This is a genomic window from Methylobacterium gregans, from assembly GCF_022179245.1.
Taxonomy (GTDB): domain Bacteria; phylum Pseudomonadota; class Alphaproteobacteria; order Rhizobiales; family Beijerinckiaceae; genus Methylobacterium; species Methylobacterium gregans.
The window spans coordinates 1-43,900 of sequence record NZ_BPQM01000009.1; the positions used below are offsets into that span (position 1 = coordinate 1).

Consider the following 43,900-nt stretch of genomic DNA (forward strand, 5'->3'; position numbering starts at 1 on the left):
CGGTCGGCGCCATGAACAACACCGGCGCCAATCAGCAGGTCGGCAAGAAGGGCGACGATTGCTGAGACTGCGCGAAGCGGCCTGACGCATGATCCCGGGGGCCGGCAAGACCATGCCGGCCCCCTTTCACATCCTACCGGCCGTCCGGCTCTGATCGACCGTGCCGGGCACCTGCCGCCGCCGCGCGAGACCGGTGAGCACGGCGCCGATCCCCTCGCGCCACGCCTTGGCGCGCGGGCGAAGGTGGCGGACATAGGCCAACAGGATCCAGCCACGCAGGCGTAGCGGCAGAGCGTAATCGCGCACCGGCATCGCGCCCGTCGCCCATTCCGACTTATGCCGGGACGCGGGCGCCAGGAAATCGAGTCGGTCTATCCCGAGGCCCGCCGCATTCTCGACCATGTGCCGGAACAGCAGCCGGCCGGGCCCGTGCGCTGCATGGCGCACCTCGTAGGCCTGGACGAGGGAGGCGTAGGCGCCCGCATGGACCAGGCCGGCCTCCACCGCCGCGGTCTCGCCGCCGACCGTGAGGCGCAGCACGAGGGCATTCGGACAGGCCGCCAGCCCCTGCAAAAACGCTGCATTGGCCGGGTGGCCGTAGCCGGCGCTGACGCGGCCGGTGCGCCGCAGCCAAGCCTGCTTCAGCCGCAACGCCTCCGCCATCACCCGGACCCGCGCCTCGGGCTCTGCGACGACCTCGAACGCCACCGGGCCGGCCTCGGCGAGATGGCGCAGGTTCCGCTGAAGCGTGTTGCGCGTGCGGCCCGAGCGTCTGCGGGCCTCGGCGTTGCGGAAGTCGCAGAACGGCGCCTCCGCTCCACGCGTTGCGAACCGCCCGCGCGGTTCGACGAGCGGCGCGATGGCCGCATCCGCGCGCACACCTTTCAGGAGCACGGCGTCCACGTCGCGCATCGACCGCACCGCCTGCCACGCCCTGTCCAGCCACACCTCGCGCTCCGCCCCCGGGGCGAGGAGTGCGTCCGCGTACTGCGTCGCGGGCTCGCCGAAACTGCGCAGGACGCGCAGCGGGCCGAGCCGTTGCACCACCAACGGCCAGAGCAGGACGAGCCGGCCGTCCTGGTGAACGGTGAGGATGCGGGGCGCCAGCCGGCAGCCGGCTCGCCGCGCGGCCGCCTCCCAGGTACGGCACCAGCCGTAGCTCTGGAAGACACCGCTCGAACGCACCTCGAGGGCGCTCCAGGCCTCCCGCAGGGACTCAAGATCCTCGCTGACGGCGACGTGGCACCTCTCAAGCGCGCCGTCCCGAATCGGCGTACCGAGGGCGTCTGCCGGAAGAGCTTCCAACATGCCGAAACGGTCCTCTCCGGATGTCGCGCAGACAGGATCCCGCGTGACGACGAGGATCTACGCACGAACTTCTGTCGAAAACATGGACCGCCTCGTAAAAGGTCCGATATCTAAAGGATCTAATCCGGAAGTTTTCATCCTCCAATGCTCATGCGCAGACGATTTTAGCCGCGCGTCCGGCGGTGCCGCCGGTGTGCTACCGGGTGCCGGGCGCCCCCGGGTCTTCGCCTGAGGCATCCGGCGGAGTGGTCTTCGCGGGTTCGGCCTGTCCGAGAGCCTCGCGGTGGCCATTCGCCGCGCGCGCCTGCGCTTCGGAGACCTCCCGGCGGGTCCGCTCCAGAAGACCGTCGAGCTTGGCCAATTCCTCCATGCCCCCGGCCCGCTTGGCGTCGAGTGCGGAGACCTCGGCCTCGAGTTCGGCGCGTTTCTGCTCGAGCAACGCGATCGCTGCCGACAGCCGGTCGCGGTCGGCGCGCGAGGCTGTCAGTTGCTGCTGGAGGTCGTCGCTCTCGCGCAGGGCGCCATCCACCTTGGCGCGCGCCGCCGAAAGATCGGTCTGGAGCGAGGCCGCTGCCGCGATGGCCTCCTCGGCCGCCTTGCGGCGCGCCTCGAGCCCCGCGACCTGCGCCTCGGTCTCGCGGGCCGCCTGCCCCACCGTCCGCTCACGCGCCTCGGCCCGTCCGATCTCGGCCTTCAGGTCTGCCAGCGAGCCGGAGGCCGCCTGCCGTTCCGCGATCTCCTGCCGGAGCGCGGCCCGGTCGGTCTTGAGGGTGCGGATCTCCTCCGCGTGCCTCTGGCGCTCGTTGCCGAGCCTCAGCAACAAGACGGCGACGAGCGCCAGCAGGGCGCAGGTGATCAGCACCCAGAGCAGCGAGGCCCGGCTCCGCGGGGATGAACGTCTGAGACGGAGCATGGGGACGATTCCGGGCTCGCGGCGGCGATACCGGGTCAACGCAAGCTCGGCCGCAAGGCTCCCGGCGGACCGAGCTGCCCTTCGCCGGAGGGGGGCGGCTGTACGCCCTCGATCCGAATGCTTCGAACGCGCGGACGGTGAGCCGCACCTCTCCTCCCGACACAGCGCATTGCCAGGGAAGCCAGTCGACGCGCTTCAGCCCGTGGCGGCTGCAACGAACGCGACGAAGCTCACGCTTCTGCCGACGAAATGGATATCAGGGATAGTGATCGATTGCAGGCCAGATCTTGAAGCGAGATCTTGGTAGGCGGCACCGATCAGAGAAGAGATGGTGCCCAGGGGCGGAATCGAACCACCGACACTGCGATTTTCAGTCGCATGCTCTACCAACTGAGCTACCTGGGCGACATCCGCGCCGCTCGGCGGCGTCGGATGGCGGTCGTATAAGGGGCGTTTTCGGTCCTGTCTAGCCTCCGTAACGCGTCCGTCACGTTTTCTCGTTCTGGTCGTCGTGCGGGGACGGGCCGGTGTCGTCCTGGTCCTCGCCCGGGATCACGTAGCGGTCGCTGAGCCAGCGGCCGAGATCGACGTCGGCGCAGCGCTGCGAGCAGAACGGCTTGTAGGCCGGTGCGGCCGACTTCCCGCAGATCGGGCAGGGAGCGGGCGCCTCGCGGGTGCTCATGCCATCGCCCCCCAGCGCGCCCGGACGGGGAAGCCCTCGCCCTCCAGCAGGCTCGCGGTCTCGTAGAGAGGCAGGCCGACCACCGCGCTGTAGGAGCCGACGAGCTTGACCACGAAGGCACCGGCGAGCCCCTGGATCGCGTATCCGCCGGCCTTGCCCCGCCACTCGCCGGAGCCGAGATAGCCCTCGATCTCCCGGCCCGAGAGGCGCTTGAAGCGCACCCGGCTCTCGACGAGGCGCTCGCGGCGATTGCCGCGGGGGGTGAGCAGGCAGAGAGCCGTGTAGACCCGGTGCTGCCGGCCCGAGAGCAGCCGCAGGCAGTCGGCGGCCTCGTCGGGCAGCTCGGCCTTCGGCAGGACGCGGCGGCCGACCGCCACCACGGTGTCGGCGGAGACGAGCCAGGTGCGCTCATCGCCGCCCGCCCGGCGCATCGCGGCCTCCGCCTCGGCGAGCTTCTCGCGCGCCAAGCGCTTGGCGAGGTCGCGCGGTGCCTCGGCCTTGCGCGGCGTCTCGTCCACGTCCGCGGGCAGGAGCGCGTCCGGCTCGATGCCGATCTGCTGCAGGAGAGCGAGGCGGCGCGGCGAGGCGGAGGCCAGGATCAGCCGCGCGCCAGGCAGCGCCGCGACCTCCGTCGGGCTCTCGGCCGATCTCAGGCCCTGGTCCGCGGGGACCTGCTCCGCACTCGTCTGCTGGGTCATGATTCTTCGGTACGCACCGCGCGACGCCCCCGCGGGAGGCGGCGGCTCTGGCTCTCGCGGGTGGTAAATGAAGGTCGGCCGGAAAGAAACAATGGCCCCGGGCGCGCCGGCCCCTGGCGCGCCGGCCCGCGCCTCGCTACATGGTGTGGGCGGGGCTGCAGAGTTCGTCAGGAGAACTTTTCCCCGGGGCCTTATCGACTCCCTCGGGAGCTGTTCCTGGCCTCGTCCGTGGACTTGGCCAACACGGCGCCCACCTACGCTGTAGGTTTCCCGGGATCGATCCTCCAACGGCTCACGTGGCTCCGCACCCCGCTTCCCAAAATCTGAAGGCCGCGCTGCGAAGCGCCGCGCTCGCCCGCCGCGATGCCCTCTCGGCCGACGATCGCGCGGCAGCCTCCCGCTCGGTCGCCGAGACCGTTCTGGCGATGCCGGCCCTCGCCCGGGCCCGCCTCGTCGGCGCCTTCTGGCCGATCCGCAGCGAGATCGACCCGCGCCCGATCGCCGAGGGTCTCTTCGCCCGCGGTCAGCGCGTTGTGCTGCCGCAGGTCACGCCCGCGGGCCTCGTCTTCCGCGAGTGGCGCGCCGGCGAGGCTCTGGTGAAGGGCGGCTTCGGCCTGTCCGAGCCCCGCGCCGACCTGCCCCCCCTCGATCCCGACGCCCTCGTGGTCCCGCTCGCCGCCTTCGACCGGCAGGGCCAGCGCATCGGCTACGGCCGCGGCTACTACGACGGCGCGATCACCCGGCTCTCCGCGCTGCACCCGGTACTGACCGTCGGCATCGCCTTCGCGTGCCAGCAGGTGGACCACGTGCCCGCCGAGCCGCACGACCGCCCCCTCGACCATGTCGTGACCGAGGACGGCCCGGTTCCGCTGGCGCGCGAACCGGCCTAACCTCGCGGGCCCCCGACCTCTCGAAACACGGACCATCATGCGCCTGCTCTTCCTCGGCGACGTCGTCGGGCGTCCCGGCCGCTCCGTCGTCGCCGAGCACCTGCCGCGGTTGCGCGAGCGCTGGCGGCTCGATTGCGTGGTGATCAACGGCGAGAACGCCGCGCACGGCTTCGGCATCACCGAGACGGTCTGCGACGAGCTCATCCAGGCCGGCGCCGACGCGGTGACGCTCGGCAACCACAGCTTCGACCAGCGGGAGGCGCTCGTCTTCATCAACCGCCAGGAGCGGCTGGTGCGGCCCGCCAACTACCCGCCGGGCACGCCGGGGCGCGGCGCCTGCATCGTCGAGACCCGCACGGGCGCGCGCGTCCTCGTGGTCAACGTGATGGGCCGCGTCTTCATGGACGCGATGGACGATCCCTTCGCGGCGGTGGAGCGCGAGCTCTCGGCCTGCCCGCTCGGCGAGGCGGCCGACGCGGTGATCGTGGACGTCCACGCCGAGGCGACGAGCGAGAAGCAGGCCTTCGGCCACTTCCTCGACGGGCGCGCGAGCCTCGTCGTCGGCACGCACACCCACGCGCCCACCGCCGACCACCGCGTGCTGCCCGGCGGCACCGCCTACATGTCGGATGCCGGCATGTGCGGCGACTACGATTCCGTGCTCGGCATGAACAAGGACGAGCCGATCCGCCGCTTCCTGCAGAAGACGCCGGGCTCCCGCTGGGAGGTCGCGGGCGGGGAGGGAACGCTCTGCGGCATCGCGGTCGAGACGGATGCGAAGGGGCTTGCCCGCGGCGCCTGGGCGGTGCGGATCGGGCCGCATCTGGAGGAGACTTGGCCGAAAGCCTGGGATTAGGCTCGCGCGCCGCACGATCCGCGGCTTGATCGCCCGGGACGCTGCCGCCACAGTGCCGGCCCGACCGGCGCGCGCGCGCCCAACCCGAGCCGCGAGACGCGACCGATGGCCGCCCTCCCCACCGCCACGAGGCCCTCGGCCGAGCCGAGGACTGGAAAAGCCGTGATCGCGAAACCCGGCATCTACCTCGTGCGGATGCTGGTCTTCCTGATCTTGATCGGCTTCCTCGCCTTCGTGCTGTTCCGGCAGATCACGCCGGCCTTCCTGGCCAATCCCGGCCTCAACGGCCTGATCCTCGGCATTCTGCTAATCGCGGTGCTGCTCGCCTTCGGGCAGGTGCTGCGGCTGTTCCGGGAGGCATCCTACGTCAATGCGGTGGCGGCCGGCGGGCAGGCGCGGTCCCCGAACCTGCTCAAGCCCCTGGAGCCCGCCGTCGCGGCGCGGGCGGAGGGGGCGACGCTCCCCGGAACCCGCGCGTTCCTCGACACGGTCGCGGCCCGGCTCGACGAGGGGCGGGACATCCTGCGCTACATCGCGGGACTGCTCATCCTGCTGGGCCTCCTCGGCACCTTCTGGGGCCTCATCGACACGCTCTCCGCGGTGGGCTCGGTGATCCGCTCGATGCGCGGCGGGGGCGACGCCGCGGTGATGTTCGACGAGCTGAAGAACGGGCTCGCGGTGCCGCTCTCCGGCATCGGCCTCGCCTTCTCGGCCTCGCTCTTCGGCCTCGCGGGCTCCCTGGTCATCGGCTTCCTCGATCTCCAGGCGGGGCAGGCCCATGCCCGCTTCCACAACGAGCTGGAGGACTGGCTGACCTCCGGATCCGAGGCGGCCGCGCCGCTCGCCGCCTCCCCGGGCACGGGCGCGCGGGAGCTTCAAGAAGCGGTCGACCGTCTGACGAGCGTGATCCAGGACGGCGCGAACGGCCGCGCCGCCGCCCAGGCCATGGCGAACCTCGCCGAGGGCATTCAGGGCCTCGTTCAGCACATGCGCTCAGAGCAGCAGATGATCCGCGACTGGGTCGAGGCGCAGGCGAGCCGCGAGCGCGAGCTTAAGCAGGTGCTCGACCGGCTCGGGCGCGAGCGGGTCTAGGCGATGGCCTCCCGCGCTGCCCGCCGCGAGCGCGGCCTCAACGTCTGGCCGGGCTACGTCGACGCGCTCGCCACGCTTCTGCTCTCGGTGGTCTTCCTGCTCACGGTCTTCGTGGTGGGGCAGTTCTTCGTCTCGCAGGAGCTGTCCGGGCGCGACACGATGCTGGCCCGGCTGAACCGCCAGATCGCCGACCTCACCGACCTCCTGGCGCTGGAGCGCTCCAATCGGCGGGGCGATGCCGCGTCGCTCGAGTCCCTGCGCTCCTCGCTCGCCGCCGCCGAGAGCGCGCGCGATCAGGCCCGGGCCGAGGCGCAGGCCAGCGGGGCGCAAGGCGGGCAGGCCGGCGAGCTCGACCGGCAGCTCCAGGCCGAGCGCGGCGCGACCCGGCGCGCGCTCAACCAGATCGACCTGCTGAACGAGCAGCTCGCCGCCATGCGCCGCCAGCTCGCGGCGCTCGAGGACGCGCTCGCGGCCTCGGAGCAGCGCGACCGCGAATCCCAGGCCCGCATCGCCGATCTCGGCAGCCGCCTGAACGTGGCGCTTGCCCAGAAGGTGCAGGAACTCGCGCGCTACCGCTCCGACTTCTTCGGTCGGCTGCGCCAGATCCTCGGCTCGCGGCCTGACATCCGCGTCGTCGGCGACCGCTTCGTGCTGCAATCCGAGGTGCTGTTCCCGGCGGGCTCGGCCACGCTCAAGCCCGAGGCCGGGCCGGAGCTCGACCGTATCGCCGCGGCCATCGCCGACCTCGCCCGGCAGATCCCGTCCGATATCGCCTGGGTGCTGCGGGTGGACGGGCACACCGACGTGCGGCCGATCGCGAGCGCGCAGTTCCCGTCGAACTGGGCGCTCTCGGCCGCCCGCGCCATCGCGGTGGTGCAGTATCTCGCGGCCAAGGGCATCCCGCCCCAGCACCTGCTCGCCGGCGCCTTCGGCGAGTTCCAGCCCCTCGACGCCGGCACGAGCGACGAGGCCTACGCCCGCAACCGCCGCATCGAGATGAAGCTGACGGAGCGGTGAGGGGGGATAGCCGCTGCGTGCACCGCTCTCCCTCCCCCCTCTGCGGGGGAGGGTGGGCCGGCCGTCAGGCCGGGTCGGGAGAGGGGTGACTGTTTCAGGGTTGGGCTCAGCCCTGCATGCAGGCCGCGCCTCAGCGGGAAGCCTCGCCCCCGCTCTGCGGGACTTCGTCCCGACCGACACCTGCTGACGCAGGAGTTTCCCTCCCCCGCAGAGGGGGGAGGGGGACCGCGACGAGCAGAGAGCGGCGCTCCCCCGCCTCAGGCCGCCTGCTTGAACAGCGTGCGGGCCTCGTCCGTCGGCGCGAAATGGGTGCGCTGGGTGCGCGGGTCGCGTTCGGTCACCGCGACGAGACCGGCCTCGTCCAGGCGCGTCAGCGCGCGCAGGACGTGGGCGTGGGCCACGTCGAACACCCGGGCGAAGCTGCGGGTGTCGGGCGAGAGGCCGAGATGCGGCGCGGCCAGCAGGCCCGCCTCCAGCCGCGAGAGGTCGGGGCGGCGCGCCTGCAGCTCCTCGACCGTGCCGATGAATTCAACTTCCGTCATGCTGCATTCCGTGCATGGAGGGTGACGAGGACCGACTTCGAGGTCGGCGTGTCGCTCTGCGCCCCTGCGGTCGAGAGCGGCACCAGCACGTTCAGCTCCGGGTAGTAGCCGGCGAGCGCGCCGCGCGGCATGTCGAAGGGCACGAGGCGGAAATCCTCCGCCACCCGCTCCATGCCGTCCCGGTGCGTGCCCCGGATGTCGACCCGGTCGCCCAGCCGGCCGCGGATCTCGGCGAGATCCTCCGGATGAGCGAACACCACGCGCCGCTCGCCGTAGACGCCGCGGTAGCGGTCATCGAGGCCGTAGATCGTGGTGTTGTACTGGTCGTGGCTGCGGAAGGTCTGCAGGACGAACGTATCGTCGGTGGCAGCCGCCCGCTGGTGCTCGGTGGTCTCGGGCAGGGGGTCGTCAGAGAAGGTGGCGCGGCCCACCGCCGTCTCGAAGACGCGCTCCGCCGCGAGGTTGCGCAGCATGAAGCCGCGGGGCCGGCGGACCCGGGTGTTGTAGCCCGCGAAGCCCGGGATCGTGCGCTCGATCAGTTCGCGGATGCGGTCGTGGTCGTCGGCGAGCGCGACCCAGTCGACCCGCTCCGAGCCGACCGTAGCGGCCGCGATCCCTGCGATGATCGCCACCTCCGAGCGCAGATGCGGGGAGGCCGGCTTGTTGATGCCGCCCGAGCCGTGGACCATGCTCATCGAGTCCTCGACGGTCACGATCTGCGTCTTGCCGCGGCTGTTGCGGTCGATCTCGGTACGGCCGAGGCAGGGCAGGACGTAGCCGACCGCGCCAGGCACGAGGTGCGAGTGGTTGAGCTTCGTCGCGATGTGGACGGTGAGGCGGCAGGAGCCGAGGGCCTTCGCGACCAGGGCGGAATCCGGCGTCGCGCGGGCGAAGTTGCCCCCCAACCCGATGAAGGCCCTGGCCGAGCCGTCGAGCATGGCGCCGATCGCCGCCAGCACGTTGTGGCCGTGTCGGCGGGGGGCCTCGAAGTGGAACTCGCGCTCCAGCGCATCGAGGAGCGCGGCTGGCGGCTTCTCGTTGATGCCGACCGTCCGGTCGCCCTGCACGTTCGAGTGGCCGCGCACCGGGCAGAGGCCCGCGCCGGGACGCCCGACATGGCCGCGCAGGAACATGACGTTGGCGATCTCGCGAATCGTCGCGACCGAGTGGCGGTGCTGCGTCACGCCCATCGCCCAGGTGGCGATGACCTTGTCGGCGCCGAGATAGACCTCGGCCATCGCCTCGATCTCCGCCCGGGTCAGGCCCGACTGGTCGAGGATGGCGTCCCACGCCGTCGCGTCGACGGCGGCGCGCCACGCGTCGAGGCCGGCGGTGTGCTTAGCCAGGAACGCGCGGTCGAGGAGCGAGGGGCGGCCCTCGGCGAGAGCCGCGTCGTCGGCCGCGAAGATCGCCTTGGCCATGCCCCGGAAGGCCGCCATGTCGCCGCCCAGCCGCGGCTGCAGGTAGTGGCTGGCGATCGGGCGGCTCGCGCCCCGCAGCATCTCGACGGTGTTCTGCGGGTCGGCGAAGCGCTCCAGGCCGCGCTCGCGCACGGGATTGAGCACCACCACGCGGGCGCCGCGCTCCGCCGCCCGGCGCAGGTCGCCCAGCATGCGGGGGTGGTTGGTGCCCGGATTCTGGCCCACGACGAAGATCGCGTCAGCGCGCTCGAAATCCTCCAGCGTCACCGTGCCCTTGCCGACGCCGATGGCCTGGGTGAGCGCGATACCGCTCGCCTCGTGGCACATGTTCGAGCAGTCGGGGAAGTTGTTGGTGCCGTAGAGCCGGGCGAAGAGCTGGTAGAGGTAGGCGGCCTCGTTGGAGGCCCGGCCCGAGGTGTAGAACTCGGCCTGGTCGGGATGTGCCAGCGCGTTGAGCTCGGCCCCGATCTCCGCGAAGGCCTCGTCCCAGGAGACCGGCAGGTAGCGGTCGCTGGCGGCGTCGTAGCGCATCGGATGGGTGAGCCGGCCCTCGCCCTCCAGCGCGTAGTCGGTCCAGCCGCGGAGCTCCGTCACGGTGTGGCGGGCGAAGAAGGCCGGCGGCGTGCGCTTGTCGGTCGCCTCCCAGGATACCGCCTTCACGCCGTTCTCGCAGAACTCGAAGGAGGAGCCGTGCTCCGGATCGCCCCAGGCGCATCCCGGGCAGTCGAACCCGTCGGGCTGGTTGGCCTTCATCAGGGCGCGGGCGCCCGAGAGCGGGGCGCGACTGCCGAGCAGGTGCTTGCCGCAGGACTTCAGGGCACCCCAGCCGCCGGCCGCGGAGGAGCGCTTGGGAGACGCGACCGGGTGGTCCATGTGCTTGTCTCGGGAACTTACCGTGTGCGGCGGCGAGATAAGCGTCGAACCCGGGCGCGCTCAATCGCGTGCCGGCGCAGGCCCCTCATGCGTAGAATGCGTGGGTCTAGCGCTCTGTTTTTATACTTGTTCGAGCTTCTCGATGCGGGAAGCGCGGGTCGATCTGCTTCCGAACGGCGGGCCTGCGGTCGACGTAATCTGCTTGTCGAACGACAAGAACTTTTGGTCAAGCCGCGCCGTTCTGCAATTGGGTGCCGGGTCGGATGAATGTCGGAATTTTTATTCCGATCCGCGGCTGACCAATTGTCGACGGGATGACGGTCACGCGCTGGTGCAGTTGGCGGCGAAAAGGGCCTGTGCGCGCTGCATCGCCTGGAAATCCGCCGGGCTCGCGGGATTGCGCAGTTCCGGGCCCTCCGGCAGCCGGGCCAGGAAGGCGCTGCCCAGATCGGCCACGAATCCGCGCGGGCCCGTATAGCTGCCCATGCGGTTGCGGACATCGACGGCCCCGCACAGGGCGCCGGCCCGGCCGACGCGCAGGCCCGTCACCTGCGCGTCCGGGCTTCGCAGCACGCGCGCCACGAGCGCCAGCACCGCCCCGGTCTTCTCCGGACCGAGGGCGGCGTCGGATCCGTCCGTCACCGTCTGGGCCGCAACGCCGGAGATCGTGAGGAGGAGCGTCGCGGTTGCGCGTGCGATCGACCGGAACCGTGATCTCATATCTGCCCTCCCCGAAAACCCGGACGCTGCCGCGCCACCCCTGTCTCAACCCTTGGCGAGAGCCGCCGCCTCCCGCCCGACGGCCGCCGCGAGGTTCGGGAGCCCCTCCCGTTGCAGGCGGTCGAGCAGGCCCCGCTTGATCGCGCCGACGAGGCCCGGCCCCTGGTAGACCAGGGCCGAGTAGAGCTGCACGAGGCTCGCGCCCGCGCGGATCTTGGTCCAAGCCGCCTCGGCCGAGTCCACGCCGCCGACGCCGATCAGCGGCACCTTGCTCCCGACCCGCAAATAGGTCTCGGCCAGAAGCTTCGTCGCCGGGCCGAAGAGCGGGCGCCCCGACAGGCCGCCGGTCTCGCGCGCCAGCACCGTCTCGGTGAGGCTCTCCGGCCGCGCCACCGTCGTGTTCGAGACGACAAGCCCCTGCACGCCGCGCCGGAGAGCCGTGGCGCAGATCGCGTCGAGGGCGTCGAGGGTGATGTCGGGGGCGATCTTCAGCAGTACCGCGGCGCGCGCGCCCGTCCCGTCCCGCGCTTCGACCACCCGGGCGAGGAGCTCGTCCAGGAAAGCCTCGCCCTGGAGGTCGCGCAGGCCCGGCGTGTTCGGCGACGACACGTTCACGGTGACGAAGGCGACGTGGGGGGCGAGCCGGGCGGTGCAGGCGACGTAGTCGGCCAGCCGGTCCGCCGCGTCCTTGTTAGCGCCGATGTTGACGCCGACGACGCCCGGACGACCCGCCCGAGCGGCGAGCCGGTCCGCGACCACGTCGAGCCCCTCGCTGTTCAGGCCGAACCGATTGATCACCGCGCCATCGGCCTTCAGCCGAAACACCCGCGGGCGCGGATTGCCGGGCTGCGGCCTCGGCACCACGCCGCCGACCTCGACGAAGCCGAACCCGAGCCCCAGGAGCGCGTCCGGCACGGTGGCACCCTTGTCGAATCCCGCGGCGAGACCGACGGGATTGGGCAGGTTAAGCCCGAGTATCCCGACGGCAAGTCGCGGGTCGTCGGCGGCCGGACGGCGCGCCGGAAGGGCCGCCAGAGCCCGCAATGTCAGGTTGTGGGCTTGCTCCGCATCGAGGCCGTGGAGCACCGGGCGGACCAGGGGGAACAGGACTTCGATCATGCCGCGATCTCCGCCGGGAAGACGTGTCGCCCATCTTCCCCTAGCGGCAGCTCGGCGACCGAACGCACCGCCGCGAGCGGCAGGTCGCCGTAGAGGTGCGGGAACAGCGCGCCCCCGCGCGAGGGCTCGTATCGCAGGGCGTCGCCGAGAGCCCTGGCCTCGACCGCGACGAGCAGGAGATCGCGCTGTCCGGCGAAATGGCGCGCTGCCGTTTCAGAGACTTGGCCCGCAGCCGAGAGGTGGATGAATCCGTCCGCCACGTCCACGGGCGCCCCCGTGAACCGGCCCACGGCTTCGGCCTCGCGCCAGAGATCGCGAGGGCAGATCTTGTAGATGAGGGGCATGCGCGCGTCCGTTCGTTGCGCGCCGTCGATACGGCGAGGCGCCGCTTTCTGACAACTATTCCCGCGTGCTGCGGTTGATCCGGCACCGAGCGGAGTGGTCCGGAAAACGGCTTCGCGCGGGCAATGAGCGGTTGCATTCGGCGCCGTGTAGTTCTACTTTCCTACAACTAGGCCGTGCGTCTTTGCGGTCCGTTGAGGCACAGAGCCCGACAGATGTTGTCCCACGAACAGATCTGGACCGCCATCGACAGGCTGGCGGAACGTCATGGCTACTCCCCGTCCGGCCTCGCTCGCCGCTCGGGCCTCGACGCCACGAGCTTCAACCGCTCGAAGCGAATCGGCGCGGACGGTCGCAAGCGCTGGCCCTCGACCGAATCGGTCTCGAAGGTGCTGGCGGCGACCGGTGCGAGCCTCGACGAGTTCCTGCGCCTGATCGAGGCGCGGGAGGGGCCGGTGCGCTCGACCGTGCCGCTCATCGGCATGACCCAGGCCGGCGTCGGCCGCCTCTTCACCGAGGAAGGCATGCCGACCGGCGGCGCCGGCTGGGAGGAGGTCGATTTCCCCGATCTCGGCGAGGAACGCGCTTTCGCCCTGGAGGTGCAGGGCGACTCAATGATGCCGCTGTTCCGCGACGGCGACGTGCTGATCGTCTCGCCCTCGGCGAGCGTGCGGAAGGGCGATCGCGTGGTGGTGCGGACCCATACGGGCGAGGTGCTGGCCAAGGAACTGCGGCGCCGCACGGCCCGCACGGTCGAACTGGTATCGCTGAATCCCGATCACGAGGATCGAGTCCTCAACGTCGGCGAGATCGCCTGGATCGCCCGGGTGATGTGGATCCGGCAGTAACGGGTTCCGGGCAGACTTGGCCGTCAGCGCAGGTACGGTTAACGCTGGGCGGGTCGCGGGCAGAGCCCGCCCGACCGGATGGCATCATGGCGGAGCCCGTAGCGGATGTTGGCGATGGAGGCCGAGGAGAGATCATCTCCAAGTCGGCCGCTTTGCTTGATGCCGCCGCCGTACCGTCTTTCCTGCTCGACGGCGCCGCGGCGCAGGCGCGGATCGTCTACGCCAATACTGCCTTCCTGGCGCTGATCGGTTACCCGCTCGCGGATATCCTCGGCGCCGATCTGCGCGTGCTGCTCGGTGACCGGGCCGGCACCGTGGATGGGGAGCCCTTTGAGTTTCTCGGTGCGCGTCGCGACGGGTCGACCTTCTGGGGCTGCCTAACGCTCGGCCCCGTGGCGGGCAGCGTGTTGCGGCTCGGGCAGGTGATCGACGTGACCCGGCGCCGTGATGTCGAGGGCGCGCTCGCCCTCTCCCGCCAGCGTGAGGCGCTTGGCCTGCTCACGAACAGCGTTGCGCACGAGTTCAACAACTTCCTGCAGATCCTGATCGGCTACATCGACGGGCTGAAGCGCCGTCTCGGTGAACACCCCGAACCGTTTGTTCAGCGTGCCATGAGCCGCTCGACCGATGCGACGGAGCGGGCCGCCGTGTTGACTAGGCAGCTCCTCGCCTTCTCGCGCCGGATCGCGCCGGACGTGCGCGCCATCGACCTCGACGCGGCGGTGGCGGAGGCCGCAGCGGCGATCCGCCCGACACTCCCGGCGCGGATCCGACTCGAGCTGGCGACGACGCCGAACCTCCCCTGGGCAATCGCGAATCCAACCCAGGTCGACCTCGCACTGCGCCACCTCGTCGCCAATGCCTGCGAAGCAATATCGGAGAGCGGCACGATCACGCTCGCGACCTTCTGCATCGGGCCCGGCGAGCGCTCGATGCAGCATCCGGGCGAGGGAGCCGTGGGCTTCACAGTCTCGGATACCGGAAGCGGCATGTCGCCGGAGATGCTTGCCCGGGCGCTGGCGCCCTTTGCGACGAGCCACGAGGCCGGCCGCGGCGCGGGCCTCGCCATCGTGCACGGGCTGATGAAGCGCCAGAATGGTACAATCAGCCTCGATAGCCGGCCCGGCCAGGGGACCGAGGTCCGTCTCGTGTTTCCGGCCGCGATGCGGCGCGACACGGCTTGATCGGCCGTTCGCGTCGCCCGACGCTATCGAAACGCAGCGGTCGGCATGGACTAAAAGGCCGCATCATCCGTCTCCATATAGTCGGGGCGTTCACAACGCCGCGATCCTTATCTCGCGTTCGGTACTCTCGCAGAGGCTCTCGATGCTCACCTCCACCAAGCGCCGTAAGCGCACGGCGACCTTCCTGGCGCTGGCGGCGGCGCTGACGGTTGCAGCTCCTATCGCCGAGGCCCGGCCCGGAGGCGGCGGCAGCGTCGGCTCGCGGGGGTCCCGCACCTTCAACGCGCCCTCCGCAACGCAGACTGCGCCCGGCACGGCGGCCCCGATGCAGCGCACGCAGCAGCAGCCTGGCATGACCAATCCGGGTATGCAGCCGCAGCAGGGGCGGCGATTCGGCGGTGGCTTCATGGCGGGCCTCCTCGGCGCCGGCCTGATCGGCGCGCTGCTCGGCGCCGGTTTCTCGGGCGGCCTCGGCGGCTTCGCCTCCTTCCTCGGCCTTCTCCTGCAGGTCGGCCTCGTGGTGCTGCTCGTCTCGTTCGCCGTGCGCTGGTTCCGGCGCCGCAACGCGCAGCCGCAGCCCGCGGGCGCCGGTGCGCCCTACGCGCGCCAGGCGATGAATGAGGGCCCGGGGCAGAACCCGATGGGCGCTGGCGGTCCGTCGGCGGGCCCGATGGGCGGTATGCTCGGCGGCCAGCCGCGTCCGGTGCAGCAGCGTCCGGTCCAGATCGGGCCGAACGACTTCCAGTCCTTCGAGCGCCTGCTGGGCGAGGTCCAGGACGCCTACTCGCACGAGGACAAGGTCGGCCTGCGCAATCTCGCGACGCCGGAGATGGCCGGCTACTTCGAGGAGGAGCTCCAGGCGAACGCCGCGCGCGGCGTCGTCAACCGGGTCAGCGAAGTCAAGCTTCTGCAGGGTGACCTGTCGGAGGCCTGGGGCGAAGGACCGGACGAGTACGCCACCGTGGCGATGCGCTACGCGCTGAAGGACGTCACCCTCGACCGCCGCACGAATCAGGTGGTCGAGACCGGCGCCCCGCAGGCGACAGAGCTGTGGACCTTCGTCCGCCGTCCGGGCCGCCCGTGGATCCTCTCGGCGATCCAGCAGACCGCCTGATCACGGTCCGACGATCAAGAGGCCGGCGTCGCGGAGGCGACGTCGGCCTTTTTCATGCCTGTCAGCGCCCGCGGGCGCGATCCCAGGCATTCGCCAGGGCGACGAAGCCGGCGACCGGCACCTCCTCCGCCCGCGCGGTCTCGGCGAGGCCGGCTTCCGCGAGCAGCGGAGCGGGATCGCAACCCAGACCCTTCAGGCTCTGACGCAGCATCTTCCGGCGCTGCCCGAAGGCCGCGCGCGTCACCGCCTCCAGTGCGCCGACCCGACAGGGCAGGGGATCCGTGCGGGGCAGCAGCTGCACGATGCTCGACGTGACCTTGGGCGGCGGCACGAAGGCCGAAGGGCTGACGTCGAACAGGATGTCGGCCCGCGTGCGCCAGCCGCAGAGCACGCCGAGCCGGCCGTAATTCGCCCGGTCGCCCTCGTCGGCGACGATCCGCTCGGCGACCTCGCGCTGGAACATCAGAGTCAGCGAATCCCACCAGGGCGGCCAGGCCTCGGTATCGAGCCAGCCGGTCAGGAGCGGCGTGCCGACATTGTAGGGAAGGTTCGCGACGATCCGGGTCGGGCCGTCCCCGATCAGCGGGCGCGGATCGAACGCGAGCGCGTCCGCGTCCACCACCTCGAGCCGGCCCGGATAATGCGCGGCGATCTCGGCGAGCGCGGGGAGCGCCCTCGGATCGCGCTCGATCGCGATCACCCGTCCGGCGCCCTCGGCGAGGAGAGCCCGCGTCAGGCCTCCGGGACCCGGCCCGACCTCCACGACCGTGACGCCCGCGAGCGGGCCTGCCGCCCGGGCGATGCGGCCGGTGAGGTTGAGGTCGTAGAGGAAATTCTGGCCGAGCGCCTTCTTCGGTTCCAGGCCGTGCCGCGCGACCACGTCGCGCAGCGGCGGCAGCCCATCCGGTGCGCTCACAGCTCGTCGTCGGGGTCGAAGTGGCGCATGTCCGTCCGGCGTCCGGCGTAGAGGCTGAGCGGGATCACCTCGGCGCTCTCCGGGCGGCCGATCCCGGCATTGCGCGCGAGCCGGTCGGCGAGGCGGAGCGCGGCGATCAGGCTATCGGGCCGGGCGAGACCCTGCCCGGCGATGTCGAAGGCGGTGCCGTGGTCGGGCGAGGTGCGGATGAAGGGCAGCCCCAGGGTGACGTTCACCCCGTCGTCGAAGGCGATGGTCTTGATCGGGATCAGAGCCTGATCGTGGGTGGGCGCGAGCGCCACATCGTAGGTCTCCCGCGCCCGGGCATGGAACAGGGTATCGGCCGGCAGCGGTCCCCTGATGTCGATGCCTTCCCCCCGCAGCCGCGCCACGGCCGGGGCCAGCACGTCGCGGTCCTCGGTCCCGATCGTGCCGGCCTCGCCCGCGTGCGGGTTGAGCCCGGCCAGGACGAGGCGCGGATCGTGAAGACCGAAGCGTGTCCGGAGGTCGTGCACGACGATGCGGGCCGTCTCCTCGACGAGATCCTGCGTGAGGAGGGCCGGTACGTCGCGCACGGGAACGTGGATCGTCACGGGGACGACCGAGAGCATCTCGCTCCAGATCATCATCACGGGTTTCGGCGGGGCCAGCCCGGGTGGGACCGCGAGCACCGCGAGAAATTCGGTGTGGCCGGGATGCGCGAATCCGGCCCGCGTCAGCACGAACTTGGCGATCGGGTTGGTTACCAAGGCGCTCGCGCGGCCCGCCTTCACCAGACCGACCGCTGTGGTGATCGACTCGATCACCGCGCCCGCGTGGACAGAGTCCGGTCGCCCGGGCAGGGCGGCGACCGTGGCGCCGCTCGGAAGCGCCACGACGGGTAGCGCCCGCGGGAACACCTCCGCGGCCGTCTCGGGATCGATCTCCGCGACCGGGACCGGCAAGCCCATCCGGTCTGCGGCCCGTTCCACGAAGGCCGGGTCGGCGACGAGGAAGAACGGCGGCAGCGGCTGCGCGCCGCCGCGCGCGAGCCAGGCTGCGAGCGCGAGTTCCGGACCGATCCCGGCCGGGTCTCCGAGGGTGAGGGCGAGAGGGGGCATGGACGGGCCTGACGATGCGCGGGCGTGCGCGGCCGGCGATGCGGCGCTCTGGGTCTGCGATCTAAGGGAATTCGGCGCGCCCGCAAGCGGCGGGCGGTCTCAGCGCACCGAGGCGATGCCGTCGTTGGTGGTGACGCTGCCGACATTCTGGCGCAGATCCGCCTCGCCGAGCGTCTTCAGCTCGACGCGGAGCAGCACCGTCTGATTGCGCTCGCGCGTGCCGAGCGCGGTGGCGATCGGCGAGACGATGTAGTTCAGCGAGACCGTGGTGCACTCGTCCTGGTAGCCGCCGCCGAGGCTCAGGCCCGACAGGTAGAACCGGCCCGGGTTCTGATAGACCGGCAGGGTGCCGGTCGGGTTCGCGAGGTAGCTCGTCAGCGCCGTCGCGTAGAGGTCGCGGGTGTCGAGGTAGTGCGTGAGGTCGACCAGCGCCGAGCCCGTGAGGAACCAGTTCGGGGTGATGTTGTAGGTCGCGCTCGCGGTCACGCCCTCGCGGCGATGGCTGAAGCCCAGCAGCGGCTGCGCCTCGTAGTAGGAGTAGAAGGTCGAGAGCGTCAGCGGCAGGAACGGCGCGAAGCGCGCGGTCACGCCCGCCTCGAAGCGGTTCACCTTGAAGTCGGCCTGGTCGAAGCGCGCCCGGCTGATGAACGAGATGTTCTGGTTCGGCGAGACCTGGAACCGCCCGACGAAGTCCGAGCGACGGGTCTCGAGCCCCGACTCGAGGCCGACATTGGCCAGATCCCCGCGCCGGAACGAGTTGACGCCCGCGACCTGGATCGACTCGCCGAACATCACGTTCGTGTACCAACCCGACGCCGTCACCACCGAGTACTGGCCGCCGAGATTGGCCCGCACGCCGCCCTCGGCGCGATCGTAGCCGGAGAATTTGTCCCACTCGAACAGCGAGGTGTCGTCGAAGACGAGGCTCTGCGCGTCCTCGTTCGGCAGGCGGCCGATCCGGGTCTCGGAGGGGCGCGCGATGATCTGGGCGATCGGCTCGATCGTGTGGACGCCGAGCGGCCCGAAATCGCTGACGAAGGGGTAGCGGTAGTCGAGGCCAACCGCCGGGATGACGCGGCCGTTGAAGCCCTCGCCGACGTTCGCGATCGTCGGCACCAGGGCGTTCTGGTAGCCCGACAGGCTCGGATTGGTGAAGAAGGCGTCCGCCCTGAGATAGGTGAAGGGCGTGAAGACCTGGCCCGCATCGTCGATGAAGCTGCGCCGCCAGGAGGCCATGGCGGAGGCGCGCGTGTTCGTGCCGGCGAGCCCGCGGATCAGGCACGAGGCCTGGTTGAAGATCGCGCAGGTCTCATAGAGCGGGTAGCTGACCCCGTTGACGCTCGGGCTGAACAGGTAGGCGCTGGTCCGCGGCAGGCCCTGGAAGTCCGTCGCCTCGCGGGTCAGGCTGGTTATGTTCGCCTCGAAGCGCACCTCGCCGCCGATCTCGCCCGGGCCGTTGATCCGCTTGTCGTAGTCGATCACCGGCGCGACGATCGGCTGCTCCTTCTGCCAGTCGAAGCTCGACAGGCCCTTGAAGTAGTAGCCCCGCGCCTCGAACCACGAGCGGTCGCCCTGGCCGATCAGGTAGGCGGTCGAGACGGCCTCACGGAAGTAGTCCGTCGTGATGTTCTGGTTGCGGATCCGGTAGTTGTCGAGGAACCACTTGTCGGTGACGCCGACGAGGTCCCAGCCGGTGCGCCAGCGGTCGTTGATGTAGAACCGGCCCCGGCTCTCGATCGAGCCACGGAAGTCGCGGTCGCCCGCGCCGAGCGGCCCCGGCAGGAAGGCCGAGGGCGTCGTCTGGAAGATGCCCGACAGGCGCAGGTTGAAGCTGCCGTTGTCGAGCCGCTGACGGTACTCGGCCTGGCCGAGCACGCCCTGGCGGCTCAGGAAGGCGGGCGAGAGCGTGAGGTCGTAATCCGGCGCGAGGTTGAAGAAGTAGGGCACCGCGACGCCGGTGCCGACCGCCGTCGAGGTGATGAAGCGCGGCGTCAGGAAGCCGCTCTTGCGCTTCACCGTCGGGTCCGGCGCCTCGAAGTAGGGCAGGTAGGCGACCGGAATGCCGGCGAGTTCGAGGGTCGATTCCTCGAAGTAGACCGTGTGGGTCTCGTTGTTGTGGACGATCTTGGCGGCGCGCACCTGCCAGAGCGGCGGCACCTCCGGGTTGTCCTTGCAGGGCTCGCAGGCCGTGTAGGTGCCGTAGTCGAAGCGGGTCTGCTCGCCGTTCAGGCGCTCGGCGCGCGGCGCCGAGAAGCGCGTGCGCACGGTCTCTCCGCGGCGCTCGACCGATTGCTGGATGCGCAAGCTGTCGATGAAGCCGGTCTTGAAGTCGTCCGTCAGCTCCATCCGGTCGCCGGTGACGACGGCGCCGTCCTGGTCGGTCAGGCGGACATTGCCCTCGGCGAAGACGCGGGACGAGCCGCGGTCGTAGCGCACGCGGTCGGCCTGGAGGGTGCGCGGGCCGTAATGCAGCTCGGCATTGCCCTTGGCCGTGACGGTGTTCTTGTCGTTGTCGTAGATCAGCTCGTCGGCCTCGACGAGCAGCTTGTCGCCCGGCTTGCCCTCGACCTTCTTGGCGAGCGGATTGGCGGAGGCTCCGGATTGGGCGAGCGCGGGCGCGGCCGCGAGGGCAGAGCCCGTCAGCAGCGCCAGCATCCCGGCGACCCGCGCGATGTCGGAGACCTTACGCAACGCCTGTCCCAACTCCGGTGACGTCCGTCGTCACGAACCCAACCAAAACCGCCTCCCGGAGGCCCGCTCGGGCGAGCGGGTTTCAGCCGTCTTCCTGGTACAGAAGCGTGAGCGTACCGAGAAGGCTTCCTACCACGGCCGGCAACCACGCCGCCACTGGCGCGGCCACGATACCCGCAGCTCCGAGACCCTCCATGACCTGCCGGGCGACGTAGAGCGCGAAGCCCGCCGCGACCCCGCCGAGGACGAGCTTCCCGACGCCACCAAAGCGGAAAAACCGTAAGGAAACGGTTGCGGCCACCAGCACCATGGCGACGAACAGGACCGGGCGCGCCCAGAGGACGTCGTACTGGAGGCGATACTTCGTGGCGTCCAAGCCCGCCCGCTCGGTGCGCGCGATGGTGTCCGGAAGTTGCCAGAAAGGCACAGATTCCGGAGGGGTGAAGCGCTGCCGGACCTGGCCTGGGTCGAGCGTCGAGGCGATCAGGTAGGTGTCGAAGCTCTCGGGCGGCGACTCGGATGTGAGAAGGCGCACATCGCTCAGCTCCCACCAGCCGTCGTGGAGCGTGGCGCGCGCGGCGACGAGCTGCGAGACGAAGCCGCCGTCGTCGTTGAAGGTGAAGACCTGCACGCCGGCGAGTGTCGTGGTCCCCTCGATCGCCGTCTCGGCCCGGATGATGGCCGAGCCGTCGACGCTCTTCTGGCGCATGTAGAGCGCCTTGCCGGAACCGGCCTTGGTCGACTTGGCGAAGATCTTCGCCTCGATCTCGGTCGAGCGCTGCTTCAGGGCGGCCGAGACCGGGTTGTAGACCCCGATCGCGAGGCTGCCGATCGCGAGCGCCACGAAGACCCCCGGCTGGAGGAACTGCCAGGCGGAGATTCCGGCCGCGCGCGCCACCACGAGTTCCAGCTTGCGCGAGAGCTGGAGGAGGGCGGCCATCGATCCGAACAGCACCGCGAAGGGCAGCACGCCCTCGGCGACCGCGGGAGTGCGGTAGAGCGAGAGCTGCGCCATCAGCCCGGCCGAGGCACCCTCGGCGTCGCCCGCCCGGCGCAGCAGCTCCACGAAGTCGAGCGTGTAGACGAGCGCGAACACGGTGAGGAACACGCCCAGCACCGTGCGGGCGAAGCGCTTGGCGAAGTACAGCCCGAGGGTCCGGCCGATCAGCACGCTTGCCTAGCCCCGCGCCAGGCGGGGGACGCGCGGCGCGAGCCCCCGGAGTGAGGCGGCCAGCCGCGCGTTGAAGGCCCGCACCTTCGCCCCGTGGAAGATCACCAGGGCGGACAGCCCGATCGCGAGCAGCGGCACCGCGTAGACGGCCGCGACCGCCGCCTGGCTGCGGGCGGCCGCGCTGACGGCGGCGAAGCCGGCGATCCTCAGGAGCACGACCGCTACGACCGCGCCGGCCACCGCCATCCCGCGGCCCGATCGGGTGGTGCGGGGGTCGCCGAGCGCCGCGAAGGCGATGAAGGCCAGCGCGAGGGGATAGAGCCAGGACGAGAGGCGGTCGTGCAGCTCGGCCCGGAAGCGGCCCTTCTGGAGCTTGAAGTAGACCTCGTCCCGGTCGGGGAAGAGGAGCTGCGTGGTCGAGCGCTCGCGCGGCTTGTAGACGACCTCCGAATCGGGCGGCGCGAAGGCTGCGAGGTCGATCGTGTAGCGCTCGAAGGTCAGGATCGACGAATCGCGGCTGTCCTTCTGCTGCTGGTGCACGCTGCCCTTCTCGAGCGCGAGGTAGCTCTGGCCGTCCACCTCGATCGCGTTGCCGCGCTCGGCGAGGTAGACCTTGTTCTTCCCGGCCTCGCGGGCGTCTTGGATGAAGAGGCCCAGCAGCGTGCCGTTCTGCCCGCGCTCGCGGAAGTGGAAGGTCAGCCCGCTGTCGAGGCTGGTGAACTGGCCCTCCTTGACGACGTTCGCGATGAAGTCGCCGCGCACGCGGGTGATCACGTCGCGCAGTTCCTGAAAGCTCGCGGGCATCACCACGATCGTCAGGAAGCCGACCAGGAAGCTCACGGCGAGAGCCAGGGAGAGGAAAGGGCGCAGGATGGCGCGCGGCTTCATGCCGGCGGCCGACATCACGATGAGCTCGGAATCGCCGTTGAGCTTGTTCAGGGCGTAGATCACCGCGATGAACAGGGCCATCGGGGCGATCACCACGATCAGCGTCGGCAGCGACAGGCCGGTGACGAACAGGAAGATCAGGAGCGTCTGCCCTTTGGCGGTGATCAGGTCGAGCTCGCGCAGGGCCTGCGTCACCCAGATCGTCCCGGTCAGCCCGATCAGGCAGGCGAGGCAGGCGCCGAGCGCGATGCGGAAGATGTAGCGCTCGATCTGGGTCATCGCGTCGGCTCGGACCTCCTCGGAAACCGGCCCGTCCCCCTGTTCGGCCGGCTGCGGATTCCGGCATGGCGCGCGAAGTGAGGCGGTTTCAAGAGCATGCGCGCCGCGTTGCGTTCTCCGCCTCAGCGGCTACACAGGGCGGACAACGCAGGGACGCTCCCGCGCGGGGCCGGCCCCGTGCCAGGAACAGCAGTCGAGCTCGGAAAGCAACCACATGGCGGACGGCATCACCATCACCTTCGCTCCGGTGGGCCGGGCCGGCGGGGGCGACCTCGTCGTGTTCGTGGGCGACGACCTCGCGCTGAGCGCGGCCGCCCGCGACGTGCTGGGCGGCGCCGGGGCCGATCTGGTGGCGCGGGCCGCGGCCTCCGAGCAGTTCCGGGGCCGCCATCTCACCGCGCTCTCGCTGCCGGCGCCGGCGGGGGTCGAGGCCGACCGGCTCGTCGTGGTGGGGCTCGGCTCCGACAAGGACCGCGGCAAGATCGAGTGGCCGGTGCTCGGCGGCTTCACCGCCGGCAAGGTCTCGGGCCGCACCGCCCGGGTGGTTCTCGACTGGCCGGGTGCCGCGATCACCCCGCGCGACGCCGCCGACTTCGCCCTGGGCGCGCGCCTGCGGGCCTACAGCTTCGACCGCTACAAGACGAAGAAGAAGCCGGACGCAGAGGACAAGACCGGCTCGGCGCTCACCCTGATGCTGCCGGCCCATGCCGAGGCGGAGACGGCGGCCGGCGACACCCGCGCGGTGGCCGAGGGCGTGACGCTCGCCCGCGACCTGATCAACGAGCCGCCGAACGTGCTTTCCCCGGCCGAGTTCGCGGCCCGCGCCTCGGAACTCGCCACGCTCGGCGTCGAGATCGAGGTGCTGGAGCCGGCCCGCCTGCGCGAGCTGAACTTCGGCGCGCTGCTGGCGGTGGCGCAGGGCTCGGTGCGCGAGCCGCGCGTGGTGGTGATGCGCTGGAACGGCGGCCGCCCCGGCGAGGCGCCCCTGGCGCTGATCGGCAAGGGCGTGGTGTTCGATTCGGGCGGCGTCTCGATCAAGTCGGCCGGCGGCATGGAGGACATGAAGGGCGACATGGGCGGGGCGGCCGCCGTCGTGGGCACGCTCCACGCGCTGGCCGCCCGCAAGGCGAAGGTGAACGTCGTCGGCGCCATCGGCATCGTCGAGAACATGCCGGACGGCGCCTCCTACCGTCCCTCCGACATCGTCACCTCGATGTCGGGCCAGACCATCGAGGTCATCAACACCGACGCGGAGGGCCGCCTCGTGCTGGCCGACGTGATCTGGCACGTGCAGCAGACCGAGAAGCCCAAGGCGATCATCGATCTCGCCACGTTGACCGGCGCGATCATCGTGGCACTCGGCCAGGACATCGCCGGCCTGTTCTCGAACGACGACGAGCTCGCGGCCAAGATCACGGCCGCCGGCGAGGCGACTGCCGAGAAGGTCTGGCGGATGCCGCTGATCCCGGCCTACGACAAGGCGATCGACTCGAAGTTCGCCGACATGAAGAACACAGGCGGGCGCCACGGCGGCGCGGCGACCGCGGCGGCCTTCATCAAGCGCTACGTCAACGACACGCCCTGGGCCCATCTCGACATCGCGGGCGTGGGCATGTCCTCGACGCCGAACGAGATCAACCGCAGCTGGGGCGCGGGCTGGGGCGTGCGCCTGCTCGACCGGCTGGTGCGCGACAACTACGAGGGCCGGTAGGGCTCGAAGGCCCAGCCTCCCTGCTTCCCCCGCTCAGGGCGGGGGAAGCGTGCGTCTGGGCGGTGCCCGGCCGACCTGTAGAGTACCTGAGCGATGCGTGGAGCACCGATCCTCCTGGCCGCTGCGCCTGTCGCGGCGGCGCTCGCCGCCCTCGCGACCGTGGCGGCGACGGGCCTGAGCCAGCGCTCCGGCCTGCCAAGCGCGGTCGAACCCTTCGCCTACGGCTTCTTCCTCGACCGCTACCCGCTCTTCGCCTTCGCCATCGTGTACGGGCTCGTGCGGATCGTCTGCGCAGCCGCCGCGCCCGGGCCGGCCTCGCCCGTCCGGCGGGCCGTGTTCGGCCTCGCGGGTCTCGCCCTTCTGCTCGGCGCCTCGCTCTACCCGACCTTTGGCGGTCTCGTGCTGCGCGCCGGTTTTGGCAGCGGCAGCATGGCCTTTCTCACCAACACCCCGCTCTGGGCGTCCTACGCCATCGGGTCCGCGGTCGCAGCGCTGCTCTTCGGCCTCGCCATGGGCATCCCGATCGTGCTCGCGACGCTGCGGCGCCGCGCCCCGGAAGGTTTCGGGCGGCGCGTCCGGCGCGCCATCGCCACCATGCTCTTGAGTTTCCTGGCGCTGTGGCTCGGTGCCGCCATCCTGGGGCTCGCCCGCGAGGCTGGCATCGGACCCTGGCCGCGGCGGCCCTTCGCGACCGACGAAGCGCTCCGGGCCGCACTCGTGGTGCTCGCAGCGACGGTGCCGCACGCCCTCGTGAGCCTCCTCCGCGCGGGCCGCCCCGAGCCGGTCCGCCGGCCCTCGCTGAAAGATCGCCTGCGGCCGATGTGAGGACAGGTCCGCCAGGCCCACGAGGCACACCGCAGGGGGCCGTCGAGGGCCGGTGAACCCCGGCTCCGCCCGCGGACGCCTCGGACGGGGGTGAAAGGTCGCCCGGACTCCCGTGCGGGAGGGAGCGTCACGACGCGATCGCGACTTGGCCGCGGGATCAGGCCTCTGCGCGTCCGCATCCGCCACGTTCAGGCTCACCCGGCACCGACGTCACGGGCGTCCGAGGTGACTGCGGCGACGAGAGAGGCACTCCGGCGCGGCGTCTCCGCATCCTGGGGGGCATCGATGCCGCTTTTGCGGGCAACGGGCGCGGATCTTGCTGGAGCACAACCGACCGGTGCGGGCAGCGCCCGCCCCGTCGCGTCGGACAGCACGTCGGACCGGAGACGCCCGGACATTCGGGCGGGGTCACTCGTCAAGCCCTCGCATCTTCCGTCCGCCACAAGGGAAACGGTATGGCTTACCTCGCGCCCTCCGAGTTCGTGACCAAGATGGTCGACGCCGGAGAATCCAAGATCTTCATGTCCACCCGCGACACCGTGATCCGCGCCTACATGGCGGGCGCGATCCTGGCGCTCGCCGCGGTCTTCGCCGTCACCATCACGCAGCAGACCGGCATCCCGATCCTCGGCGCCGCCCTGTTCCCGGTCGGCTTCTGCATGCTCTACCTGCTGGGCTTCGATCTGCTGACCGGCGTCTTCGTGCTCGCCCCGCTCGCGCTGCTCGACCGGCGGCCGGGCGTGACCGTCGGCGGCGTGCTGCGCAACTGGGGCTTCGTCTTCCTCGGCAACTTCCTGGGCGCGCTGACGGTGGCCTTCATGATGGCCTTCGTCTTCACCTTCGGTTTCACCGCGCCCGCCGACAAGGTCGGCGAGTTCATCGCCCATGTCGGCGAGCGCCGCACCGTCGGCTACGCGGCCCACGGCGTCGGCGGCTGGTTCACGATCTTCATCCGCGGCATGCTGTGCAACTGGATGGTCTCGACGGGCGTCGTCGGCGCGATGATCTCGACGACGGTGAGCGGCAAGGTCATCGCCATGTGGATGCCCATCATGGTGTTCTTCTACATGACCTTCGAGCACTCCGTGGTGAACATGTTCCTGTTCCCCTTCGGCCTGATGATGGGCGGCAACTTCTCGATCGGGGACTACTTCTTCTGGAACGAGATCCCGACCGTGCTCGGCAACCTCGTCGGCGGCCTCGCCTTCACCGGGCTGACCCTCTACACCACCCACGTCCGCACCGCGCCGAAGCGGGCGGTCGTCGCGGCGCGCCGCGTCGCGGCCTGATCCGGGCTTGACCGGACGGTGGCCTGCCCCGAAAGGGCACGCGCCACCGTCCGCGCCACGCTTCCATGCCGAACGATCTCAGGCTCGCCCTCGGCCAACACAGCGCGGCGGGCCGCAAACCCGCCAACCAGGATTTCCACGGGGCGCTCGTCCCCGGGCAGCCGGCCCTGAGCCTGAAGGGCGCGGCCATCGCGATCGCCGACGGGATCGGCAGCAGCGCGGTGAGCCACGTCGCCAGCGAGACCGCGGTCAAGACCTTCCTGACCGACTACTACGACACCCCCGACACGTGGTCGGTGAAGAGCGCCGCACAGCGCGTGATCGCGGCGGCCAATTCGTGGCTGTACGCCGAGACGCGGCGCAGCCGGCACGAGCCCGACCGCGGCTACGTCACCACCTTCAGCGCCCTCGTCCTCAAGGGACGCACCGCCCACGTCTTCCATGTCGGCGACGGGCGGATCTGCCGGGTCGCCGGCCGCTCCCTGGAACAGCTGACCGAGGACCACCGCCTCGTCCTGTCGGCGGCGGAATCCTATCTCGGCCGCGCGCTCGGGGCCGGCGCGCATGTGGAGATCGACCACGCCACCCTGCGGACCGAGCCGGGCGACGTCTTCGTCCTCACCACCGACGGGGTGCACGAGCACGTCGCCCCCGAGACGATCGCCGGCCTCATCGCGCGCCATGCCGCGGATCTGGACGCGGCGGCCCGTGAAATCGTCAGGCATGCCTACGAGTCCGGCAGCGCCGACAATCTCACAGCGCAGATCGTGCGCATCGAAGCGGCACCCGAGGCCGATCCAATCGATCTCGCGGGCCGCGTCCTCGATCTGGCCCCGGCCCCCCTGCTCGAACCGCCCACCACCTTCGACGGCTACCGGGTGCTGCGGACGCTTCACGCGAGCGATCGCAGCCATGTCTACCTCGCGGAGGATGCCGAGACGGGGGCCCGGGTCGCCCTCAAGCTGCCGTCCACGGAAGCGCGCGACGACCCCGCGAAGCTCCGCCGTCTCGTCATGGAGGAGTGGATCGCCCGGCGCATCGACAGCCCGCACGTGCTGACGGCCCAGCCCCAAACGCGGAGCCGCAGCCACCTCTACACGGCGATGGACTACGTGGAGGGGATCACGCTGGCGCAGTGGATGCGCGACAACCCGGTCCCCGACCTCGAGACCGTGCGCGGCTTGATCGAGCAGATCGCCCGGGGCCTGCAGGCCTTTCATCGCCGCGAGATGGTGCACCAGGACCTGCGCCCGCAGAACGTCCTGATCGACCCGGCCGGCACCGTGCGGATCATCGACTTCGGCTCCACCCGGATCGCGGGCGTGGCCGAGATCGCCGCCGAGGAGCCGGTGCTCGGCACCCAGCAGTACAGCGCCCCCGAGTCCCTGGCGGGCCACCCTGGCACGCCCGCCGCGGACATCTTCTCCCTCGGCGTCATCGCCTACCAGATGCTGACCGGACACCTGCCCTACGGGGCGGCCGCCGCCCGGGCGCTCACCGAGGCGCGGGCACGACGCCTGCGCTACGTCCCGCTCTCCGCATCTCGGCCGGGGCTGCCGGTCTGGGTCGACGGGGCCCTGCGCAAAGCCGTCCACCCGAACCCGGCGCTCCGTTACGAAGCGCTCTCGGCCTTCACCTACGACCTGCGCCACCCGAACCCGTCGCTCGCCGGGATGCGCCGGGCGGCCCTGCTGGAGCGCAATCCGGTCCTGTTCTGGAAGCTCGTCTCGCTGGCGCTGGCCGTCGCGCTCGTCGCCGCGCTGGCGAGCCGGGCGGCCTGAGGCGGCGCCCGCAACCGTCCACGCAAGCCGGGCTCTGTCCCACGCTCCCGACCGGGGGCGCTTGTTCGCGGCCGCCGGATCGCCCACTCTCGGCCGCAAGGGGAGCGGTCAGGAAGGCTGCGCGGCCGCTACGAAGCCGCGGGCCAGGGAGGACGCCGTGATCGAGGAACAGAGAGCCGGGAAGCCCTGGCTCGCATCATATCCGCCCGGCATACCGGCCGAGATCGACGTGGACGGGCTCGGCACACTGGTCGACATGTTCGAGGCGAGCACCGCGCGCTACGCCGACAGGCCCGCGGTGATCTGCTTCGGCGCCACGTTGCGCTACAGGCAACTGGGGGCGATGTCCCGCGCCTTCGCCGCTTGGCTCCAGGGTCAGGGCATCGCCAAGGGCGACCGGGTCGCGATCATGATGCCGAACGTGCCGGCCTACCCGGTCGCGCTCTTCGGCACGCTGCTGGCGGGCGCGACGGTGGTCAACGTCAACCCGCTCTACACGCCGCGCGAGCTCGCCGCCCAGCTCAACGATTCGGGCGCGCGCACCCTCGTGGTGCTGGAGAACTTCGCCCACACGGTCGCGCAGGCGCTGCAGGACCTCGCCCTCGACCGCGTCGTGATTGCCGGGCCCGGCGACGGGCTCGGGCCGAAAGGCGCGCTGATCAACCTCGCGGCGCGTCACATCAAGAAGGCGGTGCCGGCCTTTCGGCTGCCGCAGGGCCTCGCGACCCGCTTCGCCGCCGCCTTGAAGAGCGGCCGCGCCGCGCGGCTGCGCCCCGTCCCGGTGGCGCAGGACGACCTCGCCTTCCTGCAGTACACCGGCGGCACCACCGGCGTGGCCAAGGCGGCGATGCTGACCCACCGCAACGTCATCGCCAACGTGGTGCAGAGCCAGACGTGGTTCCGGGCGACCGACCCGGACGGCCCGGAGCGCGTGATGGTGACGGCGCTGCCGCTCTACCACATCTTCGCGCTGACCTGCTGCTTCCTGTTCTTCATCCGCTCGGGCGGCGCCTGCTTGCTGATCCCGAACCCGCGCGACGCGGACGGCTTCGTGAGGACCCTGTCGAAGCACCGCTTCACCCATATGTCGGGGGTGAACACCCTGTTCAACCTGCTGAACAACCATCCGGGCTTCGGCGGCCTCGACTTCTCGCACCTCGATTACGTGGTGGGCGGCGGCATGGCGGTGCAGAAGGCCGTGGCGACGCGCTGGAAGGAGATCACCGGCTCGACGATCGTCGAGGGCTACGGCCTCTCGGAGACTTCGCCGGTGGTCTGCGCGAACCCCTACGGCCTGCCCGAGTGGTCGGGCACGATCGGCTATCCCTTGCCCTCGACCGACGTCTCGATCCGAAATGCCGACGGGATGCCCGTGCCCTTCGGCGTGCCCGGAGAGCTCTGCGTGCGCGGCCCCCAGGTCATGACGGGCTACTGGAACCGGCCGGACGAGACCGCGAAGGTGATGACCCAGGACGGCTTCTTCCGCAGCGGCGACGTCGCCGTGATGCAGCCGGACGGGCAGGTGCGGATCGTGGACCGGATGAAGGACATGATCCTCGTGTCCGGCTTCAACGTCTACCCGAACGAGGTCGAGGACGTGCTGGCCCTCCATCCAGGCATCCTCGAATGCGCGGTGGTCGGTGCGCCCTGCGCGGAGGCGGGCGAGATGGTTGTGGCGCACGTCGTCCTGCGCGACGCGTCGCTCACCGTCGAGGCGATCCGGGCGCACGCCCGCGCGCAGCTCACCGGCTACAAGGTGCCGCGCCAAGTGGTGATCCGGGAGGCATTGCCGAAGACCAATGTGGGCAAGGTGCTGCGCCGGGCGCTGCGGGACGATTCTCCGGACGATTCTCCGGCGGCGTAACCGCACGTCCTGCGCGACGAATGGGCCCCGGATCCCCGGCTTGTGTCGCGCCCGAAACGGCGCGATCTGCCGGGGCGAAGTATCGCGGAGGACGCCCCCCATGTTGATCAAGCGCAGCCGCGGCTGGGAGATCCCCGAGAGCCGCGCCACGCCCGAATCGGTCTTCCTGAACCGCCGCGCGCTGCTCGGCGGCGCGGCGGGGCTCACGGCAGGCGCGATGCTCGCCGGCCGCCCCGGCTTCGCGGCCGAGGGCGCCCCCTATCCGGCGCCGCGCAACGAGGCCTACCTCCTCGACCGCGCGGTGACGCCGGAACGCTACAGCGGCGACTACAACAACTTCTACGAGTTCGGCACCTCAAAGAGCGTGATGCCGGCGGCCGAGGCGCTGAGGACCAGCCCCTGGACGGTCAAGGTCGACGGCCTCGTGGAGAAGCCCTTCGAGATCGGCGTCGACGACCTCGTCCGGAAGGTGGGGCTGGAGGAGCGGCTCTACCGGCACCGCTGCGTCGAGGCATGGTCGATGGCCGTTCCCTGGACCGGCTTCCCCCTGTCGAAGCTCCTGGCGCTCGCCAAGCCCGCCTCGGGGGCGAAGTACGTCCGGTTCGAGACCTTCCTCGACAAGGCGATGGCGCCGGGCCAGCGCGCGTTCTTCTACCCCTGGCCCTATGTCGAGGGGCTGACGCTGGCGGAGGCCGGCCACGACCTCGCCTTCGTGGTGACCGGCATCTACGGCAAGCCACTGCCGAAGCAGTTCGGCGCACCGATCCGGATCGCGTTGCCCTGGAAGTACGGGTTCAAGTCGATCAAGTCGATCACGAAGGTCTCCTTCGTGGCCGAGCGGCCGAAAACCTTCTGGGAGGGCCTGCAATCCTCCGAGTACGGCTTCTGGGCGAACGTGAACCCGGCCGTCCCGCATCCGCGATGGAGCCAGGCGAGCGAGCGCGTGCTCGGCACGGACCAGCGCGTCCCGACGCTGATCTACAACGGCTACGGCGAGCAGGTCGCGGGCCTCTACAAGGGGCTGGAGAAGGAGCGGCTGTTCGTCTGAGCGGCGATTTTCCCTTCCCCTCTCTGCGGGGGAGGGTGGGCCAGCCATAAGGCCGGGTCAGGGGAGCGACAGCGCCGGATGGTGCTCGGCATCGACGCTCCGCCTCTTCCGGAAGCTGGGTGCCCCTCTCCCGTCGCCCTTCGGGCGCCACCCTCCCGGCAGAGGGTGGAGGGACAGTTTTAGCGCCTCAGTAAGTCCAGCGCTGGGCCTTCGCGACCAAGAAGTCGCGGAACGCTTGGACCCGGGCCACCGTCCGCATCTCCTCGGCGTAGACAAGGTAGCTGTCGAGCGTCGGCATCTCGCTGTCGCGCAGGATCTGCACCAGGGCATCGCCCCCGTCGACCGCGTAGTCCGGCAGGATACCGATGCCGCAGCCGGTCTCCATCGCCTTCTGCAGCGCCGCCACGTTGTTGACCGTGAAGTGCACCGGACGGCGCTCGCGGCCCTCGCGGCCGATATCGGCGAGGTAGTGAGCGGCCAGCAGATAGGAGGGCTCGTTGCCGCCGAACGAGATCAGGCGGTGGTTGTCAAGGTCCTCGAAGGTCTTCGGCTCGCCGAAGCGCTTGATGTAATCCGGGCTCGCGAAGGCGTGGTAGTGCACCGTGAAGAGCCGGCGCTGGATCAGGTCCGGCTGCGCCGGACGGCGCATGCGGATGGCGATATCCGCCTCGCGCATGGCGAGGTCGAGCTCCTCGTTGGTGAGGATGAGTTCGATGCGGACGTCGGGGTAGAGGTCGAGGAACTCGGCCACCCGCTGCGAGAGCCAGGCCGAGCCGAGGCCGACCGTCGTGGTCACCTTGAGATCGCCCGAGGGGCGCTCGCTCGTCTCGACAAGGCGGGCCTTCGTGTTCTCGAGCCGCAGCTTCATGTCGCGCGCGGCACGGAACAGCAGGTCGCCCTGCTCGGTCAGGATCAGGCCGCGGGCGTGGCGATGGAACAGCGGCGCCTTCAGCTCGCGCTCCAGGGCGCTGATCTGACGACTCACCGCGGACTGGCTGAGCCCGATATCGTCACCCGCCTTCGTGAAGCTGCCGGCCTCGGCGACGTTGAGGAAGATCCGGATCTTGTCCCAATCCACGGCGAGCAACCCCCACCAGCCCGAAACGCCCGCGCGACGGCGCGGTCCCACCCAGCGACGGGCAACGCGGGCGGGCGCTGTCTCACGTCCATGCCCGAGCCGCAGTGCCGCGATGCGGCCCTGTCGCCAGCACATAACTCATGCGTGCAGGACGCGTATCCGCGCAAGGCGTGCAGAGAGGTTTTTGTTGATCAGGCTATGATTCCGGTGGACGCGGCAGATGTTCGCGACCGCCCCTCTGCGTGCTCGTCACCCCGGGGCCGCGAAGCGGGGCCGAGGATGACGGTAAGATCCGTGACGAGTGGCCGGAACCCTACTCCGCCGCCGCCTGCTGCGGGTTCTCGCCGATCTCCAGATTCGCCAGGAACTTCTCGGCCTCCAGCGCGGCCATGCAGCCCATGCCGGCCGCGGTGATCGCCTGCCGGTAGACGTCGTCGGTCACGTCGCCCGCCGCGAAGACGCCCGGGATCTCGGTCTCGGCGGTGCCCGGCCGGACCGTCAGGTAGCCGCCCTGACGCATCGGAAGCTGGCCCTCGAAGATCGCCGTGGCGGGCTGGTGGCCGATCGCCACGAAGAGGCCGTCGGTGCGGTGCTCGCGAATCGCGCCGGTGGTCACGTCCTTGAGGCGCAGGTGGGTGACGGTCGGCGCCGGCTTGTCGGTGCCGCAGACTTCCTCGACCGCGTGATTCCAGATTACCTCGACGTTCGGGTGCTTGAACAGGCGCTCCTGCAGGATGCGCTCGGCCCGGAAGCCGTCGCGGCGATGCACGACCGTCACGCGCTTGGCGATGTTGGCGAGGTACAGCGCCTCCTCCACGGCGGTGTTGCCGCCGCCCACCACCGTGACCTCCTTGCCCCGGAAGAAGAAGCCGTCGCAGGTGGCGCAGGCCGAGACGCCGCCGCCCTGGTACTTCGCCTCGGAGGGGAGGCCGAGCCACTTCGCCTGGGCGCCGGTCGCGATGATCAGCGCATCGCACGAATAGGTCTCGCCGGAATCCGCGGTGAGCCGGAACGGACGGGTCTTGAGGTCGACCTCGGTGATGTACTCGGACACGATCCGCGTCCCGACATGCTCGGCCTGGGCGCGCATCTGCTCCATCAGCCAGGGACCCTGGATGGCCTCGGCGAAGCCCGGATAGTTCTCGACGTCGGTCGTGATCATGAGCTGGCCGCCGGGCTGGAAGCCCGAGATCAGCAGCGGCTCGACCATGGCGCGGGCCGCGTAGATCGCCGCCGTGTAGCCGGCCGGGCCGGAGCCGATGATCACGAGCTTGGCGTGGGTGTGGGCCATGGATGTCCTCGAAGTCTGCGTCGCGGCTGCCCCAGCCTAGCTCATGCGGGGGCCTGAGCCGAGCGGTGCTCGGCGTAGCGGCGCGCCAGGGCGGCGGCGATCACCGGGGTCGCGTCGATCGGCTTGTAGCTCAGCGCCTCCAAACGCCCGGTGAAGGGCTTGAGCGCTCCGGCGATCGCGAGACCGGCGAACATCCGCCGGTGCCGGATATAGGTGCGGGGCAGGTCGAACAGCAGGACCGGCGCGCCCGTGCTCACCGCCTCGCTCACCATGTTGGCCGAATCCGAGGTCACCACGATCGCGTCGGCGAGCGCCAGCATCGCGACGTAGGGATTGCGGCCGGTGCCGTCCCAGAGGAAACCGCCGGTCTCGTGGGCGAGCGCCTTTACCGAATCGCGCAGGGGGTTCGGCGTGCGGCGCGAGACCGTCACCATCAGTCGGCAGCCGCTGCCCGCGAGCTTGCGCAGATCGGTGGTCAGCCGCAGCATGTCGGCCTTGCGGTAGCTGAGATGGCGGCTGTCGCCGCCGATCAGCACCGCCACGCGCGGGCGCTCTAGGCCGGCCAGCCGCGGGTCGGGCTCGGCCCGGGCCGCCGCGATCCGCTCCGCGGTGACGAGGTGGGGTGCCGTGAGGGTCGTGAAGACGCTCGGCCCCCGCAGGTCGTCGTAATCCGGCACCCAGATGAAGTCCGCGCTGTCCTGACCCGTGCGCGGATCCTTCAGGAAGGCCGTGAAGGTGCGCCCCTCAGAGGCCCGGCGCACCGCCCGCATGTAGGGCACGGAGCGCCGCCCGGAGGCGATCACGATCTCGGGGAAGGGACCAGCGAGCGCGCCCTTGCGCCGATGCGGACCCTGGCGCGGGTCGATCGGTCCCCAGGGCGCGGTCCAACCGAAGATGCCGTTCGCCGGTACGCGGCGCAGCTCGTAGGCGAGGCCCAGCGTCTCGGCGATGCCGACGCACTGGTTCTCGTCTCCCGCCTTGCCGTCCGTGACGATCCAGGCCCGGGTGCCGGCAAGATTGCCGGTGCCGGCAAGATTGCCGCTGTCGGCGAGCGCGCCGGCTGCCGTCTCGTGCGCCGCGTCCACCCTCACCGGCCCGGCAGCTCGCGGCCGAGCCACTGGGCATAGATATCGGCGATGGCCGCGATCCGGCGCCGCTCGTTGGCCGGGTCGTACCACGCTCCGCCGTAGCTCGAGGGCATCGCGGTGAGCTGCGGGTGGCGGGCCAGAACCGCGCCGCCGCGATCGACCAGCAGGGCCTCGCCGTCGAGATAGTCGCTCTGGTTGCCGCCGCCGAGGCCGCCGCGCCCGACATTTCCGCCCACATAGGCGCGCTGCGACAGGCCGGTGATGCGCACGACGAGGCGCGGGCCCCGTCCGCCGAGGCGGTCGCCGAGGCTGCGCCGCAGCGCCGCCGTCAGATCCGCCCGCAGGGCCTCGGCGGGCAGACCGCCGCCCTGCGCGAGCAGCGGGCGCACATCGACCTGCACGTCCGAGAAGACCGGCGTCCAGGTGCCAGCATCCCCGGGGGATTGCGCGGCGGCAGGCACAGCGAGCGCGAGAAGGCCGGCGGCAAGGGCCGCTAGCCGACCCGGACGGAACGCAGCCATCGTCCGCTCAGCCGCCGAACCGGACGGCGACGACCTCGTAGGACTTGCCGCCGCCGGGCGTCGTCACCTCGACGGTGTCGCCCACGCCCTTGCCAATCAGCGCGCGGGCGATCGGCGAGGTGATCGAGACGCGGCCTGAGCGCACGTCGGCCTCCGGCTCGCCCACGATCTGGTAGGTCTTCTCCTCCTCCGTGTCTTCGTCCACGAGCTGCACGGTGGCGCCGAACTTGATCTTGCTGCCCGAGAGCTTCGTGACGTCGATGATCTCGGCGCGCGCGATCATGCTCTCGAGCTCCATCACGCGGCCCTCGTTGTGGGACTGCGCCTCCTTGGCGGCATGGTACTCGGCGTTCTCCGACAGGTCGCCGAGGGCGCGGGCCTCGGAGATCGCCTGGATGATGCGCTGGCGCTCGACCTGCTGGCGGTGCTTCAGCTCTTCCTCGAGAGCGGCGAAACCGCGGGTCGTGATCGGAACCTTGTCTATGCTCATCGTCCCACGCCACAATGAATAGGCCCGGACGGGAGCGGTGTCGCTCCCTCCGGGCCAGAGGTCGGATCTGCGGTTCGCGGCCGGCGAGCCGGAGCGTCAGGCCGCGAAATATTCCTGCAGGGCGCGGACCTTGAGATCGCCTTCGAGGTAGGCACGGATCCCTTCGGCCGCGGCCATCGCGCCGGCTAGAGTGGTGTAGTACGGCACTTTATGCAAGAGGGCGGCCCGGCGCAGCGACCGGGAGTCGGAGAGCGCGCCGGCCCCTTCCGTGGTGTTGAAGACGAGCTGGATCTCGCCGTTCTTGATGGCGTCCACCACGTGCGGACGGCCTTCCAGCACCTTGTTGATGCGCTCGGTTGGGACGCCGTTCTCGACGAGGAAGCGCTGGGTGCCGCCCGTCGCCAGCACGGTGAAGCCGAGGTCCTTGAGCAGGCGCACGGCCGGCAGGATGCGGTCCTTGTCGGCGTCGCGCACCGAGACGAAGACCGCGCCGGCCTTCGGCACCTGCGTGCCGGAGCCGAGCTGGCTCTTGGCGAAGGCGACGCCGAAGCCGGCATCCAACCCGATCACCTCGCCGGTCGAGCGCATCTCCGGTCCGAGCAGCACGTCGACGCCGGGGAAGCGCGCGAAGGGGAACACGGCCTCCTTGACGGCGATGTGCTGCAGCGTCTTCGGCTTGAGGCCGAAGCCGGCCAGCGGCTCGCCCGCCATCACGCGCGCGGCGATCTTGGCGATGGGCTCGCCGATCACCTTGGCGACGAAGGGCACCGTGCGGGACGCCCGCGGGTTCACCTCCAGCACGTAGATCGTGCCGTCCTTGATCGCGTATTGCACGTTCATCAGGCCGCCGACCTTCAGCGCCAGCGCCATCGCCTTGGTCTGGCGCTCCAGCTCGGCGATGATCTCCGGCGAGAGCGAGCGCGGGGGCAGCGAGCAGGCGGAATCGCCCGAGTGGATGCCCGCTTCCTCGATGTGCTCCATGATGCCGGCGATGAAGACGTCTGTGCCGTCGCAGACCGCGTCCACGTCCACCTCGACCGCATCCGACAGGTAGCGGTCGAACAGGAGCGGGTTCTTGCCCAGCACCGTGTTGATCTGGCCCGTCTTGTCGTTCGGGTACCGGGCCTTGACCTCGGAGGGGATCAGGCTCGGCAGGGTGTCGAGCAGGTAGTCGGCGAACTGCGTCTCGTCGCGGATGATCGCCATGGCGCGCCCTCCGAGCACGTAGCTCGGGCGCACCACGAAGGGCAGGCCGAGATCGGCCGCGACCAGCCGGCTCTGCTCCACCGAGTAGGCGATGCCGTTCTTCGGCTGCTTCATGCCGAGCTTGTCGAGGAGGCGCTTGAACTGGTCGCGGTCCTCGGCGAGGTCGATCGCGTCCGGCGAGGTGCCAAGGATCGGCACGCCGGCGGCTTCCAGCGCGCGGGCGAGCTTTAGGGGCGTCTGGCCGCCGAACTGCACGATGACGCCGTGCAGCGTACCGGCCTGCCGCTCGGTCTCGATGATTTCGAGCACGTCCTCGGCGGTCAGCGGCTCGAAGTAGAGCCGGTCCGAGGTGTCGTAGTCGGTCGAGACCGTTTCCGGGTTGCAGTTGACCATGATGGTCTCGTAGCCGGCATCGCTCAGAGCGAAGCAGGCGTGGCAGCAGCAATAGTCGAACTCGATGCCCTGGCCGATCCGGTTCGGGCCACCGCCGAGGATGATGACCTTGCGCTTGTCGCTGGGCAGCGCCTCATCGACGACTGTGCCGGCAAAGGGCGCCACGTAGGTCGAGTACATGTAGGCAGTCGGCGACTTGAACTCGGCCGCGCAGGTGTCGATGCGCTTGAAGACCGGGCGCACCGCGAGCGCACGGCGCCGCTCGCGCACCTCGGCCTCCTCGACGCCCGCCAGAACCGCGAGGCGCGCGTCGGAGAAGCCCGCGGCCTTGAGCTGGCGGAAGGCGCCCGCCGTGCCCGGCAGGCCGTGGGCCTTCACCCGGTTCTCGAGGTCGACGATGGCCTGGAGCTGCTCCAGGAACCACGGATCGATCTTGCAGGAGGCGTGGACCTCCTCGTGGGTGACGCCGAGGCGCAGCGCCTGGCCGACCTTCAGCAGCCGGTCCGGGGTCGGCGTGCCGAGCGCCGCCTTGATGGCGTTGTGGTCGTCACCCTTGCCGAGGCCCTCGATCTCGATGTCGTCGAGGCCGGTGAGCCCCGTCTCCAGCGAGCGGAGCGCCTTCTGGAGCGATTCCGCAAAGCAACGGCCGATCGCCATGGCCTCGCCCACCGACTTCATGGCGGTGGTCAGCGTCGGCTCGGCGCCGGGGAACTTCTCAAAGGCGAAGCGCGGGATCTTAGTGACGACGTAGTCGATCGTCGGCTCGAAGGAGGCCGGGGTGGCGCCGCCCGTGATGTCGTTGGCGATCTCGTCGAGCGTGTAGCCGACCGCGAGCTTGGCCGCGACCTTCGCGATCGGGAAGCCGGTGGCCTTCGAGGCGAGCGCCGAGGAGCGCGAGACGCGCGGGTTCATCTCGATCACGATCATGCGCCCGTTCTCGGGGTTGATCGCGAACTGAACGTTCGAACCGCCGGTCTCGACGCCGATCTCGCGCAGCACCGCGAGCGATGCGTCGCGCATCACCTGGTACTCCTTGTCGGTGAGCGTCAGCGCGGGCGCCACCGTGATCGAGTCGCCCGTGTGCACGCCCATCGGATCGATGTTCTCGATGGAGCAGACGATGATGCAGTTGTCGTTCTTGTCGCGAACGACCTCCATCTCGTACTCCTTCCAGCCGAGCACGCTCTCCTCGATCAGCACCTCATTCGTCGGCGAGGCGTCGATGCCGCGCTCCACGATGTCGAGGAACTCCTCGCGGTTGTAGGCGATGCCGCCGCCGGTGCCGCCCATGGTGAAGGAGGGGCGGATGATCGCCGGCAGGCCGACCTCGGCCAGCGCGATCAGCGCTTGGCCGAGCGCGTGCTCGCCGTAGCGCTTGCGCCGCTCGGTCTCGCCCGAGGCCCACTTGTTCTCGAAGGCGGCGAGCGCCGCCTTGCGCGCCTCCGGATCGCTGTTGGCCGCCTCGATGCGGGCGATCTCGGCGAGGTACTTCTCGCGGTCGGCCTTCTTGGCCGCGGAGGCGTTGGCCAGCGCCGATTTCGGGGTCTCGAGCCCGATCTTGGTCATCGCGTCGCGGAAGAGGCTGCGATCCTCGGCCTTGTCGATGGCCTCGGCGGTCGCGCCGATCATCTGCACGCCGAACTTGTCGAGCACGCCCATCTTCTGCAGCGAGAGCGCGCAGTTCAGCGCCGTTTGGCCGCCCATCGTGGGCAGGATCGCGTCGGGGCGCTCCTTCTCGATGATCTTGGCGACGACTTCCGGGGTGATCGGCTCGACATAGGTCGCGTCCGCCATATCCGGGTCGGTCATGATGGTCGCGGGGTTCGAGTTGACGAGGACGATCCGGTAGCCCTCCTCGCGCAGCGCCTTGCAGGCCTGAGTGCCCGAGTAGTCGAACTCGCAGGCCTGTCCGATGATGATCGGGCCCGCACCGACGATCAGGATCGAGGAGATATCGGTGCGTTTGGGCATGCTTGGCCTTCTGTCACGGGCGCGCGCCCGATCCCGCACGGTCCCCCGATGGGGTTCCGCGGTCGAGCGCGATGGTCGGAATGTCGTTGAGGCTCGCGTTTACACGCAGCATTGCGGGTTTGGGAAGGGCGAGGATGAGGCGCTGGGATCATCCCCTGTGCGCGGCACGTGCAAGCGCCTTGCCAAGCATCCTCACGGTACCCGCACCCAGCCCTGGCCCATCAGGCGCTCCTGGGGCCGGAAGCGGGCTTTGTAATCCATCTTGCGGGAGCCCTCGACCCAGTAGCCGAGATACAGGTAGGGCAGACCCAGCGCTCGCGCGCGGGCGATGTGGTCGAGGATCATGAACGTCCCGAGCGAGCGGTGCGCCTCCGCCGGGTCGTAGAACGAGTAGACCATCGACAGGCCGTCGGCGAGGACGTCGGTCAGGCAATAGGCCACCGGCGGCCCGCTGCCGCGGCCGTTGATCGCCGTGTCCGGACCACGACGGCGATAGGCCACCAGATGCGTGTCGACGTGGCTGTCCTCGATCATCATGGCGTAGTCGAGCACGGTCATGTCGATCATGCCGCCGTCGCCGTGGCGCGCGTCGAGATAGCGCCGGAACAGGGCGTACTGCTCGGAGGCCGGCCGGTTCGGCTCGGCGGCGCCGACAAGATCCTCGCTTCGGGCCAGGATTCGTCGCTGGCTCGCCGAGGGCGCGAAATCGTTCACGACCACCCGCACCGAGATGCAGGCCCGGCAGGTCTCGCAGGCCGGCCGGTAAGCGATGGTCTGCGAGCGGCGGAAGCCGCCCTGCGTCAGGATCTCGTTGAGATCGCGGGCGCGGCGCCCGACGAGGTGTGTGAAGACCTTCCGCTCCTCCTGCCCCGGCAGGTAGGGGCAGGGCGAGGGCGCCGTGAGGTAGAATTGCGGGGTATCGCGCGGGTGGCTCGTCACGCGTCAGGTCGCCTCGGGCGTCCCGGCGTCAGGCCGGGCCGATGGTTCAGTGTAACGCCCGTCCGTCGTTGCTCAATGGGGCGAGAGGGTTGCCGAACACATTTCTGGACGCCCGCGCGGTCGCAGTCCCGCCGTCGAGCCCGACGAAGGCTTCAGACATCCGCAGGCAGCCTCAGCCGGCCCGCACCACGGCGAGACCGAGCAGGAGGTCGTGGCCGAGGCGCCGGTCGCTGCGCACCAGCCCGAACATCATGTCGACGAACCAGAGCAGGAACGTCGTGATCGCGACGTAGAACAGGAGGGCGTGCACCGCCGCCGTCAGCATGTCGACCGTGCGACCGCTCTCGGGGGCCACGACGCGCAGGCCCATCATCCGCATGCCGAGCGTGCTCTGACGCGATCCGCCGACCGTGATCGCGCTGTAGATGATGCCGCTCGCCGGCAGCACCGCGAACAGGGTCCAGCCAAGGCCGAATGTGACGAGGCCGATCACGGCGATCGCCAGCCAGAGCAGCATCGAGAAGCCGAAGATGAAGACGATGTCGAGCAGGTAGGCGCAGAAGCGCGCGCCGAGGCTGCCGCGCGCGGCCGGGAGCGGCATCGGCGGCAGGTAGCCGGGCGCGTCGTAGCGCGGGGCGTAACCGGGGCGGGGGCTCTGCATGGTGTGGCATCCTCGCGCGGCGGGATTCTTTTCGGAGGATGAGGTGGGGAGGGCACGGGGCGTGCTCAAGATCCCCCCACGCGGCTCTCTCCCTCCGCGAGCAGAGTGATCGCCTTCGTCGGGCGCCTATCGCCGGACGATGCCCAGACTCGCGACCACCCCCATAGGGAGAGGGTTGGGTGAGGAGTATGACGCTTCAGAAGTGCGCGCGGAGCCGAACGCGCGTCGATGGTGCGCTCCATCCTGTGAGGTCATACCCCTCACCCGACTTTATGCGAATGCAGACCTCTCCCTATGCGAGCGGGGACCCGCGCACTTCCCGTATCGGTCACCCTCACCGCTCGCCCGGGTCCGCCTCCGCCGCGTCCGGTGTGTCGAGGTAGAACCGCTTGAGAAGGTAGAGCGAGGCCGCGCTCAGGTTCTGCCGGTCAGTGGTGATGCCGACGAGCTCCTTGTCCGCGCCGAAGCGGCAGAGCGCCCAGTGCGGACGGGGACCGACCGTGTAGTCGATCCGCACGCTGTCGGGCGCCGCACCCGATCCGGCCCGCAGGATGCGCAGGTTCGTCTCAGCGGGCACGAGGGCCGGCACCGCGCGGCGGCAGAGGGCGACGCGCTCGCCCTGCAGGCTGTTCTCGCAGGTGGCGAGGCCGGCCAGGAGGCCCGCGAGGGTCGCCGCACCCACGAGGCCCGCGCGCACGCCCGGTCTCACGCCCCGGCGCGCAGGTGCTCGGCGACGCGCGGCGCGTAGTAGGTCAGGACGCCGTCCGCGCCCGCCCGCTTGAAGGCGAGCAGGCTCTCCAGCATCGCCCGCTCGCCGTCGAGCCAGCCGTTGCGGGCGGCACCCTCCAGCATCGCGTACTCGCCGGACACCTGGTAGGCGAAGGTCGGGACGCCGAATTCGTCCTTCACCCGCCGGATGATGTCGAGATAGGGCAGGCCGGGCTTCACCATCACCGAATCCGCGCCCTCGGAGAGATCGAGCGCCACCTCGCGCAGGGCCTCGTCGGAATTGCCAGGGTCCATCTGATAGGTGCGCTTGTCGCCGACGAGCGCCGCCTTTGTGCCGATCGCGTCGCGGAACGGCCCGTAGAAGGCGCTGGCGTACTTCGCCGCGTAGGCCATGATCTGCACGTCGAGGAAGCCCGCCTTGTCGAGGGCCGCGCGAATCGCGCCGACGCGTCCATCCATCATGTCGGAGGGCGCGATGATGTCGGTGCCGGCCTCGGCCTGGATCAGGCTCTGCTCCACGAGGAGCGCCACCGTCTCGTCGTTGAGGATCGCGCCGTCCTCCAGGATGCCGTCATGGCCGTGGCTGGTGTAGGGGTCGAGCGCGACATCGGTCATCACGCCGATCTCGGGCACCGCGCGCTTGACCGCCCGCACAGCCCGGCAGACGAGGTTTTCGCGGTTGAGCGCCTCGGATCCCGTGGGATCGCGGAGACTCACCTCCGTGTAGGGGAAGAACGACACAGCTGGGATGCCGAGCCGGGCCGCACGCTCGGCCTCGCGCACGATCTCGTCGACGCTGAGGCGCTCGACGCCGGGCATCGAGGCGATCGGCTCGCGCCGTCCCTCGCCCTCGATCACGAAGAGCGGCCAGATCAGGTCGTCGACGGTGAGCGTGTTCTCGCGCATCAGCCGGCGCGACCACGCGGCCTTGCGGTTGCGGCGCGGGCGCTGGGTCATGGCGAGGCCCGGGCGGGTCGTGGTCCTGGCCGCCTCGACGGCGAGCGGACGCGGTTCGGGCGTGTCGTGCGACATCTCGGGTCACCGGAAGCGATGGATTGCCTAGGGCCTTCAGGCGGGGCCTAGCATATCCGCCGGGCCTGTCGAACCCTTGGGGCAGAGGGCTCCCCTGCGGTTGACGCGCGCCCGGCGGCACCCTCTAACCGGCCTCGGGCGCGCAGAAGGACAGGTAGGGCACGACGGGGATGCGCATGCAGGCACGCGGGCGGGAGCCCGATCTCGGCGGCGACCGCATCGAGCGGAGCGCCACGGCCCGGAAGTCCACCTGGGACACGGCGCTGATCTGGTTCATGCGCGTCACCGCCCTGATCTGGCTCGCCAAGAGCCTCTGGTCCTGGACGGCAATCCTCGATGCGTGGCCGGGCGGCCGCCCCTTCGAGGCCGAGCCGTTCGGCCGGCAGGCGGCGATCGTCTACTTCGCGGTGATCGACGCCACCGCCGCGATCGGGCTCTGGCTGACCAGCGCGTGGGGCGGCGTGATCTGGCTTCTCGCCGTCACCTCGTCGGTGACGCTCGCCCTGCTCACTCCCCAGCTCCTGCCGATGCCGCTGACGTTGACGGCTGCACAGATCAGTATTGTGCTGATCTACTTTCTCCTATCCTGGTCGGCAGCGCGCGAGGTGCGGTAAACGGAGAGTTGTCGAGACCATTCAGTTTGCGTTTACCCATAGAAGTAAATCGCCAATTCATCCTGTCGCTTAAACTGCCTTTCATTCCCCGCCCCTAGGTTGAACCCATAAGCGGCGCCGGACAGCGGCGGACGGCACAACCGGATCAGGCGAGGCACGCGGATGAAGACCCAGGCGACCAAAGCGATCGAGACCCCTGCTCCCGAGGCACTGCCGGCGGCGGGCGCGTATCTGGAGGCGCTCCACCTCGTGGAGCGGCTGCATCGCCGGCTCCTCGACGTGATCAAGGACGAGTTCGAGCGGCGCGGCCGCGAGGACGTCAACAGCGTCCAGGCGCTGCTGCTCTACAACATCGGCGACAAGGAACTCACCGCGAGCGAGCTGCGCACCAAGGGCTACTATCTCGGCTCGAACGTCTCCTACAACGTGAAGAAGCTCGTCGAACTCGGCTTTCTCCACCACGCCCGCTCCAAGACGGATCGGCGCGCCGTGCGGATCTCGCTCACCGACAAGGGCCGCGCGGTGCACGACATCATCCAGGGCCTCTACGACAAGCACGCCCGCACGATCGCGCCGATCGGCGGAATCTCGGAGGACGATTTCGGCCGCCTCAACGTCGCGCTGGGCCGCCTGGAGCGCTTCTGGACCGACCAGATCCGCTACCGCCTCTGACCGGGAATGATCGAAACGCATCGGGGGACGGGA

The 43,900-nt window shown here is 70.3% G+C and carries 39 protein-coding genes, 1 tRNA gene and 1 other RNA gene; 16 read left to right on the forward strand and 25 right to left on the reverse strand.

What is annotated here, in order from left to right:
• Positions 1 to 126: 126 nt before the first annotated feature.
• From MFF54_RS02285 to MFF54_RS02305, 5 genes are all read right to left on the reverse strand, one after another.
• Positions 127 to 1,308 (reverse strand): GNAT family N-acetyltransferase, encoded by a 1,182-nt coding sequence (locus MFF54_RS02285; RefSeq protein WP_238300956.1) that lies wholly within the window; start codon positions 1,306 to 1,308, stop codon positions 127 to 129.
• A 196-nt stretch (positions 1,309 to 1,504) separates the two neighbouring features.
• Positions 1,505 to 2,221 (reverse strand): hypothetical protein, encoded by a 717-nt coding sequence (locus tag MFF54_RS02290; RefSeq protein WP_238300958.1) that lies wholly within the window; start codon positions 2,219 to 2,221, stop codon positions 1,505 to 1,507.
• A 329-nt stretch (positions 2,222 to 2,550) separates the two neighbouring features.
• Positions 2,551 to 2,626: transfer RNA gene (locus MFF54_RS02295), tRNA-Phe, on the reverse strand.
• Between the two features lie 82 nt (positions 2,627 to 2,708).
• On the reverse strand, positions 2,709 to 2,903 hold the full coding sequence (locus tag MFF54_RS02300) for a DNA gyrase inhibitor YacG (protein WP_238300960.1): 195 nt from the start codon (positions 2,901 to 2,903) through the stop codon (positions 2,709 to 2,711).
• Positions 2,900 to 3,601: a Maf-like protein gene (locus tag MFF54_RS02305; protein ID WP_238300963.1), complete on the reverse strand. Its 702-nt coding sequence runs from the start codon at positions 3,599 to 3,601 to the stop codon at positions 2,900 to 2,902. Before MFF54_RS02305 ends, MFF54_RS02300 begins: the two co-directional genes overlap by 4 nt.
• Positions 3,602 to 3,750: 149 nt before the next feature.
• Here MFF54_RS02305 and ssrS point away from each other — a divergent pair.
• The 5 genes from ssrS to MFF54_RS02330 all read left to right on the forward strand — a co-directional run bounded on the left by ssrS (position 3,751) and on the right by MFF54_RS02330 (position 7,456).
• Positions 3,751 to 3,908: non-coding RNA, 6S RNA (ssrS, locus tag MFF54_RS02310), on the forward strand.
• Positions 3,898 to 4,491, forward strand: a complete 594-nt coding sequence (locus MFF54_RS02315) for a 5-formyltetrahydrofolate cyclo-ligase (RefSeq protein WP_238300965.1) — start codon at positions 3,898 to 3,900, stop codon at positions 4,489 to 4,491. Before ssrS ends, MFF54_RS02315 begins: the two co-directional genes overlap by 11 nt.
• A 37-nt stretch (positions 4,492 to 4,528) precedes the next feature.
• On the forward strand, positions 4,529 to 5,347 hold the full coding sequence (locus MFF54_RS02320) for a TIGR00282 family metallophosphoesterase (protein WP_238300967.1): 819 nt from the start codon (positions 4,529 to 4,531) through the stop codon (positions 5,345 to 5,347).
• A 105-nt stretch (positions 5,348 to 5,452) separates the two neighbouring features.
• Positions 5,453 to 6,439, forward strand: coding sequence for a MotA/TolQ/ExbB proton channel family protein (locus tag MFF54_RS02325; RefSeq protein WP_238300969.1), 987 nt, complete (start codon positions 5,453 to 5,455; stop codon positions 6,437 to 6,439).
• A 3-nt stretch (positions 6,440 to 6,442) separates the two neighbouring features.
• Complete coding sequence (locus MFF54_RS02330) at positions 6,443 to 7,456, forward strand: peptidoglycan -binding protein (RefSeq protein ID WP_238300972.1); 1,014 nt, start codon at positions 6,443 to 6,445, stop codon at positions 7,454 to 7,456.
• Between the two features lie 257 nt (positions 7,457 to 7,713).
• Here MFF54_RS02330 and MFF54_RS02335 read toward each other — a convergent pair whose 3' ends face one another.
• From MFF54_RS02335 to MFF54_RS02355, 5 genes are all read right to left on the reverse strand, one after another.
• Complete coding sequence (locus tag MFF54_RS02335) at positions 7,714 to 7,998, reverse strand: hypothetical protein (RefSeq protein ID WP_238300974.1); 285 nt, start codon at positions 7,996 to 7,998, stop codon at positions 7,714 to 7,716.
• On the reverse strand, positions 7,995 to 10,292 hold the full coding sequence (locus MFF54_RS02340) for an FdhF/YdeP family oxidoreductase (RefSeq protein WP_238300976.1): 2,298 nt from the start codon (positions 10,290 to 10,292) through the stop codon (positions 7,995 to 7,997). The genes MFF54_RS02335 and MFF54_RS02340 overlap by 4 nt, the downstream gene beginning before the upstream one ends.
• Positions 10,293 to 10,613: 321 nt before the next feature.
• Positions 10,614 to 11,012, reverse strand: a complete 399-nt coding sequence (locus tag MFF54_RS02345; RefSeq protein WP_238300978.1) for a hypothetical protein — start codon at positions 11,010 to 11,012, stop codon at positions 10,614 to 10,616.
• A gap of 45 nt (positions 11,013 to 11,057) precedes the next feature.
• Complete coding sequence (locus MFF54_RS02350) at positions 11,058 to 12,131, reverse strand: quinone-dependent dihydroorotate dehydrogenase (RefSeq protein ID WP_238300980.1); 1,074 nt, start codon at positions 12,129 to 12,131, stop codon at positions 11,058 to 11,060.
• A complete protein-coding gene (locus MFF54_RS02355) occupies positions 12,128 to 12,475 on the reverse strand; it encodes a DUF952 domain-containing protein (RefSeq protein ID WP_238300982.1) in 348 nt (115 codons plus the stop codon). Before MFF54_RS02355 ends, MFF54_RS02350 begins: the two co-directional genes overlap by 4 nt.
• 213 nt (positions 12,476 to 12,688) lie before the next feature.
• On the opposite strand from MFF54_RS02355, the gene MFF54_RS02360 reads away from it, so the two are divergent.
• From MFF54_RS02360 to MFF54_RS02370, 3 genes are all read left to right on the forward strand, one after another.
• Positions 12,689 to 13,321 carry a S24 family peptidase gene (locus MFF54_RS02360; RefSeq protein WP_066925747.1) on the forward strand — a complete coding sequence of 211 codons (633 nt, stop codon included), beginning with the start codon at positions 12,689 to 12,691 and terminating at the stop codon, positions 13,319 to 13,321.
• An 86-nt stretch (positions 13,322 to 13,407) separates the two neighbouring features.
• Positions 13,408 to 14,505: an ATP-binding protein gene (locus MFF54_RS02365; protein WP_238300984.1), complete on the forward strand. Its 1,098-nt coding sequence runs from the start codon at positions 13,408 to 13,410 to the stop codon at positions 14,503 to 14,505.
• A 142-nt stretch (positions 14,506 to 14,647) separates the two neighbouring features.
• A complete protein-coding gene (locus tag MFF54_RS02370; RefSeq protein WP_238300986.1) occupies positions 14,648 to 15,619 on the forward strand; it encodes a TIM44-like domain-containing protein in 972 nt (323 codons plus the stop codon).
• A 61-nt stretch (positions 15,620 to 15,680) separates the two neighbouring features.
• Here the strand turns inward: MFF54_RS02370 and rsmA are convergent, their stop codons facing one another.
• From rsmA to lptF, 5 genes are all read right to left on the reverse strand, one after another.
• Positions 15,681 to 16,535: a 16S rRNA (adenine(1518)-N(6)/adenine(1519)-N(6))-dimethyltransferase RsmA gene (gene rsmA / locus MFF54_RS02375; protein WP_238300989.1), complete on the reverse strand. Its 855-nt coding sequence runs from the start codon at positions 16,533 to 16,535 to the stop codon at positions 15,681 to 15,683.
• Positions 16,532 to 17,635 (reverse strand): 4-hydroxythreonine-4-phosphate dehydrogenase PdxA, encoded by a 1,104-nt coding sequence (gene pdxA, locus MFF54_RS02380; protein ID WP_238300990.1) that lies wholly within the window; start codon positions 17,633 to 17,635, stop codon positions 16,532 to 16,534. The genes rsmA and pdxA overlap by 4 nt, the downstream gene beginning before the upstream one ends.
• 99 nt (positions 17,636 to 17,734) lie before the next feature.
• Entirely contained in the window at positions 17,735 to 20,326 is a 2,592-nt protein-coding gene (locus tag MFF54_RS02385) for an LPS-assembly protein LptD (protein WP_238300992.1), read from the reverse strand.
• A gap of 82 nt (positions 20,327 to 20,408) precedes the next feature.
• Positions 20,409 to 21,497: an LPS export ABC transporter permease LptG gene (lptG, locus tag MFF54_RS02390; RefSeq protein WP_238300994.1), complete on the reverse strand. Its 1,089-nt coding sequence runs from the start codon at positions 21,495 to 21,497 to the stop codon at positions 20,409 to 20,411.
• Positions 21,498 to 21,503: 6 nt separating this feature from the next.
• Positions 21,504 to 22,664, reverse strand: a complete 1,161-nt coding sequence (gene lptF / locus MFF54_RS02395) for an LPS export ABC transporter permease LptF (protein ID WP_238300996.1) — start codon at positions 22,662 to 22,664, stop codon at positions 21,504 to 21,506.
• Positions 22,665 to 22,878: 214 nt separating this feature from the next.
• Between lptF and MFF54_RS02400 the strand changes: the two genes are divergently transcribed.
• The 6 genes from MFF54_RS02400 (at position 22,879) to msrP (ending at position 31,182) form a co-directional block, all read left to right on the forward strand.
• On the forward strand, positions 22,879 to 24,375 hold the full coding sequence (locus MFF54_RS02400) for a leucyl aminopeptidase (RefSeq protein WP_238300998.1): 1,497 nt from the start codon (positions 22,879 to 22,881) through the stop codon (positions 24,373 to 24,375).
• 93 nt (positions 24,376 to 24,468) lie between these two features.
• Positions 24,469 to 25,200, forward strand: coding sequence for a hypothetical protein (locus MFF54_RS02405; RefSeq protein WP_238301000.1), 732 nt, complete (start codon positions 24,469 to 24,471; stop codon positions 25,198 to 25,200).
• 455 nt (positions 25,201 to 25,655) lie between these two features.
• Positions 25,656 to 26,489, forward strand: a complete 834-nt coding sequence (locus MFF54_RS02410; protein WP_238301002.1) for a formate/nitrite transporter family protein — start codon at positions 25,656 to 25,658, stop codon at positions 26,487 to 26,489.
• Between the two features lie 65 nt (positions 26,490 to 26,554).
• Entirely contained in the window at positions 26,555 to 28,270 is a 1,716-nt protein-coding gene (locus tag MFF54_RS02415) for a bifunctional protein-serine/threonine kinase/phosphatase (RefSeq protein ID WP_238301004.1), read from the forward strand.
• 61 nt (positions 28,271 to 28,331) lie between these two features.
• Positions 28,332 to 30,134 carry an AMP-binding protein gene (locus MFF54_RS02420; protein WP_370880286.1) on the forward strand — a complete coding sequence of 601 codons (1,803 nt, stop codon included), beginning with the start codon at positions 28,332 to 28,334 and terminating at the stop codon, positions 30,132 to 30,134.
• Between the two features lie 100 nt (positions 30,135 to 30,234).
• Complete coding sequence (msrP, locus tag MFF54_RS02425; RefSeq protein WP_238301008.1) at positions 30,235 to 31,182, forward strand: protein-methionine-sulfoxide reductase catalytic subunit MsrP; 948 nt, start codon at positions 30,235 to 30,237, stop codon at positions 31,180 to 31,182.
• 187 nt (positions 31,183 to 31,369) lie between these two features.
• Here the strand turns inward: msrP and MFF54_RS02430 are convergent, their stop codons facing one another.
• From MFF54_RS02430 to hemB, 10 genes are all read right to left on the reverse strand, one after another.
• The gene (locus tag MFF54_RS02430; RefSeq protein ID WP_238301010.1) at positions 31,370 to 32,260 is read right to left on the reverse strand and encodes a LysR family transcriptional regulator; all 891 of its coding nucleotides are present in this window, start codon (positions 32,258 to 32,260) and stop codon (positions 31,370 to 31,372) included.
• A 313-nt stretch (positions 32,261 to 32,573) separates the two neighbouring features.
• Positions 32,574 to 33,551, reverse strand: a complete 978-nt coding sequence (gene trxB, locus MFF54_RS02435; protein WP_238301012.1) for a thioredoxin-disulfide reductase — start codon at positions 33,549 to 33,551, stop codon at positions 32,574 to 32,576.
• 41 nt (positions 33,552 to 33,592) lie between these two features.
• Positions 33,593 to 34,546, reverse strand: coding sequence for a mitochondrial fission ELM1 family protein (locus MFF54_RS02440; RefSeq protein ID WP_238301030.1), 954 nt, complete (start codon positions 34,544 to 34,546; stop codon positions 33,593 to 33,595).
• Between the two features lie 92 nt (positions 34,547 to 34,638).
• On the reverse strand, positions 34,639 to 35,160 hold the full coding sequence (locus MFF54_RS02445) for a hypothetical protein (protein ID WP_238301014.1): 522 nt from the start codon (positions 35,158 to 35,160) through the stop codon (positions 34,639 to 34,641).
• Positions 35,161 to 35,167: 7 nt separating this feature from the next.
• Positions 35,168 to 35,644: a transcription elongation factor GreA gene (greA, locus tag MFF54_RS02450; protein WP_238301032.1), complete on the reverse strand. Its 477-nt coding sequence runs from the start codon at positions 35,642 to 35,644 to the stop codon at positions 35,168 to 35,170.
• Positions 35,645 to 35,746: 102 nt separating this feature from the next.
• Positions 35,747 to 39,220 (reverse strand): carbamoyl-phosphate synthase large subunit, encoded by a 3,474-nt coding sequence (gene carB / locus MFF54_RS02455; RefSeq protein WP_238301016.1) that lies wholly within the window; start codon positions 39,218 to 39,220, stop codon positions 35,747 to 35,749.
• A gap of 192 nt (positions 39,221 to 39,412) precedes the next feature.
• Positions 39,413 to 40,159 (reverse strand): arginyltransferase, encoded by a 747-nt coding sequence (locus MFF54_RS02460; RefSeq protein WP_238301019.1) that lies wholly within the window; start codon positions 40,157 to 40,159, stop codon positions 39,413 to 39,415.
• A 172-nt stretch (positions 40,160 to 40,331) separates the two neighbouring features.
• The gene (locus MFF54_RS02465) at positions 40,332 to 40,820 is read right to left on the reverse strand and encodes an RDD family protein (RefSeq protein WP_238301021.1); all 489 of its coding nucleotides are present in this window, start codon (positions 40,818 to 40,820) and stop codon (positions 40,332 to 40,334) included.
• Between the two features lie 334 nt (positions 40,821 to 41,154).
• Entirely contained in the window at positions 41,155 to 41,517 is a 363-nt protein-coding gene (locus MFF54_RS02470) for a hypothetical protein (RefSeq protein ID WP_238301023.1), read from the reverse strand.
• Positions 41,518 to 41,525: 8 nt separating this feature from the next.
• Positions 41,526 to 42,581 (reverse strand): porphobilinogen synthase, encoded by a 1,056-nt coding sequence (gene hemB, locus MFF54_RS02475; RefSeq protein ID WP_238301025.1) that lies wholly within the window; start codon positions 42,579 to 42,581, stop codon positions 41,526 to 41,528.
• Between the two features lie 176 nt (positions 42,582 to 42,757).
• Here hemB and MFF54_RS02480 point away from each other — a divergent pair, with 176 nt between their 5' ends.
• Both MFF54_RS02480 and ldtR read left to right on the forward strand, forming a co-directional pair.
• On the forward strand, positions 42,758 to 43,195 hold the full coding sequence (locus MFF54_RS02480) for a DUF6163 family protein (RefSeq protein WP_238301027.1): 438 nt from the start codon (positions 42,758 to 42,760) through the stop codon (positions 43,193 to 43,195).
• 162 nt (positions 43,196 to 43,357) lie between these two features.
• Complete coding sequence (gene ldtR, locus MFF54_RS02485; protein WP_238301028.1) at positions 43,358 to 43,867, forward strand: transcriptional regulator LdtR; 510 nt, start codon at positions 43,358 to 43,360, stop codon at positions 43,865 to 43,867.
• Positions 43,868 to 43,900: the final 33 nt, after the last annotated feature.

Coding starts and splice junctions, on each gene's coding strand:
- MFF54_RS02290 (WP_238300958.1), bottom strand. CDS start 2,221: ATGCTCCGTCTCAGACGTTCATCCCCGCGGAGCCGGGCCTCGCTGCTC.
- MFF54_RS02305 (WP_238300963.1), bottom strand. CDS start 3,601: ATGACCCAGCAGACGAGTGCGGAGCAGGTCCCCGCGGACCAGGGCCTG.
- msrP (WP_238301008.1), top strand. CDS start 30,235: ATGTTGATCAAGCGCAGCCGCGGCTGGGAGATCCCCGAGAGCCGCGCC.
- MFF54_RS02400 (WP_238300998.1), top strand. CDS start 22,879: ATGGCGGACGGCATCACCATCACCTTCGCTCCGGTGGGCCGGGCCGGC.
- hemB (WP_238301025.1), bottom strand. CDS start 42,581: ATGTCGCACGACACGCCCGAACCGCGTCCGCTCGCCGTCGAGGCGGCC.
- MFF54_RS02370 (WP_238300986.1), top strand. CDS start 14,648: ATGCTCACCTCCACCAAGCGCCGTAAGCGCACGGCGACCTTCCTGGCG.
- carB (WP_238301016.1), bottom strand. CDS start 39,220: ATGCCCAAACGCACCGATATCTCCTCGATCCTGATCGTCGGTGCGGGC.
- MFF54_RS02335 (WP_238300974.1), bottom strand. CDS start 7,998: ATGACGGAAGTTGAATTCATCGGCACGGTCGAGGAGCTGCAGGCGCGC.
- MFF54_RS02365 (WP_238300984.1), top strand. CDS start 13,408: ATGGCGGAGCCCGTAGCGGATGTTGGCGATGGAGGCCGAGGAGAGATC.
- MFF54_RS02345 (WP_238300978.1), bottom strand. CDS start 11,012: ATGAGATCACGGTTCCGGTCGATCGCACGCGCAACCGCGACGCTCCTC.
- MFF54_RS02405 (WP_238301000.1), top strand. CDS start 24,469: ATGCGTGGAGCACCGATCCTCCTGGCCGCTGCGCCTGTCGCGGCGGCG.
- trxB (WP_238301012.1), bottom strand. CDS start 33,551: ATGGCCCACACCCACGCCAAGCTCGTGATCATCGGCTCCGGCCCGGCC.
- MFF54_RS02300 (WP_238300960.1), bottom strand. CDS start 2,903: ATGAGCACCCGCGAGGCGCCCGCTCCCTGCCCGATCTGCGGGAAGTCG.
- MFF54_RS02415 (WP_238301004.1), top strand. CDS start 26,555: ATGCCGAACGATCTCAGGCTCGCCCTCGGCCAACACAGCGCGGCGGGC.
- MFF54_RS02355 (WP_238300982.1), bottom strand. CDS start 12,475: ATGCCCCTCATCTACAAGATCTGCCCTCGCGATCTCTGGCGCGAGGCC.
- MFF54_RS02350 (WP_238300980.1), bottom strand. CDS start 12,131: ATGATCGAAGTCCTGTTCCCCCTGGTCCGCCCGGTGCTCCACGGCCTC.
- MFF54_RS02330 (WP_238300972.1), top strand. CDS start 6,443: ATGGCCTCCCGCGCTGCCCGCCGCGAGCGCGGCCTCAACGTCTGGCCG.
- MFF54_RS02285 (WP_238300956.1), bottom strand. CDS start 1,308: ATGTTGGAAGCTCTTCCGGCAGACGCCCTCGGTACGCCGATTCGGGAC.
- MFF54_RS02340 (WP_238300976.1), bottom strand. CDS start 10,292: ATGGACCACCCGGTCGCGTCTCCCAAGCGCTCCTCCGCGGCCGGCGGC.
- lptF (WP_238300996.1), bottom strand. CDS start 22,664: ATGACCCAGATCGAGCGCTACATCTTCCGCATCGCGCTCGGCGCCTGC.
- MFF54_RS02480 (WP_238301027.1), top strand. CDS start 42,758: ATGCAGGCACGCGGGCGGGAGCCCGATCTCGGCGGCGACCGCATCGAG.
- MFF54_RS02360 (WP_066925747.1), top strand. CDS start 12,689: ATGTTGTCCCACGAACAGATCTGGACCGCCATCGACAGGCTGGCGGAA.
- MFF54_RS02320 (WP_238300967.1), top strand. CDS start 4,529: ATGCGCCTGCTCTTCCTCGGCGACGTCGTCGGGCGTCCCGGCCGCTCC.
- pdxA (WP_238300990.1), bottom strand. CDS start 17,635: ATGCCCCCTCTCGCCCTCACCCTCGGAGACCCGGCCGGGATCGGTCCG.
- MFF54_RS02410 (WP_238301002.1), top strand. CDS start 25,656: ATGGCTTACCTCGCGCCCTCCGAGTTCGTGACCAAGATGGTCGACGCC.
- MFF54_RS02465 (WP_238301021.1), bottom strand. CDS start 40,820: ATGCAGAGCCCCCGCCCCGGTTACGCCCCGCGCTACGACGCGCCCGGC.
- ldtR (WP_238301028.1), top strand. CDS start 43,358: ATGAAGACCCAGGCGACCAAAGCGATCGAGACCCCTGCTCCCGAGGCA.
- MFF54_RS02445 (WP_238301014.1), bottom strand. CDS start 35,160: ATGGCTGCGTTCCGTCCGGGTCGGCTAGCGGCCCTTGCCGCCGGCCTT.
- MFF54_RS02325 (WP_238300969.1), top strand. CDS start 5,453: ATGGCCGCCCTCCCCACCGCCACGAGGCCCTCGGCCGAGCCGAGGACT.